Origin of the sequence: Micromonospora sp. LOL_013, from assembly GCF_048060315.1 — a bacterium.
GTDB lineage: Bacteria > Actinomycetota > Actinomycetes > Mycobacteriales > Micromonosporaceae > Micromonospora_E.
In genome coordinates this window covers 1-57,671 of sequence record NZ_JBHMIQ010000040.1, presented here as the reverse complement: position 1 = coordinate 57,671, position 57,671 = coordinate 1, and the positions used below count along the sequence as shown (strand labels likewise).

Below are 57,671 nucleotides of genomic sequence, written 5' to 3'. Positions count from 1 at the left end.
CCGAACCGCAGGTCCGCCGGGCGTTGACGGCGGCGGCCGGCGCGCTCGGTGTGGTGCTCGCCGGGGTGGTCAACCTGCTGGATGTGCAGACCATCGTGCTCGGTGGCATCTACGCGCCGCTGGCACCGTGGCTGTCGCCGGTCGTCGAGGCGGAGATCGGTCGACGGGTGCTGACCGTCGGCTGGTCGCCGGTGACCGTCCGGGCTTCGCTGCTGGGTGCCGAGGCGGCGGCGACCGGCGCGGCCGGCGCGGTGGTCCGGGCGGTACGCGACCACCCGGCCCCCTGGCTGGCCGCCGGCTGACGCCAACGGCCACCAGAGCCCGCCCGTAGCCGAGGTGAGTAGGTACCGCGCGGCCCAGGTCAGTACGCGCCGCGGCCGTTGACGACCGCGCCGAAGGTCTTCCACAGAATGGTCAGGTCGCTGGCCAGTGACCAGTTCTCCACGTAGTAGAGGTCGAGCCGGATGCCGTCCTCCCAGGACAGGTCGGACCGGCCGCTGACCTGCCACAGGCCGGTCATTCCGGGCTTGACCAGCAGCCGGCGGGCGACGTCGCCGTCGTAGCGGGCAACCTCCGACGGCAGCGGCGGACGCGGGCCGACCAGGCTCATGTGGCCGAACAGCACGTTGGCCAGCTGCGGCAGCTCGTCGAAGGAGTACTTGCGCAGGAACCTGCCGACCCGGGTGATGCGCGGGTCGTCGCGCATCTTGAACATCAGCCCGTCGGTCTCGTTCTTGGCCGCCAGCTCGGCGAGCAGTTTGTCGGCGTCGACCACCATCGTGCGGAACTTGTAGACGTGGAACTCCCGCCCGCCCTGGCCGACCCGGACCTGCTTGAAGATGACCGGTCCTCGGCTGTCGAGCTTGATCGCCAGGGCGAGCAGGGTCAGCACCGGCAGCAGCAGGGTCACCGCCAGCAGCGACACCGACCGGTCGACGAAGCCCTTGACCAGCTTGCGGGTGCCCCGGAACTCGGGCGCCTCGACGTGGATCAGCGGCAGCCCGGCGACCGGCCGGGTGTGGATCCGCGGCCCGGCCACGTCGGTCAGCGCCGGGGCCAGCACCAGGTCGATGCCGGTGCCCTCCAGCTGCCAGCCGAGCCGGCGCAGCCGGGTGGCGGTCAGCTCCCCGGACGCGGTGACCGCGACGGTGTCGGCACCGGTGGCGGCGGCGGCGTCCGGGATGTTGCGGAACGAACCGGCGACCGGCACGTCACCGAGCCGTTGCGGCACCGGGGCCAGCAGCGCGTCCGGGATGCAGGCACCGACCACCCGGTAGCCCGCGTACGGCTCCCGCCGCAGCGTGTGCACCAGCTCCAGCACGTGCGGGGTGTCCCCGACCACCAGCACCTTGCGGAACCACCCCGTCCCGGTGGCCCGCTGGCGGTGCAGGTACTTGCGGGCGCCGAACCGGCCGGCGACCAGACCGACGGTGCCAACCGCGAAGGCCACCGCCAGGAAGCCTCGGCTGATCCCGACGTTGGCGACGTAGCCGATGATCGCCACGGTGCCGGCCAGCCGCAGGCTGGCAGTGATCACCCGCCGGTACTCGTCGGCGCCGTAGCCGAGCACCCGGTCGTCGTAGCAGCGCAGCAACTTCAGCGAGGCCAGCCACGCGATCATCAGGCAGGGGGTCGTCAGGACGTACGGTAGATCCGCTCCGGTGGCTTCCTCGGCACCGAAACGCACCAGGTAGCCGGCCAGCACGGCGGCGCAGAGCACGCCGATGTCAAGGGCGGCGATCGCCCGAATGTAGGCACGCTGTCGCGCGTGCAGCACTGCGGTGGGCGCTCCCGGTGTGGAGTCCGGTTGCACCACCGTAGCGTTGACCAAAGTCGCCGACGTCACTAGCCCTCCCAGCTTGCTCGAGTCGACGCAGACCCCGGGCACCTCGCTGGCCCGTCGTTGGTACCGGTGGTGCCACGGCACCCCGATATCTTGGCCCACCTTCCGGTGTGGCCGAAGCTTGCGACAGATTACCGTCAGTTGACCAGAGGGCTTCCACAATAGAGGTACAATATGGAGCCATCTCACAACCCTCAGTCACTCGGCGGCTCGACAAAAACCTCTCGAACCCCCACATCACCGACTCAGCGCACGGTTGTCGGGCGGAGAGCGATCGCCTTGAGCAGAATGTCACCGATGTTGGCCGGGTCCTCGGTTACGAACACCCCGCCACCGGTGGTATTGGTGATCGACTCCAGTTCCTCCTGACTCACCCCGTCGCCGATGCCAACGTAGATCACCTGGATGGGCCGCTGTGGATCAGCCGCCTCGGCCAACTCGGCCAACAGCTCATCCTGGGTCAACCCGTTGTCGTCCTCGTTCCTACCATCAGTGAAGATGACCACCGAGTTGACACGCCCAGCTGCCCATTCGTCCTGCATTGCCAGATAAGCGGCGAGCGTCGTGTCGTACAAACCGGTATTTCCGTTCTGCTTCGGCACGACCTCCGACAGCGACGCCTCCAGCTCCACCCGACGGCTACTCAACGGACTGATCGGTACGAGTTCTCGCCAGTCCTGCTCGCCGTCCAGTTCGGTGGAGAAGATCCACAGTCCGAGAGCCCACGAATCGTCGAACAGGCCGAGCCCTCGGCGGGCCGCCTCCCGAGTGAGATCGGCGCGGGTAACGTTGTCCGCAGTGGGCACCGGCTCCAGCATCGAACCCGAGACGTCGATCACCGCGAGCATCTGGGCAGGCAGGGTGACCGATGTCCAGGTGGCGAGAGCCCGGTCGATCACTACCGGGTCCAGGCCACCGGCCGCCGTACCGCCGGAGTCCGGGATGGCGGTCGCCGGTGCAGTACCTGCCGGGCTGGGCGCTCCCTGGGGCGCACTGAAGCCGGCGCCCCAGGTGCCGTCCGCCGCCCGCAGCCCCTGATCACCGAGTTGGTTACGGAACCCCGCCCCGGTCAGCACGGAGTAGAAGGCGTCCGCTGCCGCAGCCTTGGCCGGGTCGGCGCCGGGCAGCACCGCGTACGGGTAGTCGAGCGACATGGGTGCCGGTTCCAGGTACAGCGCCGCGAGCGCGATCGGCGGCTGCGCGGCGTTGTACTGGATCACGTCCTCCTCGGACAGGGCGGCGGCGCCGAGTGCGGAGGCGACTGACGCGGGATCGGCCGAGCGGGGAAATCGGGCGATCAGGTCCTCCCGCAGCGCGGACCGGCCGGTAGCCAGGGCGCGCAACGCCGCCGTCGTCGCCTGCTGGGCGTTCGCTCCGACCTCGCCGGCCGCTTCACCGAGGGCGAGCAAGCCGGACAGCCCTGCCGCGTCGCGGGTCGGTTCGACGATGCCGGTCCGCAGCTCGGTGCCGGTGGTGATCTGCTGCAGCAGGTCGGTCCAGGTCAGCTGCTGGTCGGGCCAGCCCAGGTTGGTCGCCACCGGTTCGGGCATCGCGACCACCACCGGGCTGCTGGCCACCGACTCGTTGTTGGCCGGGGTGAACCCGGGGGCCAGCGAACTCAGCCGGAGCAGCCAGGTGGACGAATCCGGCACCCACACGTCCGGCGCGATCGCCGTACCGCTGGCCTGACCTACCCCGGCCAGCGCTACACCGTGCTGCCCGGCCACCACAGCGGCAACGTTAACCGGGTCGGACGCGGCGACCTCGACCGCGACGCAGGCGTCACCGACCGCACCGCCGTCGGCCCGCCACCGGTCCGCTGCCGACTGCACGGCGGGCGCGATCTCCGGTGCGGCGGAGACGACCAGGGGCAGCGTCCCGGAGCAGGACGGGCCGGTGAGGCGTTGGTAGCCAAACCAGACCCCGGCGGTGACGACGATTAGCGCCATCGCTGCTGCGATGGCGCTTGCTCCGCGAACCCCACGTCGCATCCGGTGACGGCCTGGCACGGTCCCATACTCCGGATGAGCAGGCCATCGTGCCAGGTACGTTCGGATGAAAGTTACGGAGGAGAAACACTTTATGGAGATTGGTGACTTCGGGTAGCCGCGCCACTTCCGTACGTTTCGAGAATACCGACAGGGCCGTGCCGGCCTCGACAAACAGCTCACGCCGTCAGCGGACGGATATCCGCCGCAGAGGCTCAGAAACCAGGCAGTACGCAGGTCGGCGTCGGCGCCGGGACCGGATCACCGACCGGGGTCGGCACGCCGTCTGAAGAATCGATCAGGTACACGCCCACCGAGCCCGACCGCTCGTTGGCGACGTACAGATGATCGCCGACGATCGCGAAGTGGCGCGGCCAGTGGCCGCCGGAAGGCACCTCGGCGACGTACCTCGGCTGGTCGGGAACGGTCAGTGAGAAGACCGTGATGGTGTCCGGGCCGCGGTTGGCGACGTACAGGAACCGGCCGCCCCGCCCGACCGCGATCTCGGCGGGCTGCGCCCCTCCGGCCGCACCGGCGGACGACTCACTCGCCGGCACCCGGGCCCGCTCGGTCAGCCCACCGCCCCCGTCGATCTCGTACGCCGTCACGCTGGCATCCAGCTCCCCCACCAGGTACGCCCACCGGCCGTCGGGGTGTCGGGCGAGATGCCGAGGACCGCTGCCCTGCGTCGCCGCCATCGCCGGGTCCGGCTCGGTCAGCGTGCCGGTCGCCGGGTCGAGTAGATAGCGATGCACGGCGTCGGTGCCCAGGTCGACGACGTACAGTCCGGCGTCATCCGGGTCCGGGGAGACCATGTGGGCATGCGGGCCCTCCTGCCGGTCGGGTCGCGGCCCAGCGCCCGAATGCGTCAGCAGATCGGTACGCGGCAGTAGCGTCCCGTCGTCGTCGATCGGATGCACCGCGACGCTGCCGCTGACATAGTTCGCGCTGATCAGATGCCCACCCGTCGCGACGAACGCCAGGTGGCACGGGCTCGACCCACCCGTGGGCTGGCTACCCAGCGGACGAAGCCGGTCTCCGCTGACCAACCAGGCGCTTACGGTGCCCTCGCCGACCTCGTTGACCGCGTACAGCACCGGACGGCGCGGGTGCCGGGCGAGGAACGACGGCGAGGCGCACTCGGCGCCCAGCGTAGGCTCGCTGAGCTGGCCGGTCGCCGGATCCCGTCGGGCGACCATCACCCCGGTCCCGTTCCCACCGCCCTCGGCTGTGTAGCAGCCGAGGTAGATCGTCTCTGCCGCCGGATTCGGCTCCGCTGCGCGCACCGGACTCCCTTCCGCCGTCCGCGTCGGCCGGGCCTGACCGCAACCCGGGCCCACCGACGTCGGACACTCGATTCAATTCGAGCGATCCTATAGGATCTTTGATCTACCCGCTGCCGGGCCGGCCGATCCACGGCCGGTGCCTGCGGGTCGAGCACCGAGGAGGGCCCCGTGCGGCCAGCGCGTCGTCTCACCCTCACCGACGACGTGTACGAGACCGTCCGCGCCCAGGTGATGGACCACGTGGTCGCCCCGGGCGCCCGGATCAACATCGACGCCCTGGCCCGCGACCTGCGGGTTTCCCCCACCCCGGTACGCGAGGCGCTCGCCCGGCTGGAAGCCGACGGGCTGGTCCGCAAGCGCCCGCTGGTCGGATACACCGCCACGCCACTGCTTACCCGCGACGAGTTCGACGAACTCGTCGAGATGCGGCTGATCCTGGAGACCGCCGCCGCCCGGCGGGTCGCCGCTCGGTCGGCGAGGGCCGAGCCGGCCGCCATCGACCTGCTCCGCGAGGCCGCCGACCTGCCCGGTCCGGTACCCGGCGCGCAGGGCTACGCGAGCATCGCCGCCTTCACCGCCCAGGACGCCCGGTTCCACAACCTGCTCGCCGAGCAGTCCGGCAACCGGATGCTGCACGACGCGGTCGTCCGCCTCCGGCCGCACCTGCACCTGTTCCGGCTGCACTTCCCGCCGACCCACTACCGCACCAGCGGGGCCGAACACCACCGGATCGTCGACGCGGTGGCGTCCGGCGATCCGGACCGGGCCGAGACAGCGGTACGCGAGCATCTGCTCGCCGCCCGGCAACGCCACCTCCCCTACTTCCGGCAGGGCTGACCCGATGCGCGTCGCACTCTTCGTCACCTGCGTCAACGACGTGCTCTACCCGGGCACCGGGCGGGCCGTCGTGCAGTTGCTGGAGCGGCTCGGGCACACCGTCGACTTTCCGCTCGACCAGAGCTGCTGCGGGCAACTGCACGGCAACAGTGGGTACCGGGCCGAGGCGATACCCCTGGTCCGCCGGTTCGTCGAGACGTTCCGTGACCACGCGGTGGTGGTCGCGCCGTCCGGTTCGTGCGTGGCGATGGTCCGCGACGCGTACCCGCGACTGGCCGCCGACGACCCGGCGCTCGCCGCCGCGGTCGACGAACTGCGACCCCGGGTGTACGAATTGTCCGAACTGCTGGTCAACGTGCTCGGCGTCACCGATGTCGGAGCCGCCTTCCCGCACTCGGTCACCTACCACCCGACCTGCCATGGGCTGCGAATGCTGCGGCTGGGCGACCGGCCGCTGCGGCTGCTGCGTGCGGTCCGCGGGATCGACCTGCGCGACCTGCCGGACGCCGAGGAGTGCTGCGGTTTCGGCGGCACCTTCGCGATGCGCAACGCCGCCGTCTCCAGCACCATGCTGGCCGACAAGTGCCGGGCGGTACGCGGCACCGGCGCCCGCTACCTGGCGGCGGCCGACAACTCGTGCCTGGCCCAGATCGGCGGCGGGCTGACCCGGTTCCGCAGCCCGGTGCGAGCGGTGCACTACGCGCAGATCCTGGCCGGCACGGCGGAGGAGCCGAATTGACCAGCACCAGCACCAGCACCAGCAACGACAGCGGCACCGGCAACGTGACCGCCCGGCTGCCGTTTCCCACCGCGGCGGCCCGCGAGCTGGGCAACGCCCAGCTGCGGGCCAACCTGCACCGGGCCACCCGCACCATCCGCGACAAGCGGGAACGGATGGTCGCCGAGCTGCCGGACTGGGAGGCGCTGCGGGTCGCCGGGGCGGCGGTCAAGGACGACGTGCTGGCCCGCCTGCCCGAGCTGCTCGCCGAGTTCGAGGCGGCGGCCACCGCCGCCGGGGCCCAGGTGCACTGGGCGCGGGACGGGGCCGAAGCGGGCCGGGTGGTGACCGACCTGGTCCGGCGAACCGGCGCCGACCAGGTCGTCAAGATCAAATCAATGGTCACCCAGGAGATCGGGCTCAACGAGACCCTCGCGGCGGCCGGCATCGAAGCGATCGAGACCGACCTCGCCGAGCTCATCGTCCAGCTGGCCGGCGACACGCCGTCGCACATCCTGGTCCCGGCGATCCACTACAACCGGACGCAGATCCGGGAGATCTTCGCCCGCCGGATGCCCGGTGTCGACCTGACCACCCTCACCGACGACCCGCCGGCGCTGGCCGAGGCGGCCCGCCGCCACCTGCGGGAACGGTTCCTTACCGCGCGAGTGGCGATCTCCGGGGCGAACTTCGCCGTGGCACGCACCGGCACCCTGGTGGTGGTCGAGTCCGAGGGCAACGGACGGATGTGCCTGACTCTGCCGCAGACGATGATCTCGGTGGTCGGGGTGGAGAAGATCGTCCCGACCTTCCGGGACCTGGAGATCTTCCTGCAGTTGCTGCCGCGTTCGTCGACCGGCGAACGGATGAACCCGTACACCTCGATGTGGACCGGGGTGACCCCCGGCGATGGGCCGCAGGAGTTGCACATCGTGCTGCTCGACAACGGCCGGGCCGACACCCTCGCCGACCCGGTCGGCCGCCAGGCGCTGCGCTGCATCCGCTGCTCCGCCTGTCTGAACGTCTGCCCGGTCTACGAGCGGGTCGGTGGCCACGCGTACGGCTCGGTGTATCCGGGGCCGATCGGGGCGATCCTCTCCCCGCAGCTCACCGGCCCCCGGGCCGGAGCCAACCGGACCCTGCCGTACGCCTCGACCCTCTGCGGTGCCTGCTTCGACGCCTGCCCGGTACGCATCGACATCCCGCAGGTGCTGGTGCACCTGCGCCAGCGTGGGGTCGACGAGGCCCGCCGGCGCCCGTCCGCCGAGCGCACCGCGATGGGCGCGATGTCCTGGGTGATGCGCGACCGCCGACGGTACGCCGCCGCGCTACGCGCCACCCGGCGGGTCGCCGCCCCGGTGCGGCTGGCCGCCGGACGGCGCGGCACGGTCCGCCGACTGCCGTGGCCGTTGGCCGGTTGGACGGCCAGCCGGGACGCACCGGTGCCACCCCGGCAGAGTTTCCGTGACTGGTGGCTGGCCCGCTCCGACGACAGGACCGGACCGCAGGACGACAGGACCGGACCGCACGAGGACGGGAGGCCGCGCGGTGACTGACGCCCGTACCGAGATTCTGGCCCGGTTGCGGGCGGCGCGGGACCACCGGCCGGCGGCGGTTGCGGTACGGGTGCCACGCGACTACCGAACAGCCGACGCCGACCCTGCCGATGCCGACCCTGCCGCTCTCCTGATGGACCGGCTGATCGACTACCGGGCGACGGTGCACCGGTGCTTTCCGGACCAGTTGGCCGACCGGATCGCCGAGGTGCTCACCGGGGTGCGCCGGGTCGCGGTGCCGCAGGACCTGCCGGGCGACTGGCTACGCGACTTCTCCGGGGAGGTACTGCGCGACCACCCGGCCCGGCCGCTGACCGTCACCGACCTGGACCGGCCGGGCCTGACCGCACTGACCGGGTGCGCGGTGGCGATCGGCCGGACCGGGACGGTGCTGCTGGACACCGGGCCGGCGCAGGGCCCGCGCCGGCTCACCCTGGTGCCCGACCTCCACGTCTGCGTGGTCCGAACCAACCAGGTGGTAGCCGGGGTGCCGGCGGCACTGGCCCGGCTGGCCGACCCGACCCGACCGATCACGCTGATCTCCGGGCCGTCCGCCACCAGTGACATCGAGCTGAACCGAATCGAAGGGGTACACGGGCCGCGCCGGCTGGACGTCGTGCTGGTCGACACCGGCCGGCACCCGGCCGCAGGTTAGCCCGCCGGCACCGGCTGACCGCGCAGATAGGCGACATGCTCGACCAACGCGATCAGCACCGTCTTGCCCGAGCCACGGTTGCGGGCGTCGCACAGCACGATCGGCACCGCCGGGTCGAGGTCGAGCGCACGGCGCACCGAGTCCTGACTGAACTGCTGCGCCCCCTCGAAGCAGTTGACCCCGACCACGAACGGCGTGCCCCGTTGCTCGAAGTAGTCGACCGACGGGAAACAGTCGGCGAGCCGACGGGTGTCGGCCAGCACCACCGCACCGAGCGCGCCGAACGCCAACTCGTCCCAGAGGAACCAGAACCGGTCCTGGCCCGGCGTACCGAACAGATAGACCTGCAGATCTTCGTTGATGGTGATCCGGCCGAAGTCCATCGCGACGGTCGTGGTGTTCTTGCCCTCCACCCAGGACGTATCGTCGGTGCCCAGGCTGGCGCTGGTCAGCACCTCCTCGGTCTGCAGCGGACGGATCTCACTGACCGCGCCGACCAGGGTGGTCTTCCCGACGCCGAAACCGCCCGCGATGAGAATCTTCAGCGCGAGTGGGACCCGCCGGGAGGGCTTGTGCCGGTCAGAGCGCACGGAGTCCATTGACCACCGCCTTGAGTATGTCGTCGTGGGGGTGAGCGGCCGAAGCCGGGGGTTCGTAGAGGGCGATCAGTCCGGCGGCGAGCAGGTCCCCGAGCAGGACCCGGACCACACCGAGCGCGAGATCGAGGTCGGCCGCCAGGTCGGCGACCGAGACCGGCTGCTGGGCCAGCCCGACGATGCGCCGATGTTCCGGCTGCAGCGGAACTTCGACGCCGGCGCCCTCCGGGGCCTTCGCCACCACGAAGGCCAGCAGGTCGAAGGTGGCACCGGTCGGCTGCACCCGACCACCGGTCACCGCGTACGGACGGACCACCGGGCCGGCGTCGGAGTCCAGCCAGTCGTGGGGTCCGGCCGGGTCACCCCGCATCTGATTGCGCCGCAGGTGGCCGGCTCGGCGTGCTGAGAGTCTGCCCGACCCGGGTGACCAGCATCGCCATCTCGTACGCGATCAGACCGATGTCCGCGTCGGCCGCGCTGAGCACCGCCAGGCAGGCCCCGTGCCCGGCCGCAGTGACGAACAGGTACGCCGACTCCATCTCGATCACGGTCTGCCGTACCGGACCCGACCCGAAGTGCCGGCTGGCACCCTTGGCGAGGCTCTGGAAGCCGGCGGCCATCGCCGCCATGTGCTCGGCACCCTCCCGGGTCAGCCCCCGCGACGCGCCCATCAGCAGGCCGTCGGCGGACAGCACGACGGCCTGCTGCGCGGTCGGGACCCGGTCGACGAGATCGTCGAGCAGCCAGTCGAGGTTCATCGCATGCCGCATGGTGTGCACAGCTACAGCTCCCTCTCCGACTCTTCCGTCGCCGGGGGCGGCAGCACCGCGCCCGGAGGCGGAGTCGCGGTGCCCCGGACCGGGCCGGTCGACCCGGTCGGGGACGGTTCCAATGCCACGGAAGCCGGCTCGTCGCCGGAACCGGTGCTGCCGTCGCCGACCGGCAGCACCGAGCCGCCGTCGACGATCGGCGTCGTGTCGCCGGCACCACCCGGCTGCCCGGCCGCTGGCAGGCCGGCCGCCTGCCGGCCCCGGGCGGTTCCCGCCTGCAACGCGGACATCAGGGACCGCACCTCCTGCGGGGACCGTTGCGGGGCTTCCCGCAGCTGACCGTCGGCTGCGGACGGATCGGGTGCCTGGCGCAGTTGGGGCGCCAGGCTGGACTGGCGTACCCGGCGCGGCAGGCCGTCCTCGGTGGTCGCGCCGGCACCGCTGGACCGCCGGGTCGGCAGGGTGGTGGGACGGCGGCGGGCCGGCGGCTGCGCCCCGGTTGGCTCCGCCGGCGGCGCGGAGGTCGGGCGGGCGGGCGGGTCCGGTGCCGGGCTCGACCGCACCGTGGTCAGTGCTGTGGGTGGCCGGCCGGACGGTAGCGCCAGCACCTCGGACTCGGGCACCACCAGCTCAGCCGGGATCAGCGTGACGGCGGTGATCCCGCCGAACGGTGACGGCCGGAGTCGGACCCGTACGCCGTGCTTGGCCGCCAACTGGGCGACGACGAACAGACCGAGCCGGGCGCTGTTGTGGGGGTCGAAGTTCGGCGACTCGGCGAGGCGCTGATTGGCATCCTCGACCGCGTCCGGTTCCATGCCGAGGCCCCGGTCCTCAACCTCGACCGCGTACCCCTTGGGCAGGCTCTGGCCGATCACGGTGACCCGGGTCTGCGGCGGGGAGAAGGACGTGGCGTTCTCGATCAGCTCGGCCAGCAGGTGGATGACGTCACCCACGGCCCGGCCGGCGACGGCTGCGGCCTCCACGGTCGTGACGTGCACCCGGGCGTAGTCCTCGACCTCGGAGACGGCCCCCCGGATCACGTCGACCACCGGTACCGGGTTGCGCCATCCCCGGCCCGGCGCAGCTCCTGCGAGGATCACCAGGTCCTCGGCGTGCCGGCGCATCCGGGTGGCCATGTGGTCGACCCGGAACAGGTCCTCCAGCTCCGTCGGATCGGTGCTGCGCCGTTCCATCCGGTCCAGTACGGCCAGCTGCCGGTGCAGCAGCGTCTGGCTGCGTCGGGCGATGTTGAGGAACGTCTCGTTCAGCCCACGACGCAGCGCCGCCTCCTCGACGGCCGACCGTACGGCGGTCCGCTGCACCTCACTGAACGCGTGCCCGACCTGGCCGATCTCGTCGGCGCCGTACTCCAGCGGCGGGGCTTCGGTGACGACGTCGACGTCCTCGCCGCGGCGTAGCCGGGCGACCACCCCGGGCAGCCGCTCGCCGGCCAGCTCCAGGGCGGCGGCGCGCAACCCGGTCAACCGGTGGATCAACGACCGGCCGACCCGCAGCGAGATGACCACGGAGACGATCACCGCGGCCAGGCCGACCAGTCCGGCTGCGGCGAGCCGGGCCAGGATGGCGATCGCGGTCGGCATGCTGCGTTCGGCCAGCGCGTCAGCGGCGAGCAGCTCGAAGTCCCGCAGCTGCTCCTGAACCGACTGGTAGCTGGCCCGCCAGCGGGACTCGGATACTGGCAGCCCGTCCTCGGCCGGCCCACCGGCGATCAGCGTGTCCTGCATCTGCCGCAGCCCGGTGTAGTCGTCACCGGCGGCAAGCTGGTGGTAGGTCCGGCTGTCCGGGTCGGGCAGCTCGGCCACCGCCCGGTCGAACAGCAACCGCTGGTTGGCGACGATTTGCACCAACTGCAGGTGGCCGGCGGGGGTCAGCTCGCCAGCGGCGAAGGCCCCGGCGAGCAGAGCGTCGGTCCGGCCGAGCAGGTCACGGCCCAGGCCGATGTCGGTCAGCGCCCGCGCCTGCCGGTTGATCTCGTTGTCCGGCAGCCCGGCCAACGCTGCGAACATCTGGAACGCGGTGTCGACGATGCCGCTGTACAGGCCGAGCGCGCCGGCTGCGTCCATCTCCCGACGTTCGACGAACCCTCGGCCGGACGGCAGCAGCTCCAGCTCGGACAGGGTCGCCGCGATCCGCTCGTCCAGCACAGCCGGGTCCGCCGGCGGTTCGTCGCCGCGAGCGGAGCGCCGGAACTCGTCGATCGCCGCGTCGGTGGCCTTCCACTGGTCGCGCAACTGCCGCAGGTCACCGGCGCGCAGCGCGTTCTGCCCCTCGGCGCGGGACAGATACACCACGGAGAGCCGGCGTTCCCGCTGCAGCTCGGCCACCACCGCCTCGCCGGGGCGGCCGACGTCGTCGAGCAGTGCCTGGGCACCCAGCAGGCTCAGCGCCGGGCCGATGGTCAACGACGTCGCGAAGATCCACAGCGCCAGCAGCGCGGCGATCGGGACAGCGACCAGCGCAACGATCTTCGAGCGGATCGACCAGTTGCGGGTATTCATCAGACCTCGCCGGCGCGGTGGTGGCTGAGCTGGCGCGGCGGATGCGGAACCGACCGGTCCGGGTGAGTGGATGGTCAGTCGCGTCCGGCGCCTCCGGAAGGATACGTAATTAACGGCTCAGGCACTACCAGAGGCACCCAGCGGTCGATTGTGGGCACGGAGCGTCCCGAAAGCGGCCGCACCTGGCGGCATCCACGGTCGTTGTCCCGACCTGCAGCGAACCATCCCGGCGAGCGATCCGGATCAGATGCCGGCGAGGTCGTCAAGGAAATGTGACAAACCCGGATTGAGGAACCGGGTCGAGCGGGAATACCGGGGCGAGAAGGAGGAACAACCATGTCGCTCATCGAGATCGTCCTCATCGCCGCCGTACTTCTCGTCGCGCTCGCGGCGCTCGCCCTGCTCTGGATCCGGTGGCGGCGGCGCCACGACCTGCGTAGCACCTTCGGTCCGGAGTACGACCGGGTCGTCGCCGAGCAGGACAGCCGCAGCGCCGCCGAGCGCGAGCTCCGGCAGCGAGAACACCGGCACGCCGAGTTGACCCTGACCCCGCTGTCCGAAACGTCCCGCGCCCGCTACGCCGCCGCCTGGGCCGAGGTGCAGACCCGGTTCGTCGACGCACCCGGCGCCGCGGTCGGCGACGCCGACGAACTGCTCACCCGGCTGATCGCCGAGCTCGGCTACCCGACCGGCGACTACGACGAGCAGGTGGCTCAGCTCTCCGTGGAGCACGCCCGTACGCTCGGCAGGTACCGCGAGGCGCACGAGGTCCATCTGGCCAACGAGCGCGGGGAGGCGAGCACCGAGCAGTTGCGTCAGGCCGTGGTGCACTACCGGGCGCTCTTCGCAGAGCTGCTCGGCGAGGACCCCGTGCCCACCGCGGCACCGACCCAGCAAGCCTCGACCCCGACGGAAGCTTCGACCCGCTGAGGAGAGACACCATGGCCCGCACCGATCAGTGGCACGACGAACGTACCGAGGTCATCACCCCGAACAGCGGACCGGGCCGACCTGACGCCGGTCACGAACACGACGGATACGTTGACCCGGACCGTACCGAAATCGTCTCCGGCGTGGCGACGCCCGAGCGGAACGAGCCGGTCCACCACGAACCGGTCGAACAGCCGACCGCGTTCGGCGCCGCCACCGTCGGCGGTGCGGTCGCGGCCTCGGCGATGGCCGGCCCGGAGCGGCTGCACGAGCCGCGCGATCCCAGCGAGGACGACACCGTACGAGCGGGCGACGGCAGCGAACCACAGCAGACCCGGCAGCCGGCGCCAGCGGGAGTCTTCGCGGCGGAGCAGGCCGACGCGTTCCGGGACCGGTGGCGGGACGTGCAACTGCGCTTTGTCGACGACCCGCACGCCGCGGCGGGCGAGGCACAGAGCCTGGTGACGGAGGCCGTCGAGGCGCTCACCGCGGCGTTGACCGCGCAGCGCGACGAACTCGGCGGGTGGACCGACGCCGGCCCGGAGGACACCGAGCAACTGCGGATGGCGGTCCGCCGCTACCGGGACCTGCTGGACCGGGTGCTGTCGCTCTGAGCCTCGCCAGAAACCGACCTTCCCAATCTTGCGACCTCCGGCGCAGCTGGCGCCGGAGGTCGCGCATATCCGCCGGCCGGCGCCCGCGCATATCCGCCCCTGCCCCGGGTACCCCTGTCCTCGACGGCTCCGACGGGAGGGGGCAGCCATGACGGACCGGGACAATGCGATCGGCCGGGTGCCGCTGGAGGAGGAACCGGCAGTGGCGGCCGCTGTCGAGGACGACACCACGGTGCCGCTGCTGGTCACCGATCCGGACACGGAGCAGGACGGTCCGGATTTTCAGCCGCCGGACGGCCGGTCCGGCTCGGCACGGGTACGGACCGGCGCCGAGCAGCCGTGGGACGCAGCGGATCTCGCAGTGGCCAAGGGTGGCGACGGCAGCCCGGGGCAGGTGGATCGGGCGCGTCAGGAACTGGAACGCGACGGTGCCGCAGCGATTGAACGCACCGTGCCCTGACCTGAGCGGTGCCGTGCGCCGACCGGGGTGATCCGGAGGGCGCTCGGTGACCAGAATGGGGCGGGGCCCGGTGCCGTGTCCGGCGCCGGGCCCCGCTCAGTGTCGAGCGTCCAGCCTTGTCACAACGGCGGGTACGCGTTCGCCATCAGCTCCTGGAACTGGGCCGAGAACCAGTGCCCGGAAACCGGCGCGCCCGGCAGGGCACCACTCATGTTGTTGTTGTTCCGCGGGTTACCCGTGTATGTCGGGTCACACATCCGGTCGAAACCCTTACCCTCGTCGTTCGGGATCTCCGAACTCGAACCGTCCGACTCACCCGGCGGCTTGATCCACACGTACGCGTCGATCCCACTCGCCGGCGCCGCGGTCGGACGCTCGCCCAGACCGGCACCCGACTGGTTGCACCAGTTGCCCTTCTGGAACCGTCGGTCGATCCGCGACTCGTCTACGCGGGTGTCCACATCGCCAGCGTTGCTCGGACCGGTCGGACGGTCCGGACCGCCCCAACCGTTCCGCGACGTGTCGATCAGCATGCCGACGCTCGACGGGAATCCGGCCTGCACCAGCCGCTGCCGGAACGCCTGCGCGAACGTCAACTCGTCGTTGTAGTTGTTCCAGTCAATCCACGACGACTGACGGGTGTTGCTGTCCACCGTGATGTACGGCTCCTGCAACGCCGAGTAGTTCGCCGTGTTCGTGATGAACCCGTGGACGTCCGACGGCGACGCACCGGACGCGTTCGCCGCCTGCGCGATGATCTGCGCCGTCGGCCCGAAGTTGTCCTCCCAGCCGATCCAGCCGTGGTGCCCGGCGTCGATGTAGTTGTACACGTTCGGCACATCCGCCAACTGCGAGATCGCGTAGCCGACACCCGTCACGTAGTTGCCGTTCGCCAGCATTACGTCACACTCGGGCGTCGCCGTGACCCGGGAACCCACATTCGTCACCAGGTTCGGCAGTGAATCGATCTCGACCACCGCCACGATCCGCAGATTCCGGTACTCCGCCCGACCCACGATCTCCGCGATCGGATCGATGTAATCGTCCCGGTACGCGTCGATCTCGTCCGGACCCAGCTCACCGTTGGACGCCAACGCCGCACAGTCCCGACCCGGCAGGTTGTAGATCACGACCTGGAAGACCAGCGGGCGGCTACCGTTCGCCGCGTCCTGCCGCACCGCCTCGTCCAGATGGTCCGCCAGACCCATGTCACCGGTGGTCGGGCTGTTGTTGCCGTAGATCGCACTCGTGCGGTCCAGCCACACACCCGTCGGCTGATCAGCGATCCGGCTACCACCCGACTCAGCCGCCGCGTTCGCACTCCAGATCGGGTTCACGTACACGTCGGCACCCACGTACGGGTTGTCCACCCGCGGCCCGCTCGGCGGCGGGGACGTCGGCGGCGGGGCGGTCGTCGGCGGCGCCGTCGTCGGGGGGGCGGTCGTCGGCGGCGGCGCCGTCGTCGGCGGGGCGGTCGTCGGCGTGGTGCCGCCGTTGCACGCCACACCGTTGAGGCGGAACACCGTGGGCGCGGTGTTGGTGCCGGAGTAGCTCGCGTTGAAGCCGGGGTTGACGCTGGCGTTCGTACCCAGCGAGCCATTCCACGGCGCATTGCGCAGAGTCACCCGACTGCCACTCTGGGTGAATTCACTGTTCCACGCCTGGGTGATTTGCTGGTTGCCGGAGTAGTCCCACTCCAGGGCCCAACTGCTCAGCGGGTCACCTAGGTTGGTGATGGTCAGGTTGGCGGTGAATCCGGTGTTCCACTGGTTGACCGAGTAGTCGACCCGACACCCGGCGGCGGCGCTGGCCTGAGTGGCCGCGACCACGAGCACACCGGAGCCGAGTACGACCGCGGCGGCCGCGGACAGGCCGCGACGCATCCGCGAGCGCCCAGCGCCGCGTAGTGGATTGAGGTTCATGCGGAGTTGTCTCCTCGCGACATAACTGGTCGCCGGCACGACGGCCGGGACCTTGGTGAGGTCGGTGCACCACCTGTCGTCGGAATGGACGACTCGGCGGTCGAATCGCCGACCGGAAGAACCGGTTGCCCTCGGCGAAACAGGTGCGCTTGGCTGGCTCCGCAGCGCCAATCGATCATCATCATGCCATGGGAACGCTCCCACCGCAACCGTCCGGAACCTGCTGGTGACGATTTCCCACCCGGCACGGCTCTGCGGGCACGCCCGGCACCACTTCATGCCGGCCCTGATCGGACCCGCCACGCAACGGCGGATGTGACCCAGCCCACTGAGCCACGCGGGGTCCGAAATAACCGGCATATCAGGTTGTTGACCCCCGGTGATGGACCGCTAGTCAGTCCGGGCGGCTCGCGAACGGCCCCGCGTCGCCTGTGTCCCGCACCCTCCCCCACCCCCCGGAGGACACCGGCATGTCCGTCTACACCAACCCTCGCCTGCGCCCGACGCCGGCAGCGCCGCACCCGACCCCACCGCCGACCCGGCACGGCCCGCACCTGCCGTCGGTGACCGTCGTCATCCCCACCATCAACGAGGAACGGAACCTGCCGCACGTCTTCGCCCGGCTCCCCCGTGACGTCGACGAGGTCGTCGTCGTCGACGGCGGCTCGGTCGACCGTACGGTGCAGGTCGCCCGGGAACTCTGGCCGACGGTGCGGATCGTTCGGCAGACCCGTACCGGCAAGGGCAACGCCCTCGCCTGCGGCTTCGCCGCCGCAACCAGCGACATCGTGGTGATGATCGATGCCGACGGGTCGACCGACCCGGCCGAGATCCCGCGCTTCGTCGCCGCGCTGCTCGCCGGAGCCGACTTCGCCAAGGGTTCCCGCTTCCGCGCCGGTGGCGGCAGCCACGACATCACCCCACTGCGCCGGCTCGGCAACGAAGGTCTCAACGGGATGGTCAACCTGCTGTTCGGCACCCGGTTCACCGACCTGTGTTACGGCTACAACGCCTTCTGGCGGCGGGTGGTCCCAGCGCTGGACCTGCCCGACCCGACCACCCCGGGACCCGCCGACGGCGGCAAGCTGTGGGGCGACGGCTTCGAGATCGAGACGTTGATCAACGTCCGGGTCGCCGCCCACGGGATGCGGATCACCGAGGTGCCCAGCATCGAGCACCTGCGGATCCACGGCGAGAGCAACCTCGACACGGTGCGTGACGGCACCCGGGTGCTGCGCACCATCCTCAGTGAGTTCGGCCGCGAACGCCGACTGCGCCGGACCCGCCGCCGGCAGCACCGCCGGCAGCGGACCGCCGCCGTACCGGTGACCGCCGAGGAGGGCTGAGTGATGCCTCGACCGACCGTCAGCGTGGTGGTCCCGACCCACCACCCGGACCGGCTCGCCGGGCTGCGTACCGCCGTCGAGTCCGTCCGCCGGCAGGACCTCGAACCGGCCGAGATCATCGTGGTGGTCGATCATCACCCGGCGCTCGCCGACCGGATCCGCCGGGAACTGCCCGCGGTGACCGTGCTCGACAACGCGTACCAGCGGGGTGTCTCCGGCAACCGCAACACCGGCGCCCGGCACGCCCGCACCGACCTGGTGGTGTTCCTCGACGACGACGTCTTCGCCCACCCCGGCTGGCTGGCCGGGCTGGTCGCCGCGTTCGCCGACCCCAACGTGATCGGGGCCGGCGGCGCCATCGAACCCGCCTGGGAACGGCACCAGCCCAGCTGGTTCCCCGCCGAGTTCCGGTGGGCGGTCGGCGGCTCGTACGCCGGCCAGCCGGTCCGGCCCGGACCGGTACGCAATGTCTGGTCGGCCAGCATGGCGGTACGCCGCGACGCGTTCCTCGCCGTCGGCGGTTTCCGCACCGGCTTCGGCAAGGTCGGCAACCGGGCACGGCCCGAGGACACCGAACTCTGCCTGCGGATGGCCGCAGTCATCGGCGGGCAGTGGTGGTACGTGCCCCAGGCGGTCATCTCGCACGGCGTGCCCGCCACGCACAGCACCTTCCGCTACTTCCTGCGCCGCTGCTACGCCGAAGGCCGCGGCAAGATCATGATGGCCGGGCTGCTCGACGGCGCACCCAGCCTCGGCGCCGAGCAGGACTACCTGCACCGTACGCTGCCCGCCGCACTGCGCCGGGAGACCGGGGCCGCCCTACGCGGGCGCGGCTACCGGCACGCCGCCCGAGCCGGCGCCATCCTCGCCGGCACCGCCGCCGCGGCCACGGGCGCGCTGACCGAACTCGCCGGCCGCACCGCACTGACCGGTGGGACCGTACCGGCCAGCCGGCGGCCGACCGGCGGGCCCGGCGCCGGCAGCCCGACTCCGTCCCCACGCCCACCGATCGGAGCCGCACGATGAACCCACGTACCTCTGTGCACTTCCCGGCCGGCACCGCGGACCGGATCCCGGCCACCGTCATCGACCTGGAAGTCACCGACCGGCTCCCGGACGTCCCCGGGACCGACCCGGCCGGCCGCCGGGTGGAACGCGCCTGGCTGCTGGTCCGCCAGTTCACCCAGCCGATCGGCGCGCTGCTGCTCGACGTACCGCCGCACGGGCTGACCGGCGCGGACCTCGCCGCCGCCGTCGACCGGGAGATCCCCCCGGCCGACCGGCCCGAACCCGGTTACCTGACCCGGCGGGCCGAGGTGCTCGACGACGCGCCGCACATCACCGTGGTCGTCTGCACCCGGGAACGGCCCGCCGGGCTGGCCCGCACCCTGGACAGCGTGCTGGCCCAGCAGTACCCCCGGTTCCGGGTGCTGGTGGTGGACAACGCGCCGGTCAGCGACGCCACCGTCCGGGTGGTCGCCCGCGCCGCCGGCGGCGGCGGGGCAGCCGACGGCCACGGGGCACCGGTCGACTACGTCCGCGAACCCCGGCCCGGGCTGTCGCACGCCCGCAACCGGGCGCTGCGTGCCACCGTCGGCGAGATCGTCGCCTGGATCGACGACGACGAGGTGGCCGACCCGCACTGGCTCGCCGAGATCGCCCGCGCCCTGGCCGACCACCCGCAGGCCGACGCGGTCACCGGAGCCATCGCGCCGGCCGAACTCGCCACTGACGCGCAGCTGTGGTTCGAGCAGTACGGCGGGCACAGCAAGGGCCGTGGCTTCACGCCGGACGTGTTCTCGCCGGCCACCGCGCACCGGCAGAGCCCGCTCTACCCGCTGCCGCCGTTCGGCGCCGGCGGCAACATGGCCTTCCGACCCGGCGTGCTGGAGCGCATCGGCGGCTTCGACACCGCGCTCGGCGCCGGCACCCCCACGATGGGCTCCGAGGACACTCTGGCCCTGATGCAGGTGCTGGTCGCCGACGGCACCGTCGCCTACCAGCCCAGCGCCCTGGTCTGGCACCACCACCGCCGCGACCTGGCCGGGCTGCGCAACCAGCTGGTCGGCTACGGCACCGGGCTGACCGCCGCCTACACCAGTTTGCTGCTGCGCGAACCTCGGCTGCTCGGACCGCTGCTGCGGCTCGCCCCGACCGCGCTGCGCGACACGTTCGGCGGCGGTGGCGGGCAGCGGTTGGCCGGGCTGCGCGACGACTTCCCCCGCGAGCTGGTCGGCGCCAACCGGCGCGGGCTGCTCGCCGGGCCGGTCGCGTACCTGCGCAGCCGGATGGCCGGCCGACGGCTGAGCCGCCGGATGCGGGGCTGGCCGTGACCGCCGCCGGCACGACCGTCCCGCCACCGGCGGTGGTGGTGGTCCGCCGCCCGGCGCTGCTGCGCAGCGCGGCGGCGCTGATGACCTCCACGGTCGCCAGCGCCGCGCTCGGGTTCGTGTTCTGGGTGGTGGCCGCTCGCTGGTTCGCGCCGGAGGCGGTCGGCCGGGCGTCGGCGGCGGTGTCGGCGATGACGCTGCTGGCCGGGCTCGCCCAGCTCAACCTGATCAACCTGTACGCCCGGTTCCTGCCCGGCGCCGGCCGGCACACCCGCCGACTGGTGCTCACCGGCTACGCCGCGTCGGCGGCAATGTCACTGCTGCTCAGCGGCGGGTTCCTGGCCCTCGGCATGGGCACCGGCATCATCGGCCCGGCACCGACGCAGCGGCTGTTCTTCGTTGCCGCCGTGGTCGGCACAGCGATCTTCTTCATCACCGACGGGGTGCTGACCGCGCTGCGGCGGGCCGGCAGCGTACCGGCGAAGAACGTGGTCGCGTCCACCGCCAAGGTGGCGCTGCTGCCGCTGCTGGCCGGCACCGCCGCCGGCGACGGCATGCTGGTCGCCTGGTCGGTGCCGATGCTGGCGACCATGCTCGGGGTCAACTGGTGGGTGCTGGCCCGGCTCGCCCCGGCGCACGCCCGCACCGCACCGGCGGCGCCGGCCCCGGCCCGGCGGGAACTGCTCGGCTTCGCCTCCGCCGAGTACGTCAACGGGCTGCTCACCAACGCCGTCGCGTACCTGCCGCCGGTGCTGGTCGCCAGCGTGCTGGGCGCCACCGCCAGCGCCTACTTCTACATCCCGTGGGTGATCGGGGTGGCCGGCAGCACGCTGCTGTGGAACGTCGTCACCTCGTTCGTGGTCACCGCGTCCAGCGACGCGGCGGCGGCCCGGGCACACGTCGACCGGGCGGTCCTGCTGGTCGCCGCAGTGGTGCTGCCGGGTGCGGCGGTGCTCGCCGGGGCGGCCGGGCCGCTGCTGCGGCTGCTCGGCGGGCAGTACGCCGTCGAGGGTGCCGACACACTGCGGCTGATCGGGCTGTCGCTGCCGTTCACCGGGGTGATCCTGCTCTACTGCGCGTTCGCGATGATGGAGAAGCGGATGTGGCCGGTGGTGACCGTGCAGTCGGTCGGCATCGCCGCGTTCCTGCTGGTCAGCTGGGTCGGGTTGCCCCGGGTCGGAATCATCGCGCCGGCGGCCGCGCTGTGTATGGCACAGGCCGCGGTGGCGATCGTGCTGCTTCCCGGGCTGATCCGCCGCTACCGGGCGACCGGCGACGCGACCAGCGCCCCGGCCTGGGCCCGACGTTCCGCCGAGTCCGGGACCGTTACCGCCGACACCGGAGGTGCCGGATGACCGATCTCGCCCTGCGTCCCGTCCGCCCGCTCCCCGTTAGCCCACTCCCCGAGCCAGCGGCCGCGCCGACGCGGGCCGTGGGGCGGGCGGCGACCCGGGCCGGGCGCACCGCTCAGGCGTACACCGGCCTGGTCGTCGCGGTCCTGGCCCTGTCCGGCCTGGCCGTGGGCGGCCCGTGGCAGGCCCCGGCCGCGGTCGCGTTCGCCGCCCTGGGTCCGGGTGCCGCGCTGCTCAGCCACCTGACCGTCCGGCCGACGGCGACCCGGTGGGCGACGACCGTACTGGCCAGCCTGGCCGGGTACGTGGCCGTGGCCACCGGGTCGGTCTGGGCCGGCTGGTGGCAGCCCAGGCTGGCCGTCGGCGCGCTGGCGGTGGCGGTGGCAGCCGTCAGCGCCGCCGGTCTGCTCCGGGCCGCGCCGGCGGCACGCCAGGGCTCCCACCCGGACCCGGCCCGACGGCCGGTCGTTGCCGGGAGGCTGACGCTGCCGGGTGCCGGGCGGCCGCTGCTGGCACACGCCGCGGTGATCGGCGTGGCGCTGGCGCTGTGGTGGGTCGCGGTGTCCAGCACCGATGTGACCCGGGTGGGCGATTTCGGGCTGCTCGCCACCGTCAGTCCGTTCTTCCTGGCCGCCGTGGCGCTCACCGTCGCCGGCTTCGTCACCGCGCTCGCCGGGCTGCGGCCAGCCGCCGGGCGGGCGACCGGGCGCGGGCTGGCCGCCGCCGGCTACCTGGTGCTGCTGGTCGTGCTGCTGCACGGCACCACCCCGCTGCTACTCGACCAACCGCAGTACGCCTGGACGTACAAGCACCTCGGGGTGATCGAGTTCATCGCGGCCGGCAACCCGGTCGACGCGGCGACCGACATCTACCAGCAGTGGCCGGCGCTGTTCGCCGGTGCCGCGCAGCTCGGCGCGGCCGGTGGCATCGCCCCGGCGACGCTGGCCGACTGGTCGTCGGTCTTCTTCAACCTGGCTGCGGCCCCGGTGCTGTACGCCATCGCGCGGACCCTCGTTGACGACCGACGGGTGGCGTACCTGACCGTGTTCGGCTTCTTCGCGGTCAACTGGGTGGAGGAGGACTACCTCTCCCCGCAGGCGTTCGGCTTCCTGCTCAGCCTCGGGGTGCTGCTGATCGTGCTGACCTGGCTGCGTTCACCGGCCGGAGCCGACGCGACGGGCCGTCGGGTCGGAACGGGCCGCGTCCGGGCCGGTGCGACGGTGGCGGCGTTGGCGCTGCTGGCCGTGCTGACCGCCGCCCACCAACTGTCGCCGTACCTGGTGGTGGCGCAGGTGGCCGTGCTGGCCGTGCCGCGGCTGGTCCGGCCCCGCTGGCTGCCGCTGGCGATGGGCGTGGTCGTGCTCGGCTACCTGCTGCCCCGGTTCGGGTTCGTGTCGGAGGCGTTCGGCGTCTTCGACGGGTTCGACATCTTCTCCAACGCCGCCGGCAACGCCGAGGGCTGGGGCTCGACCGGGCAGGCGTTCTCGGCAATCGTGGTCCGTACACTCGCGCTGACCGTCTGGGCGCTGACCGTGCTGGCGGTGCTGGCGTACCGTCGCCGGCTGCGGACCGTGCTGGTGCCGGCGCTGCTGGCCGCCACGCCGTTCGTCCTGCTCGCGGCGCAGAGCTACGGCGGCGAGGCGATCTACCGGGTGTTCCTGTTCTCCGCGCCGTGGTGCGCCTTCCTGATCGCCCGCGCGGTGGTCGACCGGGCCGACCGGCGCCTCGACCGGGTCGACGGCCGTCAGGACGAGTGGCGGCGCGGCGACCGCCGGCGGCGGTGGCTGGGGCCGGTCGCGGCGGTGGCCGTGGCCGTGGCGCTCGGCGGCTTCGCCCTCGGCACGGTGCAGGGTCGGCACGGACAGCTGGCGGTGGACCGGCAGACCGCCGACGAGGTGGCCGCCGCCCGCCAGCTGTACGCCACCGCCGAGCCCGGTGCCACCATCGCGGTCGCCACCTCCAATTTCCCCAGCCGGCTGACGGCGGCGTACCCGCGGTTCAACACCGACGTGCCGGCCGGCGAGCCGGACCTGGTGGTCGGGGCGCAGCTGCGCGGTGCCGCGCTGGACGGCGAGCACCTGCCGGCGGTCGAGGAGTTCCTCCGCTCGTTCAGCGGCGACCCGGCGTACCTGGTGATCAGCGACGGGATGCGGCGGCAGTCCGACTACTTCGGCTACTTCCCGCCCGGCTCGTTGGACCGGCTGCAACGGTTGCTGGACGGCCGGGACGGCTGGTCGGTCTTCCAACGTAGCGCCGACGTCACCGTCTACCGGTACGCCGGACGTCAGGCCGGAGCGTAGATGGCGACCCAGTCGACCTGCAGGTTCACCACGTCCGGCGTGGTCTCGTCCGGGCAGGCCTCCCAGGTGTGCCCGCAGTACCACGCCTGGCTCTGCAGGGCCAGCGCCATCGGCTCGTCCGGCACCTGGTCGCCGGTGATCGTCGCCCACGGCTCGCCATCCAAAGTGTAGACCAGCCGGTCGGGCGTCCACTCCAGACCTGCGGTGTGCCAGCGGGTGAAGTCACCACCGACGTCGTGCTCGATCGGGTCGCCGGTGACCGGATGCAGCACCCCGTACATCCGGTCCCGGCCCTTGCCGTTGTCCTCGGCGATGTCGATCTCCGGCGGGTAGACGTTGTCACCCGGCCAGAGCAGCAGCGCATACGCGATCCCGGTGCCCTGATCCATCCGGAACCGGATGTCGTACCGGCCGTAGCTGCGGGTCACCACCCGCCGGTTGGACACCCCACCGGTGACGTAGATGTTGTCCCGGCCGGCCTCGCGCCAGCCACCGATGGTCAGCATGCCGGCTCCGACCGACACGTGGCCGGGGTCGAACCAACCGCCGGGATCCCCGTCCGGCTGCCCCGAGTAGGCGAACCAGTCGTCACTCAGTCCGGTGCCGTCGAAGTCGTCGACGAAGATCTGCCGCCAGCTGGGCAGATCGCCGATGGGCGGGGCGATCCCGGACGGATTCGTCGTCCGGTCGCCGCCGGCCGTGGTGGGTGGCGGTCCGGCCGGCGGGGGTCCGCCACCGGGATCCGGCTGACGGGTCTGGCCCGGCTGGTCCGGCTGACGGGTCTGGCCCGGCTGGTCCGGCTGGTCCGGCTGGTCGGCGCGGTGCTGCAGCAGCGGGACCACCACGCCGAGGGTCAGCACCAGCGCGGCGAGGCCGGCGGTAACCGCCAGCGGGCCGCCGCGTCGCCACCAGGGGCGGGCCGTCACGTCAGCTGCCGGCCGGCCCGCCGGGCCACCCTACGGGTCAGTCGCCAGGCGGGCTGGGCCAGTCGCTTGGCCTGCGGCACCATCCGGGGTCCGCCGGTGCGGACCAGGTCGAGCAGGGCGGCGCCGTCGTGGTCACCGGTGGGCAGCAGCCGGGGTACGGCGAGCCGCCGGTCACCCGGCCGGTACCGCCGCCGACCCACCTCGCACGCGTTGTCGTGCCCGGCCCGGCGGACCGCAGCCCGGACCCGCCAGTCGTGGTAGCCGTGCGGATAGCAGAACGACCGGACCGGGGCGCCGAACCGTTGTTCGAGACGGTCCCGGGCGGCAACGATCTCGTCCGTCACCCGCTGCGGCGGCAGGACGTCGAGGGGGTGGTGCAGCAGGCCATGTGAGCCGAGCTCGACCCGGCCCGACCCGGCCACCTCGTCCAGCTGGGTCCAGTCGAGCAGGGGGCCGAACTCGTCGGCCCACTGGCCCAACCAGTCGGGGTACTGCCCGAGGTGGCCGACCGACGGGTAGAGGGTGGCCCGGGCGTTCGCGGCGTCGAGCAGCGGCAGCGCGCGGGTGAGGAAGTCGGCGTACCCGTCGTCGAAGGTGAGGGCGACCATCGACGGTGCCGGCCGGTTGCGGTCGATCGCCACGTCGTCGAGCAGGTCGAGGGCCTCACTGAGGCCGACCATCCGGTAGCCGGCGTCAGCGAGCGCGGCGAGCTGTTCGGCGAACCGGGTCGGTCCGACGGCGAGTGACCGCAGCGGCCCCCGGACGGCCGGGGAGATCGAGTGGTACATCAGCACGGGCAGTGCCGGTTGCGCGGCACTCGGGCGCGCCGCGGAACTGTACGCCGGAGGCTCGGACCCGGTCATCCGGGGTGTCTACCCGGCCTGCGCTGGGCAAACCTGTTCCCCGGCCCCTGCTTCACGTCACCGGCCCGCTCGACGTCACCTGCCCTGCTCACCGCTGACCGCCCTGCTCAGCGGTGGCGGCGAAACCGACCGTGGCTGACCTGGCTGGGGTCGGAGTTCGCCAGGGCGGCCACGGCCGGTGGTCGTTGATCCGGGACTGGGGAACAGTGGACCAGCTAAAACAGCCATGAAACTTCCGGGATCTGTCCGGTATTTTCGGCGGTTCTGTCCGTCAGGCTACGGCCGGATGGTGCAACGGTCAATCAATGCCGGGGTGTTGCCAGGTTGCTGTCCAGTAAACCGTCCACTGCGGCCATCGGCGCGGTGGTACGGCGAGGCCGAGGGTCGCCCGGGCCGCGTCGTAGGCTGGCTTCGGCTCGTACTACTCGTCCAGGATGGGGTGAACGAGTGGCACCGGTGTGCCAGCAGGCACCCTGCAGCAGCGTCGGCGGTGACGCTGAAGAGCTCGGTGGCGATTCGGTCTCGGTAGGCCTCGTCCTCGGCCAGCGCGGTCATGTCGACCACGGTGCCGATCTGCAGTTTGCTCCCTCTTGGCCAGGCCGTGCAGGGACTGCTCGGTGACGGCCGGGCCGGCGCCGGGCGGGCGGCCAGAGTGGGAGGTCGCGGAAGCGCTGGCACCGACCGTGACCATCATGGCCACGGAGAGCGCGCCGGCGGCGAGCGTGCGAGTCGCCTCATGGCATCCTCCCGCAGGCAGTGCGGCGGAAGCACCTGGGAGGACGAGTCCAAAAGCGCTCGTAACCAGGACGATGGTTCCCGGAATACTTCCGTAGGTTGATAGGAACCTGTGATCGGCCGGCGCCATAGTCAACCCTGGATGCGGGCGGATGGGCGGCACGGCCCGGGGCGGGACGCCGTCAGGCGAGGGACGGTGGCCGGGGTCAGTCGACCCAGCCGCACTTACGGGAGAACCGCAACAGGTGCCCACGCAACTCGACGATCTGCGCACCGGTGAGGTACGGCGCGTCGGACAGCAACAGCTCAGTGATCCGCTGCAGGTACTCCGGCTCGGAGAAGATCTCGCAGAGCTCGTCGTCGCCGCCCTCGCCGGAAGCGCCCGCCGCACGACCGCCCGGGCCCCCGGTGGGACCGGCGGTATCATCGATGATCTCGACGTCGTATGCTTTCGGCCCCCGGCCGCCGTCGATCACCTTGAACGACACGCGGGTGCCGGTAGCCACCCGGATTCCCCGTTGGGTCAACTCCCCGGCGTGGACGAAGACGTCGTCGCCACCGTCGTCCGGTGCGATGAAACCGTACCCACGGCCCTCGTCGAACCGCACCACCCGACCGACACCCATGCCAACTCCTCCTACCGAACCACCTCGGCCATCACCGGCCGTCGATCACCGAACTCGTCCGGACCAACCGCTGCCACCGAAAGCCGTGCCCGTCACACTCACCGACTTTGACAGTGTGGCACTCCCTCGCCGGCGAAGGGGGCCGGCGGCTCGACCCGGTCCCGGTGGGACCCGCGACCCACTGCGCCGGGGCACCACCTGCGGCCGGTCGAACCAGCCAAGGATCTCACTTGGCGAAACGCTTACGGTAGATCCGGGTGGCCAGGGGCGCCGCGACGCAGAGGATGGCCACCCACCAGAGGACCGCCTGCCAGCCGGTGTCCCCGACCGGGCGGCCTAGCAGCAGCTGGCGTACGGTGTCCACGACCAACGTCACCGGCTGGTGTTCGACGAAGGCGCGCAGCCCGTCCGGCAGCGTCTCGGCCGGTACGAACGCCGTGCTGGCGTACGGGCTGAACATCAGGATGAGGCCGAGTCCGCTGGCACCGTCGACGCTCTTGGCGACCAGTCCCAGCACCGCCGACACCCACGCCAACGAGAAGGCGAACAGTAGCAGCATGGCCGCCGCCAGCAGCCACTCGATGACCGACGCGGACGGCCGGAAGCCGACCAGCAGGCCGAGACCGACCATGACCACCAGGGCGATCATGCCCCGGATGACAGCGGCCACGATGTGCCCGGTCAGGACCGCTGAGTCCAGCATCGCGATCGCCCGGAACCGGTCGACCACGCCTTCCTGCATGTCGGACTGTACGGCCAACGTCGTGGAGACGGAGATCATCGTCACGGCGATGACGAGGATGCCCGGCACCAGGTAGTTGATGTAGGTGGTGGCGCCGACGTCGATGGCTCCGCCGAACATGAAGCGGAACATCAACAGCATCACCGCCGGCAACATGATCGCGGTGAAGATCTGGTCCGGGCTGCGCGTCAGGTGGTGCACGTGCCGTCCGATCAGGACGCGGGTGTCGCTTACCGCCCAGTACAGCTTGGCTCGCTTTTCCGGCAGGACCACGCCTTCGGTGGCCGGTACGGTCGTCACTGCATCGCTCCTGCGCGGTCGGTGGTGGTGGCGTCCTCGCGGTGGGTGAGCGCGAAGAACACGTCGTCGAGGGTCGGCTTGGTCAGCGACAGCGAGTCGATTTCCAAACCGTGCTGCTCCAGCAGGTCGAGCAACCGTTTGACGTGCGCGGCACCGTCGATGAAGATGCTGATGCTCCGGGTCACCTCGTCGCGCTGGATGCCCTCGCCGGCGATCAGTTCCACGGCCCGGGCGTAGTCATCGATGCTCGCCAGGACCAGTTCCACCCGTTCCTTGCCGACTCCCTGCTTGAGCTCGGCCGCGGTGCCCTCGGCGATGATCCGCCCGTCGTCGATGACCGCGATCCGGTCCGCCAACTGGTCGGCCTCCTCGAGGTACTGCGTGGTGAGGAGAATGGTGATGCCACCGGCGAGCAGTTGCTTGATCGCCTCCCACATCGTCGCCCGGCTGCGCGGGTCGAGGCCGGTGGTGGGCTCGTCGAGGAACAGCACCGACGGCGGGACGATCAGACTCGCCGCCAGGTCGAGCCGCCGCTTCATCCCGCCGGAGTAGGTCTTCACCCGGTTGTCCGCGGCGTCGACCAGGTCGAACTGCTCCAGCAACTGCTGGGTGCGGAGCGTCGCGTTGGCCGTGCTCAGCCGGTGCAGGCGGCCCATCATGATCAGGTTTTCCCGCCCGGTGTGCATCCAGTCCAGTGACACGAACTGGCTGACCAGGCCGATGGAGCTGCGTACGCCGTTGCGCTGCTTGACCACGTCGTAGCCGTTGACGAGGACCTCACCGCTGGTGGGCCGGCTGAGCGTGCTCAGCACCTTGACGACGGTGGTCTTGCCTGCCCCGTTCGGGCCGAGCAGCGCGAGCATGGTGCCCCGCTGCACGTCGAGGTCGACCCCCTTGAGCACCTCGACCTTCTGGTACTTCTTCCGGAGATCACGTATCCGGATTCCTGACTCGCTCATCGAACTCCTCTTGTTGTTGCTTGGTCAGGCACGGCTGGCAGGAATGGTTGAATGCCCGGTAGGACGCGACGGACGCGCACCACCGGCGGGTTGATCGGCGCCGGAACCCGCCGGGCCGGCACCGGAAATATGAACGTGACGACAGCGGATGTCGGCCGGACGGCGAATCCGGCGCGACCGCACCCGCCGCGGCGGGTACCGGCAGCGTGACCTGATCAAGTCGACGCTAACAGTGTCTACGCTAACAGTATGGGGGTAAAACTGATTCGTTTATGGTATACATGGTTTTCGACAGGACGTCAACGAGCGGACGGTGGGCATGGCATCTGGGCAGAACAGAGGCGGCGCGGCCGCCCCCTCCTTCGAGTTCCTCTGGCGCGACACGCGGGCACCCCGGTCCGGCCCCGGCCCCAAGCCGGCGCTGAGTGTCGACAAGATCGTGCTGACCGCGATCGAGATCGCCGACGAGGAGGGGCTCGACGCGGTCTCGATGCAGCAGGTCGCCAAGCGGCTGGACTTCACCGCGATGTCGCTGTACCGCTACGTACCCAGCAAGTCACACCTGGTCGACGCGATGACCGACGTCGCCTCCGGTGATCCGCCGGACCTCGACGCGGTAACGGGCGGTTGGCAGGCGAAGGTCGAGACCTGGGTCAAGGCCATCTGGGGCCGGTACCAGCATCATCCGTGGATGCTGCAGGTCCGGGTCAGCTACCCGATCGGGCCCAACCAGCTGGCCTGGTTCGAGAGCCTGCTCGGCGCGATCGCCGACAGCGGACTCGGCTACGACGAGATGGTCTCGGTCAGTCTGTTCCTCAGCGGCGCCACCCAGGGTATGGCCCGGATCTCCCTCGACATGGCCCCGGCCGGCGCCGAGCCCACGAGTGGTGGGCTGGGCTACGAACAAGCCCTGGCGACGGTCGTCGACGCCGAGCGGTTCCCGACCCTCGCCCGCCTGCTCGCCGCCGGGACGTTCGCCACCCCGGCCGCACCCACCGGCCCGGACAGCGACGTCATTCCCAACCTCGAGTTCGGTCTCCGACAACTCCTGGAAGGCATCCACGTCTACCTGACCCGACGCACGCAGCTAGGGGCAGATAGGGGTTAACCAGAATCGCATTTCACGGCTAGGCTCGGTCCGCAATTCCCGATACGGGGTAAGCGCACCCAACAATGCGCGGTGAGAGATCGCTCGTAGTTGCACAGCATCGCCGAGGTGCGCAGCTTTGACCCCCAGGGTTAGCTCTGCGGCAACGCGGCGAAAAACTCCCGGACGTCGTGGCTCAGCACATCCGGAGCGAGGTACGCAGCGTAGTGGCCGCCCTCGCCGTACCCGGTCCACCGGACGATCCGCTGATGGTCGCGCTCGGCGAACGTCCGGATCGAGACGAAGTCACCGGCGAACATCGCCAACCCGATCGGCACGGTCGTCGGTCCGGCGGCCTCGGCGGCGTCGACCTTCGCGTCCTCGTAGTAGAAGCGGGTCGCCGACGTGGCCGTACCGGTCAACCAGTAGAGCATCACATTGGTCAGCACGAAGTCCGGGTCAAGCTCCTCCCCCATCAGCTGCGCGTGCCAGCCGAGCAGCCCCACCGGCGAGTCGCAGATCGCGTACGACAGGGTCTGCGGCTGCTGGGAGTGCAGCACGTTGAAGGCCATCTTGTTCTCGTGGAACCACCGCAGCGCCCGCAACGCCTCGTGGTCGGCCGGGGTGAGCGACGCGAACTCGGCCGGATCACCGGACGGGAACGAGAAGATCTGTGTGACGTGCACCCCGACGACCCGGTCCGAATCGACCCGGCCCAGCTCGGGCGAGACGAACGACCCGGCGTCGTTGCCGATTGCGCCGTACCGCTGGTAGCCGAGCCGGCGCATCAACTCTGCCCAGGCCCGCGCGGTGCGATGCCGGTTCCAACCGCGCTCACGGGTCGGCCCGGAGAAGGCGAACCCCGGCAGCGACGGGATCACCAAGTGAAAGTCGCGCGACAGCGGTCCAATGACGTTCAGGTACTCCACCACCGAGCCCGGCCAGCCGTGGGTCAAGATCAGCGCCAGGGCATCCGGGCGCGGCGATCGGACATGCAGGAAATAAATGTCCTGGCCGTCGATCTCGGTCATGAACTGGGGGTACGCGTTCAGCGTCGCCTCCCAACGCCGCCAGTCGTAGCCGGTCTGCCAGTGGTCGACCAGTCGGCGCACGTAGTCGACGGGAACGCCGTAGTCCCAGCCGGAGCCGGGGATCTGATCCGGCCAGCGGGTGCGGCTGAGCCGTAGGGTCAGATCGTCGAGGTCGGCCTGCGGTACGTCGATCCGGAAGGGCGCAATGTCGTCGTTCATGGCAACGACGCTAGGTGCCCTTCCGGTCAGTCTCTGTCCGCAGCGGCTGCCAGACTAGCCGGCATGCTGGAGACCTCGACGCGGCTGCTGCGCCTGCTGTCGCTGTTGCAGACCCGGCGGGACTGGCCCGGATCGCTGCTCGCCCAGCGGCTCGACGTCAGCGAACGCACCATACGACGCGATGTCGACCGGCTGCGTGACCTCGGGTACCCGGTGCATTCCACCCGGGGCACCGACGGCGGCTACCGCCTCGGCGCGGGCACCGCCATGCCACCGCTGCTGCTCGACGACGACGAGGCGGTGGCCGTCGCGGTCGGGCTGCGTACCGCCGCCGGCAGCGTCGCGGGCATTGAGGAAACCTCCGTACGGGCACTGGCCAAGTTGGAACAGGTGTTGCCGAGCCGGCTTCGGTACCAGGTGAACGCTGTGCATGCGTACACCGAGCAGGTGCCCGCCGACCAGCCCGGACCGACCGTCGACCCGGCGACGCTCGCCGTACTCGCGTCCGCCTGCCGCGACCAGCACCGGCTCCGGTTCGACTACCGGGCACACGACGGGACGAGCAGCGTACGGGCGGTCGAACCGCACCGGGTGGTGCGCTGGGGCCGACGCTGGTACCTGGTCGCCTGGGACGTCGACCGGCAGGAGTGGCGAACCTTCCGGGTCGACCGATTAGTGCCGCGTACCCCGACCGGCCCCCGGTTCGCCGACCGGCCACCGCCCGAAGGCGGTGTCGTGGGGCATGTCGCGGCCCGGGTCTCTGCGGCGGCGTGGCGTCACCGGGCCCGGATCCTGGTGCACGGCCCGGCCGCGACGGTCGCCGAGCGGATCAACCCGGCCGTCGGCGTCGTCGAGGCGGTCGACGACCGCCTCTGCGTACTGCACACCGGCGCGGACAGCATCGACCTGCTCGCCGTCCATTTGGCCCTGCTCGACCTGGACTTCACCGTCACCGAACCGCCGGAACTGGTCGCCCGACTGCGTACGCTGGCCACCCGCTACGCCCGCGCCACCGCTACCACCGACCCAAGCACGGGCGCGAAGACCGACACCCCGCCGTGAGCCGATCACCCGGTAACCGGACCGGGTGTCAGGACCGGCATCCACCGGACCGCTGGTTCACGCGGCACCTCGGGCCGACCGACCGACACGCTTGCTGTCGGCTTGGCGACTCCTACTCATCATTGACGGCGAAGCGTGCATATAGGAACATTCGGTTTCGCTTGACTACAAGGGCGATTCGCGGGATCCACCCGAGTTCGATCATGGACTTTCATGATCTTGCGCCCCTTGCGTCAGCGTCCACCGCCGTTCGGATGCGAGGAGCTCGCTGTGGATCACGATAGCGTGGCCGGTCGCTTCCGGCTGGCGGGCTGCATCGGCTCCGGCAGCATGGGAGAGGTGCACCGCGCGCACGACCTGCGGGTAGCCGAGACCGACCCGAACAGGCTCGTCGCCGTCAAGCTGCTGTTGCGCACCCGGGGCGGCGCGGCGCTCGACTCGGCGGCGACGCGCGACGCAACCGGCCGGTTTGTCCGTGAGGTCGCGATCATGCGCCGGCTCCACCACCCGAACCTGCCCCGGATCATCGACGGCGGCCTCGACGACCGGGGCGTTCCGTACCTCGCCATGGAGCTGCTCGACGGGCGGACGGTGCAGGATCTGATCGCGGAAGTGCCGCAGCTGCCGATCGCCTGGGCCGTCGCGGTGGCCGCCCAGATCGCCGACGGACTCGCCGCCGCGCACGCGGTGAACGTCGTACACCGGGACCTCAAACCGGCGAACGTGATGCTGCTCCGCGGCGGCCAGGTAAAGGTGCTCGACTTCGGGATGAGCCGCATCGTCGACGACCCTCAGGTCAGCCAGCTGACCAGCAGCGGCATCACCCTCGGCACTGCCCGCTACATGGCGCCGGAGCAGTTCACCTCCGCCGCGGTCACCCGGGCCGCCGACCTGTACGCCCTCGGCTGTGTGCTGTTCGAGCTGCTCACTGGTGTGCCTCCGTTCGACGGTTCCTCCGCCTACGAGCTGGGCGAGCAGCACCGCAACGAACAGCCGCCGGTGCTGCGGCTGCTCCGCCCGCAGGTCGACGCGGACCTGGCGCATCTGGTCGAGCGACTGCTCGCCAAGGATCCGGCGGATCGGCCGGTCGACGCGGTCACCGTCCGGAACAAGCTGATGGAGTTCGCCGGCGGCTCGGTCGCCGTCGCCGGCTGGGACGGCTTCGACCCGGCGCTCCGGCTGACCGAGCCTTCGGCCGAAGGGCAACCCACCGGATCCACCCAGTCGGGGCAGCAGACTGCCGATCCGCCGCAGCCGGGTTCGGCGATGGACGTCTTCGCCGTGCACCAGCAGCTGATCGCCGACTACCGGGCGTTCACCGAGGGCGGCGCGGTCATCCGGGACGAACGGATCGCCGAGTTCGTCGCCGCCGATCTGGACGCCAAGTCACAGTGGCCGGCTCCCTGGGTCTCGCTGAACCCGTCGTTCGCTTCCGGAGGGTCGGTCGGCGAGCTCGCCAAGGCCGGCACGCTGCATCCCGAATGCGCACGGATCTTCCAGGTCGGCAAAACCCCCGGCGGGACCGCGTGCGACGGTCAGGAGCTCGTCCTGCACCGGCATCAGCGAGACGCGGTCGACGTCGCCCGGTCCGGTGCCTCTTACGTGATCACGACCGGCACGGGCTCGGGAAAGTCACTCGGCTACATCGTGCCGATCGTCGACCGGGTCCTGCGGGCCCGCGCCGCCGAGCCGCCCAATGCCCGCCGTCGGGTCCGGGCGATCATCGTCTACCCGATGAACGCGCTGGCCAACAGCCAGATCAAGGAGCTCGACAAGTTCCTGCGGGACGGGTACGGCGAGGGTCGCGAGCCGGTCCGGTATGCCCGCTACACCGGTCAGGAGAGCGACGAACGCCGTCAGCAGATCCGCCGCAACCCGCCGGACATCCTGCTCACCAACTACGTGATGCTGGAGTTGATGCTGACCCGGCCAGCTGACCGAAGCTCGCTGATCAGCATGGCGACCGGGTTGGAGTTCCTCGTCTTCGACGAGCTGCACACCTACCGGGGCCGGCAGGGCGCGGACGTGGCGCTGCTGATTCGTCGGGTACGGCAGGCCTGCCAGGCCGACCGGCTGCAGTGCATCGGCACCTCGGCGACGATGTCCAGCGAGGGCAGCGCATCTGATCGGCAGTCGGTGATCGCCTCGGTGGCGAGCACCCTGTTCGGAGCCGAGGTGGCACCGGGTGACGTGATCGGCGAGACCCTGCAGCGGGCCTCCGGGCCGGCTCCGGCCACGGTGCCGGCCCGGCGCATCACGGCCGACCCGCCCCACGACTACGCCGGCCTGGTGCAGGACCCGCTCGCCCGGTGGATCGAGGCCCGGTTCGGCCTGGAGCCGGCCTCCGACGACGAGACGCGGTTGGTCCGGCGTCCGCCGACCCGGATCGAGGACGCGGCCCGGGAGCTGGCCCGCGACTGCGGCCGGCCCGACGACGAATGCGCGCGGGCCATCCGCCGCACTCTGCAGGCCGGCTCGCAGGCGCGGCACCCGAAGACCGGCCGACCGTTGTTCGCCTTCCGCCTGCACCAGTTCCTGTCCAAGGGCGACACCGTCTACGTCACCATCGAGGACCCGGACACGCGGCATCGGACCCGCGACTACCAGCTCGTCCAGCCCGGCACGGACGGCAAGATCCTGCTGCCGTTGGCGTTCTGCCGGGAATGCGGCCAGGAGTATCTGACGGTGTCGCGTACCGAGGACTCCGCCGGGCGGGTGCGCTACGGCCAGCGCCGCGACGTCGACGGGTCGGCGGACACCGACACCGATGGCTACCTCTACATCGCCCCCGACCGGCCGTGGCCGGCGACCCTCGCCGAGCTGCTCGACAGTCGCCGGCTGCCGGAGTCGTGGCTGGTTGACGAGCACGGGCAGGACGTGGTGCGGGAGAGTTTCCGGCCCCGGCTGCCCCGACCGGTGACCATCGACGTGTACGGGGTGGAGGGCGACACCGGTGTGTCGGCCGCGTTCATCCCGGCGCCGTTCCTGTTCTGCCTGCATTGCGGCGTCGCCTACGAGCAGAAGAAGGCACGCGACTTCGCCCGGTTGGCGACTCTCGACCACGAAGGCCGCTCGTCGGCCACGTCGTTGGTCTCCGCGTCGATCGTCCGTTCGCTGCGGGAGATCCCGGCCGACGCGCTGGACCGCCGGGCCCGCAAGCTGCTGACCTTTGTAGACAACCGGCAGGACGCCTCGCTGCAGGCCGGCCACTTCAACGATTTCGCCCAGGTCGTGCAGCTGCGCGGCGCGCTGTACCGGGCGGTGGTCGCCGCCGGTGACGACGGCATCGGCCACGAGGAGCTGGCCGCCCGGGTCGCCGACGCGCTGAACCTGGAGCTGGCCGACTACGCGGTGTCCGCTGATCTCGCCCCGCCGCTGGCCCGCAGCGCCGCCCGGACACTACGCGACGTGGTGGCGTTCCGGTTGTACGTCGACCTGGAACGCGGCTGGCGGGTCACCATGCCGAACCTGGAACAGACCGGGCTGCTGCGCATCGGCTACGACGGCCTCGACTGGCTAGCCGGCCAGCAGGACCGCTGGTCGGACACGCACCAGGAGCTGCGTGAGGCGACCCCCGGCATGCGCGCGGAGATCATGCGGGTGCTACTCGACGAGATGCGCCGGGCGCTGGCGATTGACGTGCAGCACTTCCGCGACGACAGCTTCGACTCGCTTCGGCGGGCCAGCGAGGAACGGCTGGCCGACCCGTGGGTGCTCAGCTCCGGCGACAAACCCCGGGTCGGTACGGCGTACCCGCAGAGCTCCGTGCCGGGCATGGACCGGTCGGCGCTGTTCATCTCCGGGCGTGGCAAGGTCGGCAAGTACCTGCGCCGCGTCCACTTCCGGACCGTGTCGGTCGACGACGCACAGCAGATCATCACCCACCTGTTGACGGTGCTCACCAGTGCCGGGCTGGTGACCCGGATCGAGGCGCGTCCGCACCGGGCGGGCCGGTTCCGGGGCCCGGCGGGCCCCACGATCACCGGATACCAGGTCGCGGCGGCCTGCCTGGTCTGGCAGGCCGGCACCGGCGAGACCGGCGCCCACGACCCGCTGACCCGCACCTACGCCAGCGGCGACGGCCCCCGGGTCAACCCGTTCTTCCGGGACCTCTACCGGTCGACGGCGTCGTCGCTGAGCGGCCTGGTGGCCCGGGAGCACACCGCCCAGGTCGCCCCGGAGGAGCGGGAACGACGGGAGGAGGCGTTCCGCACCGCGGAGCTGAAACTGCTCTACTGCTCCCCCACGCTGGAGCTGGGTGTCGACATCGCCGAGCTCAACGCGGTGATGATGCGCAACGTGCCGCCGACGCCGGCGAACTACGCGCAGCGCAGCGGGCGGGCCGGCCGGTCCGGGCAGCCGGCGCTGGTCACCACCTACTGCGCCACCGGCAACAGCCACGACCGGTACTACTTCCGTCGCTCGGAACAGATGGTTGCCGGGGTGGTCAGTCCACCCCGGCTGGACCTGGCCAACGAGGACCTGGTCTGCTCGCACGCCCAGGCGATCTGGCTGGCCGAGGTCGGTATCAAGCTGGGGCAGGCCGTACCGGAGATCGTTGACATCAGCTACCCGAAGGACACCCGCGACCCGGCACCCCGGCTCGCGCTGTACGACCACGTCGCGGACGCCCTGCACGACCCCGGCGCGCAGCGCCGTGCGGTGGCCGCCGCCCACCAGGTGTTCGCCGGGCTGATCGCCGACCTGCGGCAGACCACCTGGTGGTACGAGACCTGGATCGAGGACCGGATTCGGCTCGCGCCCCAGCAGTTCGACCGCAGCTTCGACCGGTGGCGGGACCTGTTCCGGGCGGCGCTGCTGGACCAGGCCGAGCAGAACCGCCGGGTCCTGGACCACGCACTGACCCAGCGGGACCGCGACCATGCGTCTCGACGCCGCCGGGAGGCGGAGACCCAACTCAACCTGTTGAAGAACGAATCGGTCGACAGCAAGTCGATCCTGTCGGACTTCAACCCGTACCGGTATCTGGCCAGTGAGGGTTTCCTACCGGGCTACTCGTTCCCCCGGCTGCCGCTGGCCGCGTACGTGCCGGTGTCGGGTCGGCGGTTCCACGACGGCGACTACCTGCAACGGCCCCGGTTCCTGGCGATCAACGAGTTCGGTCCGGGCGCGCTGATCTACCACGAGGGCGCCCGCTACCAGGTGCACCGGGTCCAGCTGCCGCCGGACGCCTCCGGGGACGTGGCCACCGCCACGGCGTACCGGTGTACCCGCTGCGGCTACCACCATGAGGAGCGGCACAACGCCGACCGGTGCGAGATGTGCGACGCGCCGCTGACCGACAGCGCGAAACTCGTCGGCCTGCTGCACCTGCGCACGGTGTACACGATCCGGCGGGAACGGATTTCCTCCGACGAGGAGGAGCGGCGTCGGGCTGGGTTCCGGCTGGTCACCTCGTACCGGTTCCAGGACCACGGGCCACGGCAGGGTCGGCAGGACGCGATCGTCGCCGACCCCGGCGGGCGGCTGGGCCGGGTCGCGTACGGCGACTCCGCCACGGTCCGGATCACCAACCTGCGCCGGGCCCGGTCGAAAATCACCGACTCGGACGGCTTCTGGCTGGATCCGACCGACGGGCGGTGGCTCAACGAGCGGGACGCCGCCAAAGCCACCGGCGACTCCCACGAACTGCCGCTGATCGAGGCGGACGGCCAGGAACGGGGTCGCCGCAAGCGGGTCATCCCGTACGCCGAGGACCGGCGCAACATCGCGGTGCTCACCCTCGACGAGCCGCTGCCGGAGCCGGCTGCGGTGACGCTGATGTACGCCCTGGAGCGCGGTGTCGAGGCGGCGTTCGAGTTGGAGGACGCGGAGCTGACCAGCGAGCTGCTGCCGCCGGAGGAGTCCACCCGCGACCGGATGTTGTTCATCGAGGCAGCCGAGGGCGGCGCCGGGGTGCTGCGGCTGCTGCAGTCTGACCCGGATGCGCTGGCCAAGGCGGCACGGAAGGCGCTGGAGATCTGCCATTTCGCGCCGGACGGCACCGACCTGGGCGGCCCGCACCCGGATCGGCCGTGCGCCCGGGGCTGCTACGAATGCCTGCTCACCTACGGCAACCAGGGCTACCACGCCCGGATCGACCGGCACGCGGCCCGGGATCTGCTGCTGCGGTTCGCCGTCGGCCGAGCCCGGACCACCGGCGCGGGCGTATCCCGGTCGGAGCAGCTGACCAAGCTGGCCGACCAGTCCGACACCACCCTGGAGAAGCGCTTCGTCACCTGGCTGAAGGAACGCGGGTTGCGGCTGCCCGACGAGGGACAGGCGTTCCTCACCGAGGCGTTGGCCAAGCCGGACTTCGTCTACCGGCTGGCAGGGGCGAACGTGGCGGTGTTCGTCGACGGGCCGGTGCACGACTACCCGGTGGTCGCCGACCGGGACCGCGACGCCGAGGGTCGGCTGATCGACGCCGGCTGGGAGGTGGTCCGTTTCCCGCACGACGCCGACTGGGCGGCCATCGTCAACAAGCACCGCAGCTACTTCGGGTCCGCGATGGACGGCTGACGCCTCCCGTGCCGTGTCCCGTCCCACCCCGTCCCCTCCCCGCCGACGACAGGACTCGCCCCGATGACCACCGCCACCGCCGCCACCGCCGTCCCGTACGCCCCTGGTTCTTTGGTCCATGCCCGTGGTCGTGACTGGGTCGTGCTGCCGGACAGCGCGCCGGACATGCTGGTGCTGCGCCCGTTGGGCGGCAGCGACGACGACATCGCCGCCGTGTTTCCCGCGTTCGAGCCGGTCCGTGGCGCCGAGTTCGCCGCGCCGACCCCGGCGGACCTGGGCAACGCGCAGGCGGCCGGGTTGCTGCGGTCGGCGCTGCGGATCGGGTTCCGGGCCGGGGCGGGGCCGTTCCGGTCGCTGGCCGGGATCGCCGTGGAGCCGCGCGCCTACCAGCTGGTGCCGCTGATGATGGCGTTGCGCCAGCCGACCGTACGGATGCTGATCTGCGACGACGTCGGCATCGGCAAGACCGTCGAAGCTGGACTGATTGCGTCGGAGTTGCTGGCCCAGGGCAGCGCACGCGGGCTGGCGGTGCTGTGCTCGCCGGCGCTGGCCGAGCAGTGGCAGGTCGAGCTGCGCACCAAGTTCGGCATCGACGCCGAGTTGGTGCTGGCGTCGACGGTGTCGCGGCTGGAACGCAACCTGGATCTGGGCCAGTCGCTGTTCGACCGGCACCCGAACGTCATCGTGTCGACCGACTTCATCAAGTCGCCCCGGCATCGCGACGACTTCGTCCGGCACTGCCCGGATCTGGTGATCTGCGACGAGGCGCACGCCTGCGTCGTCGCCGACGACACCACGTCGGCGCAGACGCAGCTGCGCTTCGAGCTGCTGCAACGCATCGCCGCCGACGCCGACCGGCATCTGCTGCTGGTCACCGCCACGCCGCACAGCGGCAAGCCGACGGCGTTCCACCTCCTGCTGGGGCTGGTGAAGCCGGAGCTGGCCAACCTCGACCTGACCACCGACGCCGGCCGGCGGGCCCTGGCCCCGTACTTCGTGCAGCGCAAACGCGCCGACGTGCGCAAGTACCTCACCAAGGAGGACGGTCTGCGCGACGACAGCATGGTCGAGCAGACCGCGTTCCCCGCCGACCGGGAGTTCAAGGACGAGACGTACGCGTTGAGCCCGGCGTACCGGTCGCTGCTGTACGACGCCCTCGACTACGCCAGCGAACGGGTCGACGCGGCCAGCCAGCGTGGCAAACGGGAGACCCGGATCGCCTGGTGGTCGGCGATCGCACTGCTGCGGTCGCTGGTGTCGTCGCCACGGGCGGCGGCGCAGACGCTGCGGACCCGGTCGGCGACGGCGGTGGCCGCGACGGCCGCCGAGGCCGACCGGCTCGGTGCCCCGCTGCTGCAGGATTCCGGTGAGGACGACGCCCTGGAAGGGCTGGACGTGGCACCGGGGGCGACCGCCGACGACGTCGACCGGGTCGTGTCGGGTGATCCGGCCGGGCGGCTGGCCGACCTGGCGGCGCGGGCCGAGCAGCTGGAAGGCTCCGACGGCGACCGCAAACTCGCCCTGCTGGTGCGGCAGCTGAAGAAGCTGCTCGCCGAGGGCTACCACCCGATCGTGTTCTGCCGCTACATCCCGACCGCCGAGTACGTCGCCGAGCAGCTCGACGGCAAACTCGGCCGCAAGACGATCATCCGGGCGGTGACCGGGACGCTGTCGCCGCAGCAGCGGCTGCAGCGCATCGACGAGCTGGCCGCAGCAGCCGGAGACGACCCGGCCGCCCGCCGGGTGCTGGTCGCGACAGACTGTCTGTCCGAGGGCGTGAACTTGCAGCATCACTTCGACGCGGTCGTCCACTATGACCTCGCCTGGAACCCGACCCGGCACGACCAGCGGGAGGGCCGGGTCGACCGCTTCGGCCAGCAGCGGTCCGTGGTCCGGGTGATCACCCTGTACGGCAGCGACAACGGCATCGACGGCAAGGTCCTCGACGTGCTGATCCGCAAGCACCGGCAGATCCGCAAGGACCTGGGCATCTCGGTGTCGGTGCCGGATGAGGCGTCGACCGGCGTCACCAACGCGATCATCGAGTGGCTGGTGCTGCGCGACCGGCGCTCCGAGCAGGCCAGCCTGTTCGAGGTCACCGACTACCAGCCGCTCGACGAGCAGGCCGCTGAGTTGGACAAGCAGTGGCAGTCGGCGATCGAACGGGAGAAGGCGTCCCGGTCTCGGTTCGCCCAGCACTCCATCCATCCCGAGGAGGTGGCCCGGGAGGTGACCGCGATCCGCGACACCCTGGGCCGGGCCGACGAGATCCGTGGCTTCGTCCGCTCCGCGCTGCGGTCCCTCGACGGGGTGCTGCGCGACGACCCGACCAGCCCTGGCGATTTCACCGCCGAGCTGGGCGGCACCCCGGCCGGGCTGCGGGACGCGCTCGCCCCGGTGCTGGGCGGCGACGCCGTCGACGGCACCCGGCAGGTGCCGGTGCGGGACACCGCCGCCGTAGCCCGGGGCGAGGTGGCGCTGGTACGCACCGACCCGGCGGTCGTCGCACTCGCCGGGTATCTGCTCAACGCGGCGCTCGACGCCGACGTGCCCGGTCCGCGTCCGGCCCGCCGCTGCGGGGTGGTCCGTAGCCGGTCGGTGTCGACCCGGACCACGCTGCTGCTGGTCCGCTACCGCTTCCACCTGACGTTGCCGTCCCGGACCGGCACCCGGGAGCTGGTCGCCGAGGACGCCCGGCTGCTGGCGTTCCGGGGCGCGCCGGGCAACGCCGACTGGCTGCCGGCCGACGAGGCGCTGCGGCTGCTGGACGCCGGGGCCGACGCCAACACCGACCCGACGCTCGCCGAGAACACCATGCGGCGGGTGATCGACGACCTGCCGGCGGTCGAGGACCGGCTGGACGCGTACGGCCGGGAGCTGGCCGCCGAGCTGCTGGCCGCGCACCGCCGGGTGCGCAGCGCCGCCGGCGAGATCGTGCGCGGCTTGACCGTCACCGCCCAGGACGGCGCCGACGTGCTCGGCACGTACGTCTATCTGCCGCTCGGCTGACCACTCCCCTCTCGCCTCGCCCGTCCGCCCTTCGTTCCCCCCCGCCGGAGGCTGCAGTGTCCGCGATCGCCCGCAACCAGGTCTTCTCCGCAGTCCACACGATCGGCGGGTTGCTTCCTGCCGACATGCTCATCCGGATCTCCGAAGGCCGCGACGTGTCCGGCGGCAAACCCGCCGACTACCGGGTGGTCGGCTCCCGGTCGGTGCGCGACGCCGCCGAACGGCGCTGGGACTATCTGCGCTCCGTCTGGGCCGAGCTGCGCGGTCGGCTTCCGGTGGCACCGCCGGCGGCCACCCCGGCGGACCCCACCGGGTACGCGGTGAGCCAGTGGCTGGAGCCGCTCCTCGACGAGCTGGGCTTCGGCCGGCTCACCCCGATCGGGGCCAGCGGCATCACCGCCGACGACGGCGGCAAGACGTTCCCGGTGTCGCACCGCTGGCAGCACGTACCGGTGCATCTGATCGGCTGGAACGCGGACCTGGACAAACCGGCGGCGGCCGGCGGGGTCCGGGCGCAGTCGATGGTTCAGGAGTGCCTGAACCGCTCCGACGCGCACCTGTGGGGGGTGCTCAGCAACGGCCGGCAGCTGCGGCTGCTGCGCGACTCCAGCGCCCTGGCCACCGCCGCGTACGTCGAGTTCGACCTGGAGGCGATCTTCGACGGCGAACTGTTCAGCGAGTTCGTGCTGCTGTACCGGCTGCTGCACGTGTCCCGCTTCGACGTCGCCGAAGGTGCCGCCCCGTCGACCTGCTGGCTGGAACGTTGGCGCACCGACGCGATCAGCACCGGCGTCCGCGCGTTGGACCAGCTCCGTAAGGGCGTCCAAGAGGCGATCACCACTCTCGGCACCGGATTCCTGCGCCACCCCGACAATGCCCGGCTACGAGAAGATCTCGACGCCCAGGCGTTCCACAACGCCCTGCTCCGGCTGGTCTACCGGCTGCTGTTCCTCTTCGTCGCCGAGGACCGCGACGCACTGCACCCGCCGGGCACGACGGATCAGACCCGCGAGCGGTACGCGCGCTACTTCTCATCGGCGCGGCTACGTGGACACGCCCGGCGGCGCCGAGGCACCACGCACAGCGACCTCTACCAGGCACTACGGATCGTCCTCGACGCGCTCGGTGACGAGCAGGGCCGGCCAGAGCTGGGCCTGCCAGGCCTGGGTGGGATCTTCGACGACAGGCAGGCCGACGCCCCGCTGCGGGAGGCGAAGCTGGCCAACGAGCACCTGTTGGCGGCGGTCCGGCATCTGTCGCAGGTCCGTGACACCGGGTCACGCCGGTGGCGCACCATCGACTACCGGCACCTTGATGCGGAGGAGCTGGGCTCCATCTACGAGTCGCTGCTGGAGCTGGTGCCGAAGCACAGTGCGGTGGACCGCGCCTTCGAGTTGGTCGAGCTGGCCGGCAACACCCGCAAGACCACCGGCTCGTACTACACCCCGGCATCGCTCATCTCCTGTCTGCTGGACTCAGCGCTGGATCCGGTGATCGACGACGCCGTGAAGCGTGCTGAGCAGGCGGCCACCGCCGACGGCCAGCCCGACCCATCGGACGCGATCGTCTCCGAACTGCTGTCGCTGACCGTCTGTGACCCGGCGTGTGGCTCCGGACACTTCCTGGTGGCAGCGGCCCGGCGGATCGCCAAGCGGGTCGCGGCGGTGCGGGAACGCAACCCGGAGCCGACAAACGATGCGGTCCGCCGTGCACTGCACGAGGTGATCGCGAACTGCATCTTTGGCGTGGATCTCAACCCGATGGCGGTCGAGCTGGCCAAGGTCTCGCTGTGGCTGGAGGCTCTGGAGCCAGGCAAGCCACTGAGCTTCCTCGACGCGCACATCAAGCACGGCAACGCACTGATCGGCGCTACCCCGGCGCTACTGCGACGCGGTATCCCCGATGCAGCATTCAAGTCGATCGAAGGCGATGACAAGAAGTACGCCAAGGCGCTAGAAAGGCAGAACGCGAAGGAACGGGAGGGCCAGGAAAGCCTTTTCGACCTGAGCGACGAGACGAAGGTCGCAAACACCGTCTTCGCAAACAGTCTGCGCCGCATCATTAGCGTACCCGCTAATACGCTAAGGGACGTCCACCAGCAGGAGTCCGCCTACCGAGAATGGCAGGCATCCGACAAGTACGCGCGAGCTCAGCATGTTGCCGACGCCTGGTGCGCGGCGTTCATGTGGAAAAAGGCACCCGGATACCCGCGCGCGATCACCCATAGCGTCTTCCGAGCGTTGGATGACCCGACCGCCTCGGCAGCTCCCCAGCCGACCCACGATGAGATCAACCGCCTACGCGAGCAGTATGGCTTCTTCCACTGGCACCTGGAGTTCCCCGAGGTCTTCGACGTCCCAGAGCACGGCAGCGTGGACGTCAATTCGGCGACGGGCTGGCTCGGCGGCTTCGACTGCGTGCTAGGCAACCCGCCGTGGGAAAGAATTTCTTTCGATGACGATGAGTTCTTTACTGACAGAGATCCAGATATCCTTCAAACCCGGACCACTGATGCACGGAAGTCGGCAATTGCGGCAGCAGTAGCGAAAGGCGCACACTGGGCGAAATCCTACAAGATCGAGGTACGCAACCGAGCAGAGCTGTCCCAATTCTACACCTCATCAGCCCAATATCCACTGACAGCACGAGGCCGACTCAACACGCAAGCCCTCTTCACCTCAAGAGCACTCGACATAAACTCAAACGGTGGTCGATCCGGACTTATAGTACCCACAGGGGTACTTACAGATGTCCCCATGAAAAGCTTCTGGGAGTTCCTACGAGATTCAGGCTTCCTGCGAGGCGTACTCGATTTTGAGAATTCGCTCGGAATTTTTGCAGGAGTTCATAGGTCAACGAAATTCACGCTACTCTCGCTCGAACGGAAAAGATCTACCGAAGACCGCGATCACCTACTGATTGGCGTATATCTAAGATCCACCGAGGAGTTAATTAACCCGCAACGGATTTACCGACTGCCATTGGGGCATCTCTCGACGCTCAATCCAATCACCAAGCAGCTGCCCATCTGTTTGACACGGAAGGACTTCGACATACTCCTTTCAATGACATTGGCAGCAAAAGACCAGCTACCAATCCGGCCGTGGGTTGGCTTTACTTCTGACGCATTTTCTCATTACTATCTCGAACATAGCGAAGCCGGAACAACCGGGCTCGTCGAGGGCAAGATGGTTCATCAGTTTGACCCTCGCTTCGGAGACTACTCCCGAGGAAATATTGGTGCGATATCACCAGAAGAGAAGAACCACCCCAGCACCTATCGCCATTACTGTAAATCGGCAATCGTAGACGAGTTCCTGCATCGAAAAGGAGTTCACGCAGAGTGGACTGCAGTCGCGCGGGACTACGTCCGAGCAACGGACGCCAGGACCGCAATCGGCGCCATCGTACCGCGCAGCGCCCCCATTCAACCGCTAAACGGCTTCTCAGTACCAGGCGCCGCCGGCAGCCACGCATGGTGCTTAGCCGTAATCAACTCCTTCGCCTACGACTTTATGGCCAAGCAAAAAACTCCTGGCCAACATTTCAATGTCACAATAATGAGTCAAATACCAGTAATCTCCCCGATCCCCGAGTTGCTATCATTTGTCACAAAGCGCGTCCTGGAGTTGAACTACATAACCAAAGATCTCCACCCTTTCGCCAGAGACCTGGGCGACAATGGGGCACCATTCGTCTGGATCGACGAACGCCGCACAATCATTCGCGCAGAACTTGACGCCCTATTTTTTATTCTTTATGGCGCAACGCGAAGTGAAGTCAATTATATCATGGACTCTTTTTTAATAGTGAAGAAGATTGACGAAAGAGCGCACGGGACTTATCGCACAAAAGAAGCCATTATCGCCGAGTACGATCGAATGACCGCTGCCGGCACCAGTTCGACCTCCCCGTTCATCGACGGCGTCAATTACACATCAACATTAAAGCCCCCACCAGGACACGGCCCCCGCCATACTGGACAGAAATTCTCCTAGTATTGAATGCGATTCCTTGGAGTCCCGATTGCCCGTCTTAACCGTATGAGGGCAGCGTTTAAGGCGTGGATCACGTCCCGCACGTAGTCCTGCTGGCGGTGAGCAGGCGGGCGATGTCCGGCCGGCTCCCCTTTGGCGAACATCGGCACCACGATCCGCCGCAGCCTAACGGGTTCTTCATCGTGACGCTCTATCGGCTGACGCGGGTGCGGTCGGCGGCGTACAGCTCGGTTGAGCTGTCAGCACGGCTGATCACGAGGATGGGTACGCCTTCCGACAGGTCCAGGTCGCGACGCTCGGTTGGGCTGGGCATGCGGGCATAGGCAGTGTCGCCCTTGCGAAGCGTCACGGTGTCGGTGAACCCTGCCTCCCGGACGAAGGTGCCGCGTGGTCGCTGCACGCTGACCAGACCTTCGGACCGCAGGATCGAGACAGCCTGCCGGACACTCGTGCGGCTCAACCCATACTCCTGAGCCATCCGAAGCTCACTGGGCAACGACGCGCCAGGCTGGAGCTCGCCGGACAGTATCCGGTTCCGCAACAGGTCCGCGAGCTGGCGAAACACCGCCCGGTCGGCGTCGGGGTCGATCACAACGCCACGCTACGCCGCACATCCCTTTGTCCTCTACCCGAAGGCTCCGTAGCTCGATGGCTGCTTAAGAGTCCCGCTCGGGCGGCTCGGCCACGAAGACGCCGATGCCCGTGCGCCCGACAAGCTCATCCAGTTCGATCATGGAGTCGACGGCACGGCGTACGGTCATGTGGCTGGTGTCGTACTCGTCGGCCAGTAGCCGGACCGACGGAAGCTTGCTGCCCGGCGGGTAGATCCCGGCCCTGATCTTCGCCCGCAGATCATCCCTGATCTGGCGCCAAAGCGGCTGGGCGTACGGCATAGGTACAGCCAAGCAACCATCCCGCCTTCCGTCCCCAGCATCCCCTTGCTGTCTTTACAGGCTTTATAGGTCTGGTAGGCTCACCGTCGTTGTCATCGACGTTCGGGGAGGAAGTCGTGGAGCAGCGGAGTAGGCGGCAGCGGGTGGTGCCTCGGCGGGGCGTACTCGTGGAGCCTTGGCAGGTCAGGGCGATGCAGTTCGACACCCGGTGGCGTGGGCTAGACCCGGCGGCGGTGTACGCGTACCTGCGGCAGCTCGCCGACGAGCTGGACCGGCTCACCCGGCAGGCCGCCGTGGACCGGGCCGAAGCCGACCGGCTGCGCGAAGGGTTGCGGCAGTGGCGGCAACGCCACGTCGGCTGCCAGTTCAACGACCCACCCGCCGGTGTCTACCGCTCGGAACACCAGCGCCAGACCGGCAACGGAGGCCACTGGTGAGCGACGAACCGCGCTGGACGATCCACCTGCCGACCCGGCTCACCGACATCGAGGCCGCCGCCCGGTTCGTCGCCGCGCTGCGGGACTCGCTCGGCCACCTCGACGTCGTCGACTTCGCCGAGACCACGCTGTCGGCCACCGACCGGCCGTTGCTGCGTACCCGGGTATGGGGTGACCCCGGCCCCGACCCGGCCGGCGGCGACCCGGTCAGCGACCGCACCGCGCCGGCCGATGATTGACCCCGTCCCCCGCCAGGTCGAGATCGACCACCTGACGGAGCTGGTCCTCCGGCACGCACCGCGCGCCGACGGCTGCGCCTGCGGCGACCCGCTCACCGCCACCGGCCGCTGCTGGCGCACCGAGGTCGCGCTCAGCCGGCTCCGCGACCTCGGTGTGCACGTCGCCGCCGTCGACCCACCGGAGGAAACCGGATGAGCATGCACGTCCCCACCCGCCCGAGCTGGGTCTGCGCCGGCTGCGGCCACGCATGGCCGTGCCTCGACGGCCGACAACAGCTCAAGATCGAGTACGCCGACGCCCGCGTCTCGCTGTCGGTCTACCTCGCCACCAACATGGTCGAGGCGATGACCGACCTGCCCGCCGGGTCGCGCGGCGACCTCTACTGGCGGTTCCTCGGCTGGCTGTAATGTCGATTCTGCTTCCCGGCGACGAGCCGATGCACTACGAGGACGGCTCACACCGCTGGATCCCGCCCGATCCGGACTACGACCAGGCGACCTGGGAAAACCAGGTACGCGAACACCAACGCGAGCACCGCAGCCGCCCGGATCCGCCCCCGCCCCGCTACCGTCTCATTCGGAGAACCGCCGCCGGGTGAGCCGGCCCGGCCGTACATCAGTGGGAAGAAGGTGGTCGACGTGGCCCAGGCTGCGATGGTGCGGCGGGTGGCCGCCGCCCGTGCCGCAACCGACGCGGGCCCGGCGATGGCGGCGATCGGCACGCTGGCCGCGGTGCTGGTGCTGGCCCGCCAGGCCCGTCCCGTCGTCGAAGCCGCCGCCTGGTCGTGGCGCTTCGCCGAGCAGGCGCCGACCACCATCATCGGCCCCATCGGCACCGCCCGGCTGGCCGGCTGGGCGCTGCTGGTCGCGGCACTGGTCGCCGGCTGGCGTACGGCCGCCGCGCTCGGCGCGTGCGCCGCCGTGGTCGCCGAACTGGCAATGCTAACCACCGGTGTACGTGACCACGCCGCCCCCGGCTGGCACCTCCTGCTCGCCCTGATCGTCGCCGTACCGCTGTGCGGGTCGCTGCTGCTTGCCGACGGTGGTGGCCGCGAGCAACGACCGCTTCCGGGCCGGTTCTGGGCCGCAGCGGTCGCGATAGGGCTGTGTGCGGCGCTCAGCGCCGCCGGCCCGCCGCTGGTGGCGGAACAGTCCGACGGCTTCATGTTCATCAGCAACATTGCGGTGGCGCGCATCGGGTTCGGCGCTCTGGCGTTGATCGCGTTGTTCAGCCTCGTCGCGGTGTCGGCGCTGCCGGCAGCCGTACGCCGCCGGGCGGTGGTGCTGCTGGCGACGCTCGCTGTCGTGCTGGCATCGACGCAGCTCGGCTACGACGGAGCGTTCATGTCGGTGATCGACTACCCGGTCCTGCGCGACCAGCCGGCGATGGCGTTGGCGCTGGCAGCCGTGGCAGCGGTGCTGGTGCTCGGCGCGCTCGCGGTGCGTGCACGGGAAAGAGCGAGCAGGTGACACCGACACCCCCGGCACTGCTGGAGATCATCAGCAGGGAGCCGGAGGGCGACTTCGGGACGGTCGAGCCACCGGGAGTTGGCCTCAGATCATCTTGACCTTGTCGATAAAGACCTGCCAACTCGCGCTGCGGGCGGCCGGTAGCTGGAACAACAGCCGTTGGGCGACGATCTCCTCCGCGACCCTTGGGCTGTCGGAGACCTCGTACGACCGGAAACTGGCCCTGGCACCCGCAGGCCGGACCGCCTTCCGCAGTTGTTCCTTGACCGGCCAGGGCAACGGGCGGAACGCATCCTCGACCTTCTTGATCAAAGCCTGGTGCGCCGGCTCCACATCATCGGCGTCCTCATGCATCAGCACCGCACGGATCGGAGACCGTACGGCCTGCGCCCGCAGCACCGCGCTGACGCGGGTCGTCTGGCTTGGGATCCGGTCCAGCGGAACCTTGCGCACCAACGCCATCGGCTTACGTAGCGGCTTCAGGCTCCCTTTCGGAAGGTCAGGACGTAGGGCCGAGACAAGAATGCAGACCACCTGACGATCGTTGTCGTCCTCGCCCAGCACGACGACAATCGGCTGCTGTCGGCCGTGTGCTCTACTCACTCCGGGCAACCGCCCAACGCGCCGGTGAACCACAGCTCGCCGAGCCCGACCTCGCCATGCAGTTCCCGTTCCATGGCCCGCACCGTGTCCGGGTCGATCGCGGGAATACGCGACGCGGCGTCCTCGCCACGTTCACAGACGATCAGCTCGTCCGGGGTCAACCGGTTGACCAGCGGCGGCGAATGGGTCGCGATCAGGAACTGGGTGCGCTCCGACGCCTCCCGCAGCAACTCGACCAACCGGTCGAGGATGTGTGGATGCAGACCGTGGTCGATCTCCTCGATGCAGGTGAGACGCGGCGGCGCCGGATCGTAGAGCAGAGCGAGCAGAGCGAGAGCCCGGATCGAGCCGTACGATGCCTCCTGCAAGGTCGTCGCACCCGGCAGCCCACGCTCCACCAGGGTGAGTACGGTCCCCTCGCCAGCACCACCGATCGGCCGGAACTGCAGCGCCTCCAAGCCTGGGATGAAGGCTCGCGCGTCGCGCTGCAGCGCGGCGAACTGGTCGCTGTGCTCATCGGCCAGGTAGCCGAGGAACGACGCCAGATTGCTGGCGTCGTTTGCCAGCTGCCGGCTGCGCTGCTCCGTCGACGGCAGGCGGGCCGCAGCCACGTCGATGTCGAACACCCGGAAACTGGCGAACATGTCGGCGAGCGCTTCGACCTGCTCGCCGCCCTCCTTGGCACCGAGTTTAGGCAACGTCGACAAGCCCAGCGAGCCCTCGCGCAGGTTGCCGGTCCGCTGCTCGCCCTCCGGGCCATGGAAGGTGACCTGGTTGCCGGAGACCGCGATGCGCCGGCCCGGTCCAGCGGTCCGCTTGAACGCGAAGGTCTCGGAGCGCTGCAGGAAGTAGCGCTCCGTCTGACCACGCAGCTTCCCCCGGGACACGCCAAGTTGGTAGTTGTCGGTGGCTCGCAAATTGCTGTTCTTGGTGACAGCGGCCTCCACCTCGATGGTGATGCTGGACCGCTGGTCGCCACCGCCCCGGAACAGCACCCGGTCGAAACCACCGCGTCGCTCCAGCGCGGGCCCGAGGTCCTCCCGGGTGGCGTCGCCGAGGAAGGCGATCACGTCGAGGAGGTTGGACTTACCGGCGCCGTTGGGTCCGACGAGTACGTTGAGTGCGGCGAGCCGCACCTCCACTGCCCGGAGGCTGCGAAAGTTGCTCACCTTGAGCCTGAGCAGGTACGGGGGATGTCGGACGGCCACGGCAGCAGGCTACCCGCTTGGCGCAGCGCCGCCAGCCAGGCGCAGCAAGTTGCCCGCTTCGAATTGCCAAGGACGCAACCAGTCCCCTTCCAGCGGTGTCCGATAACCGTCTCCGGCGGCCCGAACGAACACCCGGCAACTCGTCCGGCCGGCCGTTGTGCATTGACGCGCGCTCTGGTTGCATTGCCCGGGTTCGGGGAGTGTGCACACTAGACAGGGGTAGCCGATGGTCGCGGCACAGGAAACGACGCTGCAGAAGCTGCTCGAAGGCACCAAGCAGTACCAGGTGCCGTTGTACCAGCGGACGTACTCGTGGTCCGAGCAACAGTGCAAGCGGCTCTGGGAGGACATCAAAAAGCTCGCCGACGACCGCCGCGCCGACCCTGCCGCCACCCACTTCATCGGCTCGGTGGTGCTGGCACCCAGCCCGGAAATCGGCCCGGTCGGGGTGCAGGAGTTCCTGGTCGTCGACGGGCAGCAACGCCTCACCACCCTGTCGATCCTGCTCTGCGCAATCCGGGACCACCGGGCCGGAACCGAGGACCCGAAGCACCGGGGGCGCATCGAGCAGCTGTACCTGATCAACCAGTTCGAGTCCGATCCGCACCGGCTCAAACTCGTACCCACCCAAGCCGACCGAGGCTCCTACCTGGCCTGTGTGGAGTCGGTCGGATACAACTCCGAGCTGGGCAACAAACCGTTCGACGCCAAGAAGGCCGCGCTGGCGAGGAGCCCGATCGTGCTCAACCGGGACATCGCCCAGCAGGAACGGTGGGGGCGGCCGGAAATCCAGGCCCGCAGCGAGGCGCTCGCCGAGCAGATCATCTCGCTCTGGCCCGGTCCGGCCGAAACCTCCCGCGACCACGACTCCGACGTGCCGTGGGACGTGATGAACCGGGCACTGGCCGAACTGCCCGCCGGCTCGTGGACCACGTACGGCGACGTGGCCGCGCTGATCGGCAGCCACCCGGTGCCGGTCGGGACGCGGCTGGCGAACCACCCGGTGCCGAACGCACACCGGGTGCTGCAGACCGGCGGCACCGTCTCGCCGAGCTTCCGCTGGCCCGGTCCGGCCCGTACCGACGACCCGCTCGACCTGCTGCGGGCCGAAGGGGTCGAGTTCGACGGCAGCGGGCGCGCCGCCCCGGAGCAGCGGATCCCGCTGGACGAGCTGGCCCAGCTCGCCGGGCTCAGCACCGATGATCTGCCCCGCCCCCGGTCGCCGCGAACCAGCGCGGCGCACGCCGGACGCTTCAGCACGCAGGTGGCACAGCTGCAGGATCCGCCGGTGGTCGCCGCCGTGCAGGCTGTCCTCGACGGCTGGACCGCGCTGGGCGGCAACCTGCTCTACGGCACCGGCGACGAGGCGTCGTGCTTTCTCATCGCCCGCAGCAAGGACCACCGGCTCGGCAACATCTGGCCGGCCGCGATCTACCCGAGCGGCAAGTTCGAGATCGTCTTCCAGCACTTCAAGAACCGGGTGCCGTTCGACGACATGGCGCTGCGTGCGGAGTTCCGGCAACGGCTCAACAAGATCCCCGGGGTGAACATCGCAGCGGCCCGGATCGGGCTCCGGCCGGGTTTCCGGCTGCCGGTGCTCGCCGACCCGGCGGCCCGTGAGCTGCTGATCGAGCAGCTCGACTGGTTCTACCAGCAGGCACAACCGCCGGCCGAGGACGACGCCGACGCGGGTGACCAGTTGAGCTGACCGCCAACTGGTGGGCAGTGCCGTCGAGCGGATCGACGGTACGGTGCCACCCGCCGTCACCGACCGTACCGCTGCTGTTGAGAGGTCTGCCCGTGCCGCAACTCGCCCTCGCCGCCAGCTTCTGGGAAAGCTACGACGTGCTGGAAAAGCCGATCAAAGCCGGAGTACGCAAGGCGATGGCGAAGTTCCAGCAGCTCAGCATCGCCGAGCTGCACGCCGACAAGGGGCTGCACCTGGAGTCGGTGCACAACTCGCGGGACGCACGGATGCGGACCATCCGGATCACCGACTTCTGGCGCGGGGTGGTCCTGGCGCCTGACGACGGCAGCGACACGTTCCTGCTGACCAACGTCGTCGCGCACGACGCCACGTACGACTGGGCGGCGAAACGGCTCTACACGGTCAACACCGCCACCCGGGGGCTGGAGGTCCGCAACGTCGTCGCGATCGAGCAGCTGACCCCGGCACTGGAACAGGCGGCGGCGGGCGCGCCGACACTACTGTTCGCCGCGCACCCGGACAAGACGTTGCGGCAGCTCGGCATCGACGACCAGGTGCTGCGGGCCGCCCGCACCATCGTCGACAAGGCACAGTTGGAGGCGTTCGGCACGCTGCTGCCGGAGGACCAGTTCGAGGTGCTGCAGTACCTCGCCGAAGGGTTCACCCCGGACGACGTGTACCGCGACATCGTCGCCGAACGCCGCCCAGCCGACGCCGACAGCCAACCCACCGACAGCCTGGAGCTGGCGATCGCCAACACCCGCAGCCGGATCACCCTGGTCAGTGGGCCAGCCGAACTCGCCGAGATCCTGAACAAGCCGTTCGCCGCCTGGCGGATCTTCCTGCACCCGTCGCAGCGGCGGGTCGCCTACCGGACCGCGTACGGTGGCCCCACGCAGGTGACCGGCGGACCCGGCACCGGTAAAACGGTGGTGGCGCTGCACCGGGTCAAGCATCTGCTGACCCGCTCCGCCGACCACCGGGTGCTGCTCACCACGTACACGACGGCGTTGGCGGCGACCCTACGGGAGCAGTTGGCGCAGCTGCTCGGCGACGACGAGGCAGCACTGTCCCGGGTGGAGGTCACCACGGTCAACGCCTTCGCCAGGCGTGCCGTTCAGACGTTGACCGGCCGGGTGCCGTCGCTGCTCGGCGACGTGCCCGAAAGCCAGGTCTGGCGGCGGATCGTCGACCGGCACAAGTTGCCGTGGACCGAGCAGTTCCTGGCCCAGGAGTTCCGGCACGTGATCCTCGGCCACCAGATCGACGACCTGGCCGGCTACCTGCGGGTGACCCGGCGCGGCCGCGGTTCGATGCTCGGGCCGCGGCAGCGGGAGCAGATCTGGCGGGCGGTGCAAACGCTGCGGGCCGACCTGGCCGCCACTGGTGCCACCACCCACCTACAGCTGTGCGCCGACGCGGCGCGGCTACTCGCCGACGCCGACGATTCGTCGCTCCGATTCCACCACGTGGTGGTCGACGAGGCGCAGGACCTGCACCCGGCGCAGTGGCGGGTGCTGCGGGCGGCGGTACCCGCCGGCCCGGACGACATCTTCCTCACCGGGGATCCGCACCAACGGATCTACGACGCGAAGGTGTCACTGGCCGCGCTCGGGATCCGTACCGCCGGGCGCAGCTTCCGGCTGCGCATCAACTACCGCAGTACGGCGGAGATCCTCACCTGGTCGACCGGGCTGCTCGACGGCACCGGCGTCGAAGGCCTCGACGGGGACGGTCGGGACAACCTGACCGGCTACCGGTCGCTGCTGCGGGGCCGGCAGCCGGCGGTCGCCGGGCAGCCGGACGAGCCGGCCGAGGTGGCGGCCCTGGTGCAACGGGTACGCGAATGGCTGGACCGGGGCGTACGGCCGGCCGAGATCGCGGTCTGCACACGATTCAAGGCCAGGCTGGACCCGGTGCAGTCCGCGTTGACCGAGGCCGGTGTCCCCACCGTACTGGTCAAGGAGCAGCCGGCTGCCGACGTCGACGGGGTCCGGCTGGCGACCATGCATGCGATGAAGGGGCTGGAGTTCCGCTGCGTCGCGGTGCTCGGGGTGACCGCATCGGCGGTGCCCTACGCCCGCAACGTCACCCCTGCGGAGGTGGATCGCATCCAGCACGACAGCGACGTGCTACGGGAACGCTGCGTACTGTTCGTCGCCTGCACCCGCGCCCGCGAAGCCCTGCACGTGTCGTGGACCGGCCAGCCGAGCCAGTTCCTTCCGCGTTAGCTTGTGTCCAGGGTCCCTCGGCCGCCTCCTTGGGCAGGGCGCCCGCTACTCCGGCAACCGCCACGTCAGACCGCCAACAGCCCCCCGTTGCGCACCTCGTCCTTGACCGCGATCAGATTGGCCGCCACGTACGGGATGTGATGCGCGCGGTGCCAGTCGGTCGGGAAGTAGGTGACCAACCTCGACACCTGGAATCGGCACGTGATCTCCGGTACGTACTTGGCGTACTGCCGGTCCGTGAAGTACCAGAACGAGTTCTCGTTGTAGAAGGCCACATGCGTCGGGTCCTGGAACGCTCCCCGGCCGTCGCTGCTCGGCGTCAACGACAACAGCATCCCGCCGGGCGCCAACAAGCGGTACAGCTCGTTGAACAACGCGATCTTGTCCGGGATGTGCTCCAGAAAGTCGCTCGCCCGGATCACTCCGACGCTGCTGTCCGGCAGATCCAGACCCTTGGTGATGTCACAAACCATGTCCACCTCGGGTCCGGCATGGACATCGACCCCTTGATAGCCTTCGACCTTGTTGTGCGCTGCCCCCAGGTCGAGCGCGAGCAGGCCCTGCCGTTTGGCCCATGCCAGCGCGTTCAGCTGCACATTCCGGTCATAGACTTCCACCGTCCGCTGCTGAATCCGGGCGTTGATCTCCGGCACACGCTGGGTGTTGCCCGGATGCATCCGTTGCAGGTAGAGACACTCCGGGATGTGATGGAAGTCCGCAAGCTGATACATGCGACACATGAGGTCTGCATCGTCGGCAACGTCAAGCGACTCGTCGTATCCGCCAGACTTCTCGTAGATGTCACGGCGGAACGCGCGCACATGGTTCGGCGCGTACCAGATGTAGCTGACGTTGTGCGGCGTCGGCGGCAGTGACGTGCAGGCCAGCACCTCGCGCCCATCGACCCGAACATCCCTATATCGCCAACCATGATCGGCAGAAAAGCGACTGCCGTCACGACTGCCATCCTCAGCGATCTGAGCTGTGTCGCTGTAGACCAGGCCGACTTCCGGATTCTCATCGAAGGCATTGACCACCTTTGCAAGGCAGTCGCTAGCGAGAAGATCGTCGTGATCCAACTCGACGAGTATGTCGCCCGACGCCTCCGCACAGGCCCGCTTCTTGACCGCACCTACGCCGGACACTTCGTCCTGCACCACCAGGCGGATCCGCCGATCTGGCATCTCAGGCCGCCAGCGGTTCCCCTGATTCAGAACGATGACCCACTCCCAGTCGTCGAACGTCTGCCCCTGAAGCGACTGGTGACACTCATCCAAGAACTTGGTACGATTACTTCCGGTGAAGACCGTCACAGCTGGCTTTTTCATGCCCCTAACCACTCACTGATCCGAGTCATCATCGACATCGTTTCGATACTCTTCGGGAACACTCTCCAGCAGCGCCCCGTCGAGCCGCACCGCCTTCTCGAACGCCGTACGCGCCTCGGCCTCACCGCCCTCATCCACCAACAGAAAACCGAGTCGCAGGTACGCGGTCGACGCCTCATCATCAAGGTCGACGATTTGGCGATACAGACTGATTGACGCCGTCTTGTCACGGCTTTCGAGCGCGATGGCCTTGTTGAACAGGGCAGGTTTGTAGGAGGGGTCAGCCTCCAATGCCCGGTCATAGCTTTCGATGGCCTGCGCAATCTTGTCCCGTGACTGCGCGATGTAGCCGAGGTTGTACCAGGCCAGCACGTTGTTCTCGTCGAGAGCCAGTACTTGCTCGAAAGTCTCCTTAGCCTTCTCAATATCTCCCGACTGGCCTTCGTCGACACCTTTCCGCACCAGGGCGACGAGGTCTTCACTCACGGCTCCGGCATTTTTGGTGTCCGGACCCTGCACCTCTCCGTCGGCAGTACAGGCTGGAACCCCAGCTAGTAGCACCGCACCGCACGCCAGCGATCCGAACATCGTTCGCATTTTCATTTTCCGTCACTCCTAATATAAGATACCCAACACCGAACACTCTCGTTCGTCGACCTTCAGTTCACGCAATGTCTGCACAGACGACATAGACCGTTCCGCCAGTTCCACCAAACTCGGCTTGCCAACCAGTCGGCTCACCGGCAACGGGGATGGGCCGCGATGTGTCGGGGCTTCCCTGAGATTGGAAACCGCCACCGGTAGCGACGTCCCCCGCATCGCACTGCACTTCCAGGAACCCTGACCCGCCAGCGGAAGCCGAGTTGACGTAGAGATCTGGGAAACCTGCACCCTGCGCACCTTGTGGCCCCTGGGGACCCTGCACGCCTTGGAAGCCCTGCGCTCCTTGCACGCCCTGCGCACCATCAGCACCTTGCGCTCCCTGCACTCCTTGCGCGCCCTGCGCACCATCAGCACCTTGCGCGCCCTGCGCCCCTTGCACGCCCTGCGCGCCCTGCGCACCCTGAGCACCCTGCGCACCATCAGCACCCTGGAAGCCTTGCGCCCCTTGCACGCCCTGCGCACCATCAGCACCCTGGAAGCCTTGCGCACCCTGGAAGCCTTGCGCACCCTGCGCACCCTGCGCACCCTGCGCACCCTGCGCACCCTGCGCACCCTGCGCGCCCTGCGCACCTTGGGCACCATCAGCACCCTGCGCACCCTGAGCACCCTGAGCACCCTGCGCACCCTGGAAACCCTGCACGCCCTGCACGCCCTGCGCACCCTGCACGCCCTGCACGCCCTGCACGCCCTGCGCACCCTGCGCACCCTGCACGCCCTGCGCACCCTGCACGCCCTGCACGCCCTGCGCACCTTGAGCACCTTGGGCACCATCAGCACCCTGCGCACCCTG

General features: G+C 70.0%; 47 protein-coding genes (1 of these 47 running past the window's edge). 27 read left to right on the top strand and 20 right to left on the bottom strand.

The window, feature by feature from the left end; translation table 11 throughout:
* Window positions 1-302, top strand: the final stretch of a protein-coding gene (locus ACFHWS_RS23325) for an ROK family protein (RefSeq protein ID WP_416553513.1). Its footprint begins 913 nt before the window's first position; only the last 302 of its 1,215 coding nucleotides appear in the window; its start codon lies beyond the left edge, outside the window; its stop codon occupies window positions 300-302.
* 59 nt (window positions 303-361) lie between these two features.
* Here the strand turns inward: ACFHWS_RS23325 and ACFHWS_RS23320 are convergent, their stop codons facing one another.
* From ACFHWS_RS23320 to ACFHWS_RS23310, 3 genes are all read right to left on the bottom strand, one after another.
* Window positions 362-1,816 (bottom strand): sugar transferase, encoded by a 1,455-nt coding sequence (locus ACFHWS_RS23320; RefSeq protein ID WP_416569071.1) that lies wholly within the window; start codon window positions 1,814-1,816, stop codon window positions 362-364.
* Window positions 1,817-2,088: 272 nt separating this feature from the next.
* The gene (locus tag ACFHWS_RS23315) at window positions 2,089-3,792 is read right to left on the bottom strand and encodes a VWA domain-containing protein (RefSeq protein WP_416569066.1); all 1,704 of its coding nucleotides are present in this window, start codon (window positions 3,790-3,792) and stop codon (window positions 2,089-2,091) included.
* A gap of 254 nt (window positions 3,793-4,046) precedes the next feature.
* Window positions 4,047-5,117: a lactonase family protein gene (locus ACFHWS_RS23310; RefSeq protein ID WP_416569065.1), complete on the bottom strand. Its 1,071-nt coding sequence runs from the start codon at window positions 5,115-5,117 to the stop codon at window positions 4,047-4,049.
* A gap of 168 nt (window positions 5,118-5,285) precedes the next feature.
* Here ACFHWS_RS23310 and ACFHWS_RS23305 point away from each other — a divergent pair, with 168 nt between their 5' ends.
* From ACFHWS_RS23305 to ACFHWS_RS23290, 4 genes are read left to right on the top strand one after another with little or no spacing between them, the layout of a single operon-like run.
* Window positions 5,286-5,954 carry a GntR family transcriptional regulator gene (locus ACFHWS_RS23305; RefSeq protein WP_416553507.1) on the top strand — a complete coding sequence of 223 codons (669 nt, stop codon included), beginning with the start codon at window positions 5,286-5,288 and terminating at the stop codon, window positions 5,952-5,954.
* Between the two features lie 4 nt (window positions 5,955-5,958).
* The gene (locus tag ACFHWS_RS23300) at window positions 5,959-6,693 is read left to right on the top strand and encodes a (Fe-S)-binding protein (RefSeq protein WP_416569064.1); all 735 of its coding nucleotides are present in this window, start codon (window positions 5,959-5,961) and stop codon (window positions 6,691-6,693) included.
* On the top strand, window positions 6,690-8,228 hold the full coding sequence (locus ACFHWS_RS23295) for a lactate utilization protein B (protein WP_416569063.1): 1,539 nt from the start codon (window positions 6,690-6,692) through the stop codon (window positions 8,226-8,228). The genes ACFHWS_RS23300 and ACFHWS_RS23295 overlap by 4 nt, the downstream gene beginning before the upstream one ends.
* The gene (locus tag ACFHWS_RS23290) at window positions 8,221-8,883 is read left to right on the top strand and encodes a LutC/YkgG family protein (RefSeq protein WP_416553501.1); all 663 of its coding nucleotides are present in this window, start codon (window positions 8,221-8,223) and stop codon (window positions 8,881-8,883) included. Before ACFHWS_RS23295 ends, ACFHWS_RS23290 begins: the two co-directional genes overlap by 8 nt.
* Here ACFHWS_RS23290 and ACFHWS_RS23285 read toward each other — a convergent pair.
* Genes ACFHWS_RS23285 through ACFHWS_RS23270 form a run of 4 tightly spaced genes read right to left on the bottom strand, consistent with a single transcriptional unit; the run spans window position 8,880 to window position 12,768 of the window.
* Window positions 8,880-9,482 (bottom strand): GTP-binding protein, encoded by a 603-nt coding sequence (locus ACFHWS_RS23285; protein WP_416553499.1) that lies wholly within the window; start codon window positions 9,480-9,482, stop codon window positions 8,880-8,882. The genes ACFHWS_RS23290 and ACFHWS_RS23285 overlap by 4 nt on opposite strands.
* The gene (locus ACFHWS_RS23280; RefSeq protein WP_416553497.1) at window positions 9,463-9,849 is read right to left on the bottom strand and encodes a DUF742 domain-containing protein; all 387 of its coding nucleotides are present in this window, start codon (window positions 9,847-9,849) and stop codon (window positions 9,463-9,465) included. Before ACFHWS_RS23280 ends, ACFHWS_RS23285 begins: the two co-directional genes overlap by 20 nt.
* The gene (locus ACFHWS_RS23275; protein WP_416553767.1) at window positions 9,839-10,249 is read right to left on the bottom strand and encodes a roadblock/LC7 domain-containing protein; all 411 of its coding nucleotides are present in this window, start codon (window positions 10,247-10,249) and stop codon (window positions 9,839-9,841) included. The genes ACFHWS_RS23280 and ACFHWS_RS23275 overlap by 11 nt, the downstream gene beginning before the upstream one ends.
* A gap of 11 nt (window positions 10,250-10,260) precedes the next feature.
* The gene (locus ACFHWS_RS23270) at window positions 10,261-12,768 is read right to left on the bottom strand and encodes a nitrate- and nitrite sensing domain-containing protein (RefSeq protein ID WP_416569062.1); all 2,508 of its coding nucleotides are present in this window, start codon (window positions 12,766-12,768) and stop codon (window positions 10,261-10,263) included.
* Between the two features lie 336 nt (window positions 12,769-13,104).
* Between ACFHWS_RS23270 and ACFHWS_RS23265 the strand changes: the two genes are divergently transcribed.
* The 3 genes from ACFHWS_RS23265 to ACFHWS_RS23255 all read left to right on the top strand — a co-directional run bounded on the left by ACFHWS_RS23265 (window position 13,105) and on the right by ACFHWS_RS23255 (window position 14,772).
* Window positions 13,105-13,698 (top strand): hypothetical protein, encoded by a 594-nt coding sequence (locus ACFHWS_RS23265; protein WP_416553493.1) that lies wholly within the window; start codon window positions 13,105-13,107, stop codon window positions 13,696-13,698.
* A gap of 11 nt (window positions 13,699-13,709) precedes the next feature.
* Entirely contained in the window at window positions 13,710-14,312 is a 603-nt protein-coding gene (locus tag ACFHWS_RS23260) for a hypothetical protein (RefSeq protein ID WP_416553491.1), read from the top strand.
* Window positions 14,313-14,460: 148 nt separating this feature from the next.
* Window positions 14,461-14,772: a hypothetical protein gene (locus ACFHWS_RS23255; protein WP_416553489.1), complete on the top strand. Its 312-nt coding sequence runs from the start codon at window positions 14,461-14,463 to the stop codon at window positions 14,770-14,772.
* Between the two features lie 119 nt (window positions 14,773-14,891).
* Here the strand turns inward: ACFHWS_RS23255 and ACFHWS_RS23250 are convergent, their stop codons facing one another.
* On the bottom strand, window positions 14,892-16,694 hold the full coding sequence (locus ACFHWS_RS23250; RefSeq protein ID WP_416553487.1) for a glycoside hydrolase family 6 protein: 1,803 nt from the start codon (window positions 16,692-16,694) through the stop codon (window positions 14,892-14,894).
* 470 nt (window positions 16,695-17,164) lie between these two features.
* On the opposite strand from ACFHWS_RS23250, the gene ACFHWS_RS23245 reads away from it, so the two are divergent.
* From ACFHWS_RS23245 to ACFHWS_RS23225, 5 genes are read left to right on the top strand one after another with little or no spacing between them, the layout of a single operon-like run.
* Window positions 17,165-18,040: a glycosyltransferase family 2 protein gene (locus tag ACFHWS_RS23245; RefSeq protein WP_416553485.1), complete on the top strand. Its 876-nt coding sequence runs from the start codon at window positions 17,165-17,167 to the stop codon at window positions 18,038-18,040.
* Window positions 18,041-18,043: 3 nt separating this feature from the next.
* Entirely contained in the window at window positions 18,044-19,066 is a 1,023-nt protein-coding gene (locus ACFHWS_RS23240) for a glycosyltransferase family 2 protein (protein WP_416569061.1), read from the top strand.
* Window positions 19,063-20,373, top strand: coding sequence for a glycosyltransferase (locus ACFHWS_RS23235; protein WP_416569060.1), 1,311 nt, complete (start codon window positions 19,063-19,065; stop codon window positions 20,371-20,373). Before ACFHWS_RS23240 ends, ACFHWS_RS23235 begins: the two co-directional genes overlap by 4 nt.
* Complete coding sequence (locus ACFHWS_RS23230; RefSeq protein ID WP_416569059.1) at window positions 20,370-21,725, top strand: lipopolysaccharide biosynthesis protein; 1,356 nt, start codon at window positions 20,370-20,372, stop codon at window positions 21,723-21,725. The genes ACFHWS_RS23235 and ACFHWS_RS23230 overlap by 4 nt, the downstream gene beginning before the upstream one ends.
* Window positions 21,722-24,022, top strand: coding sequence for a hypothetical protein (locus tag ACFHWS_RS23225; protein ID WP_416569058.1), 2,301 nt, complete (start codon window positions 21,722-21,724; stop codon window positions 24,020-24,022). Before ACFHWS_RS23230 ends, ACFHWS_RS23225 begins: the two co-directional genes overlap by 4 nt.
* Here the strand turns inward: ACFHWS_RS23225 and ACFHWS_RS23220 are convergent.
* The 5 genes from ACFHWS_RS23220 to ACFHWS_RS23200 form a co-directional block, all read right to left on the bottom strand.
* Window positions 24,007-24,948: a family 16 glycosylhydrolase gene (locus ACFHWS_RS23220; protein ID WP_416569057.1), complete on the bottom strand. Its 942-nt coding sequence runs from the start codon at window positions 24,946-24,948 to the stop codon at window positions 24,007-24,009. The genes ACFHWS_RS23225 and ACFHWS_RS23220 overlap by 16 nt on opposite strands.
* Window positions 24,945-25,811 carry a polysaccharide deacetylase family protein gene (locus ACFHWS_RS23215; protein WP_416553473.1) on the bottom strand — a complete coding sequence of 289 codons (867 nt, stop codon included), beginning with the start codon at window positions 25,809-25,811 and terminating at the stop codon, window positions 24,945-24,947. Before ACFHWS_RS23215 ends, ACFHWS_RS23220 begins: the two co-directional genes overlap by 4 nt.
* Before the next feature lie 941 nt (window positions 25,812-26,752).
* On the bottom strand, window positions 26,753-27,172 hold the full coding sequence (locus tag ACFHWS_RS23210) for a cold-shock protein (RefSeq protein ID WP_416569056.1): 420 nt from the start codon (window positions 27,170-27,172) through the stop codon (window positions 26,753-26,755).
* A gap of 226 nt (window positions 27,173-27,398) precedes the next feature.
* Window positions 27,399-28,214, bottom strand: coding sequence for an ABC transporter permease (locus tag ACFHWS_RS23205; protein WP_416569055.1), 816 nt, complete (start codon window positions 28,212-28,214; stop codon window positions 27,399-27,401).
* On the bottom strand, window positions 28,211-29,173 hold the full coding sequence (locus tag ACFHWS_RS23200; protein WP_416569054.1) for an ATP-binding cassette domain-containing protein: 963 nt from the start codon (window positions 29,171-29,173) through the stop codon (window positions 28,211-28,213). Before ACFHWS_RS23200 ends, ACFHWS_RS23205 begins: the two co-directional genes overlap by 4 nt.
* 319 nt (window positions 29,174-29,492) lie before the next feature.
* Here ACFHWS_RS23200 and ACFHWS_RS23195 point away from each other — a divergent pair, with 319 nt between their 5' ends.
* A complete protein-coding gene (locus tag ACFHWS_RS23195; protein ID WP_416569070.1) occupies window positions 29,493-30,281 on the top strand; it encodes a TetR/AcrR family transcriptional regulator in 789 nt (262 codons plus the stop codon).
* 131 nt (window positions 30,282-30,412) lie between these two features.
* Here ACFHWS_RS23195 and ACFHWS_RS23190 read toward each other — a convergent pair whose 3' ends face one another.
* Window positions 30,413-31,510: an epoxide hydrolase family protein gene (locus ACFHWS_RS23190; protein WP_416569053.1), complete on the bottom strand. Its 1,098-nt coding sequence runs from the start codon at window positions 31,508-31,510 to the stop codon at window positions 30,413-30,415.
* 63 nt (window positions 31,511-31,573) lie between these two features.
* Between ACFHWS_RS23190 and ACFHWS_RS23185 the strand changes: the two genes are divergently transcribed.
* The 4 genes from ACFHWS_RS23185 to ACFHWS_RS23170 all read left to right on the top strand — a co-directional run bounded on the left by ACFHWS_RS23185 (window position 31,574) and on the right by ACFHWS_RS23170 (window position 46,101).
* Window positions 31,574-32,572, top strand: coding sequence for a helix-turn-helix transcriptional regulator (locus ACFHWS_RS23185; protein WP_416569052.1), 999 nt, complete (start codon window positions 31,574-31,576; stop codon window positions 32,570-32,572).
* Between the two features lie 270 nt (window positions 32,573-32,842).
* The gene (locus ACFHWS_RS23180) at window positions 32,843-39,094 is read left to right on the top strand and encodes a protein kinase domain-containing protein (RefSeq protein ID WP_416569051.1); all 6,252 of its coding nucleotides are present in this window, start codon (window positions 32,843-32,845) and stop codon (window positions 39,092-39,094) included.
* A 63-nt stretch (window positions 39,095-39,157) separates the two neighbouring features.
* Window positions 39,158-42,103, top strand: a complete 2,946-nt coding sequence (locus ACFHWS_RS23175; protein ID WP_416569050.1) for a helicase-related protein — start codon at window positions 39,158-39,160, stop codon at window positions 42,101-42,103.
* A 56-nt stretch (window positions 42,104-42,159) separates the two neighbouring features.
* Complete coding sequence (locus tag ACFHWS_RS23170; RefSeq protein WP_416569049.1) at window positions 42,160-46,101, top strand: Eco57I restriction-modification methylase domain-containing protein; 3,942 nt, start codon at window positions 42,160-42,162, stop codon at window positions 46,099-46,101.
* 190 nt (window positions 46,102-46,291) lie between these two features.
* Here ACFHWS_RS23170 and ACFHWS_RS23165 read toward each other — a convergent pair whose 3' ends face one another.
* Window positions 46,292-46,693, bottom strand: coding sequence for a GntR family transcriptional regulator (locus ACFHWS_RS23165; RefSeq protein ID WP_416569048.1), 402 nt, complete (start codon window positions 46,691-46,693; stop codon window positions 46,292-46,294).
* A 64-nt stretch (window positions 46,694-46,757) separates the two neighbouring features.
* The gene (locus tag ACFHWS_RS23160; RefSeq protein WP_416569047.1) at window positions 46,758-46,994 is read right to left on the bottom strand and encodes a GntR family transcriptional regulator; all 237 of its coding nucleotides are present in this window, start codon (window positions 46,992-46,994) and stop codon (window positions 46,758-46,760) included.
* Window positions 46,995-47,110: 116 nt separating this feature from the next.
* Between ACFHWS_RS23160 and ACFHWS_RS23155 the strand changes: the two genes are divergently transcribed.
* From ACFHWS_RS23155 to ACFHWS_RS23130, 6 genes are read left to right on the top strand one after another with little or no spacing between them, the layout of a single operon-like run.
* On the top strand, window positions 47,111-47,431 hold the full coding sequence (locus tag ACFHWS_RS23155) for a DivIVA domain-containing protein (RefSeq protein WP_416569046.1): 321 nt from the start codon (window positions 47,111-47,113) through the stop codon (window positions 47,429-47,431).
* A complete protein-coding gene (locus ACFHWS_RS23150; RefSeq protein ID WP_416569045.1) occupies window positions 47,428-47,670 on the top strand; it encodes a hypothetical protein in 243 nt (80 codons plus the stop codon). The genes ACFHWS_RS23155 and ACFHWS_RS23150 overlap by 4 nt, the downstream gene beginning before the upstream one ends.
* On the top strand, window positions 47,663-47,866 hold the full coding sequence (locus ACFHWS_RS23145; protein WP_416569044.1) for a hypothetical protein: 204 nt from the start codon (window positions 47,663-47,665) through the stop codon (window positions 47,864-47,866). Before ACFHWS_RS23150 ends, ACFHWS_RS23145 begins: the two co-directional genes overlap by 8 nt.
* On the top strand, window positions 47,863-48,078 hold the full coding sequence (locus tag ACFHWS_RS23140; RefSeq protein ID WP_416569043.1) for a flavin reductase: 216 nt from the start codon (window positions 47,863-47,865) through the stop codon (window positions 48,076-48,078). Before ACFHWS_RS23145 ends, ACFHWS_RS23140 begins: the two co-directional genes overlap by 4 nt.
* Window positions 48,078-48,269, top strand: a complete 192-nt coding sequence (locus tag ACFHWS_RS23135) for a hypothetical protein (protein WP_416569042.1) — start codon at window positions 48,078-48,080, stop codon at window positions 48,267-48,269. Before ACFHWS_RS23140 ends, ACFHWS_RS23135 begins: the two co-directional genes overlap by 1 nt.
* A 40-nt stretch (window positions 48,270-48,309) precedes the next feature.
* Complete coding sequence (locus ACFHWS_RS23130; protein ID WP_416569073.1) at window positions 48,310-49,140, top strand: hypothetical protein; 831 nt, start codon at window positions 48,310-48,312, stop codon at window positions 49,138-49,140.
* An 84-nt stretch (window positions 49,141-49,224) separates the two neighbouring features.
* Here the strand turns inward: ACFHWS_RS23130 and ACFHWS_RS23125 are convergent, their stop codons facing one another.
* Both ACFHWS_RS23125 and ACFHWS_RS23120 read right to left on the bottom strand, forming a co-directional pair.
* The gene (locus ACFHWS_RS23125) at window positions 49,225-49,704 is read right to left on the bottom strand and encodes a hypothetical protein (protein ID WP_416569041.1); all 480 of its coding nucleotides are present in this window, start codon (window positions 49,702-49,704) and stop codon (window positions 49,225-49,227) included.
* Between the two features lie 35 nt (window positions 49,705-49,739).
* Entirely contained in the window at window positions 49,740-50,951 is a 1,212-nt protein-coding gene (locus tag ACFHWS_RS23120) for an AAA family ATPase (RefSeq protein ID WP_416557200.1), read from the bottom strand.
* A 226-nt stretch (window positions 50,952-51,177) separates the two neighbouring features.
* Here ACFHWS_RS23120 and ACFHWS_RS23115 point away from each other — a divergent pair, with 226 nt between their 5' ends.
* Window positions 51,178-52,659 carry a GmrSD restriction endonuclease domain-containing protein gene (locus tag ACFHWS_RS23115; RefSeq protein ID WP_416557201.1) on the top strand — a complete coding sequence of 494 codons (1,482 nt, stop codon included), beginning with the start codon at window positions 51,178-51,180 and terminating at the stop codon, window positions 52,657-52,659.
* 92 nt (window positions 52,660-52,751) lie between these two features.
* Complete coding sequence (locus tag ACFHWS_RS23110; RefSeq protein WP_416557202.1) at window positions 52,752-54,890, top strand: UvrD-helicase domain-containing protein; 2,139 nt, start codon at window positions 52,752-52,754, stop codon at window positions 54,888-54,890.
* Between the two features lie 65 nt (window positions 54,891-54,955).
* On the opposite strand, the gene ACFHWS_RS23105 is transcribed toward ACFHWS_RS23110, so the two are convergent.
* Window positions 54,956-56,218, bottom strand: coding sequence for a glycosyltransferase (locus ACFHWS_RS23105; RefSeq protein WP_416557203.1), 1,263 nt, complete (start codon window positions 56,216-56,218; stop codon window positions 54,956-54,958).
* A gap of 12 nt (window positions 56,219-56,230) precedes the next feature.
* Window positions 56,231-56,806: a tetratricopeptide repeat protein gene (locus tag ACFHWS_RS23100; RefSeq protein ID WP_416569040.1), complete on the bottom strand. Its 576-nt coding sequence runs from the start codon at window positions 56,804-56,806 to the stop codon at window positions 56,231-56,233.
* Window positions 56,807-57,317: 511 nt separating this feature from the next.
* Here ACFHWS_RS23100 and ACFHWS_RS23095 point away from each other — a divergent pair.
* Window positions 57,318-57,671, top strand: a 354-nt coding sequence (locus ACFHWS_RS23095) for a hypothetical protein (protein ID WP_416569039.1), incomplete at its 3' end; no start/stop codon positions are given.

Bases quoted from the DNA above. Each gene is read 5' to 3' on its own strand.
- ACFHWS_RS23315 (WP_416569066.1), bottom strand. From the start codon at position 3,792: ATGGCGCTAATCGTCGTCACCGCCGGGGTCTGGTTTGGCTACCAACGC.
- ACFHWS_RS23300 (WP_416569064.1), top strand. From the start codon at position 5,959: ATGCGCGTCGCACTCTTCGTCACCTGCGTCAACGACGTGCTCTACCCG.
- ACFHWS_RS23285 (WP_416553499.1), bottom strand. From the start codon at position 9,482: ATGGACTCCGTGCGCTCTGACCGGCACAAGCCCTCCCGGCGGGTCCCA.
- ACFHWS_RS23280 (WP_416553497.1), bottom strand. From the start codon at position 9,849: ATGCGGGGTGACCCGGCCGGACCCCACGACTGGCTGGACTCCGACGCC.
- ACFHWS_RS23275 (WP_416553767.1), bottom strand. From the start codon at position 10,249: ATGCGGCATGCGATGAACCTCGACTGGCTGCTCGACGATCTCGTCGAC.
- ACFHWS_RS23270 (WP_416569062.1), bottom strand. From the start codon at position 12,768: ATGAATACCCGCAACTGGTCGATCCGCTCGAAGATCGTTGCGCTGGTC.
- ACFHWS_RS23265 (WP_416553493.1), top strand. From the start codon at position 13,105: ATGTCGCTCATCGAGATCGTCCTCATCGCCGCCGTACTTCTCGTCGCG.
- ACFHWS_RS23260 (WP_416553491.1), top strand. From the start codon at position 13,710: ATGGCCCGCACCGATCAGTGGCACGACGAACGTACCGAGGTCATCACC.
- ACFHWS_RS23255 (WP_416553489.1), top strand. From the start codon at position 14,461: ATGACGGACCGGGACAATGCGATCGGCCGGGTGCCGCTGGAGGAGGAA.
- ACFHWS_RS23250 (WP_416553487.1), bottom strand. From the start codon at position 16,694: ATGAACCTCAATCCACTACGCGGCGCTGGGCGCTCGCGGATGCGTCGC.
- ACFHWS_RS23245 (WP_416553485.1), top strand. From the start codon at position 17,165: ATGTCCGTCTACACCAACCCTCGCCTGCGCCCGACGCCGGCAGCGCCG.
- ACFHWS_RS23240 (WP_416569061.1), top strand. From the start codon at position 18,044: ATGCCTCGACCGACCGTCAGCGTGGTGGTCCCGACCCACCACCCGGAC.
- ACFHWS_RS23235 (WP_416569060.1), top strand. From the start codon at position 19,063: ATGAACCCACGTACCTCTGTGCACTTCCCGGCCGGCACCGCGGACCGG.
- ACFHWS_RS23225 (WP_416569058.1), top strand. From the start codon at position 21,722: ATGACCGATCTCGCCCTGCGTCCCGTCCGCCCGCTCCCCGTTAGCCCA.
- ACFHWS_RS23215 (WP_416553473.1), bottom strand. From the start codon at position 25,811: ATGACCGGGTCCGAGCCTCCGGCGTACAGTTCCGCGGCGCGCCCGAGT.
- ACFHWS_RS23210 (WP_416569056.1), bottom strand. From the start codon at position 27,172: ATGGGTGTCGGTCGGGTGGTGCGGTTCGACGAGGGCCGTGGGTACGGT.
- ACFHWS_RS23200 (WP_416569054.1), bottom strand. From the start codon at position 29,173: ATGAGCGAGTCAGGAATCCGGATACGTGATCTCCGGAAGAAGTACCAG.
- ACFHWS_RS23195 (WP_416569070.1), top strand. From the start codon at position 29,493: ATGGCATCTGGGCAGAACAGAGGCGGCGCGGCCGCCCCCTCCTTCGAG.
- ACFHWS_RS23190 (WP_416569053.1), bottom strand. From the start codon at position 31,510: ATGAACGACGACATTGCGCCCTTCCGGATCGACGTACCGCAGGCCGAC.
- ACFHWS_RS23185 (WP_416569052.1), top strand. From the start codon at position 31,574: ATGCTGGAGACCTCGACGCGGCTGCTGCGCCTGCTGTCGCTGTTGCAG.
- ACFHWS_RS23175 (WP_416569050.1), top strand. From the start codon at position 39,158: ATGACCACCGCCACCGCCGCCACCGCCGTCCCGTACGCCCCTGGTTCT.
- ACFHWS_RS23160 (WP_416569047.1), bottom strand. From the start codon at position 46,994: ATGCCGTACGCCCAGCCGCTTTGGCGCCAGATCAGGGATGATCTGCGG.
- ACFHWS_RS23145 (WP_416569044.1), top strand. From the start codon at position 47,663: ATGATTGACCCCGTCCCCCGCCAGGTCGAGATCGACCACCTGACGGAG.
- ACFHWS_RS23140 (WP_416569043.1), top strand. From the start codon at position 47,863: ATGAGCATGCACGTCCCCACCCGCCCGAGCTGGGTCTGCGCCGGCTGC.
- ACFHWS_RS23135 (WP_416569042.1), top strand. From the start codon at position 48,078: ATGTCGATTCTGCTTCCCGGCGACGAGCCGATGCACTACGAGGACGGC.
- ACFHWS_RS23115 (WP_416557201.1), top strand. From the start codon at position 51,178: ATGGTCGCGGCACAGGAAACGACGCTGCAGAAGCTGCTCGAAGGCACC.
- ACFHWS_RS23105 (WP_416557203.1), bottom strand. From the start codon at position 56,218: ATGAAAAAGCCAGCTGTGACGGTCTTCACCGGAAGTAATCGTACCAAG.
- ACFHWS_RS23100 (WP_416569040.1), bottom strand. From the start codon at position 56,806: ATGTTCGGATCGCTGGCGTGCGGTGCGGTGCTACTAGCTGGGGTTCCA.